General features: G+C 63.1%; 26 protein-coding genes, 1 tRNA gene and 2 pseudogenes. 9 read left to right on the top strand and 20 right to left on the bottom strand.

The genetic code is table 11. From position 1 onward, the window contains the following. Both KIH81_RS11015 and KIH81_RS11010 read right to left on the bottom strand, forming a co-directional pair. Positions 1–1,987, bottom strand: a 1,987-nt coding sequence (locus tag KIH81_RS11015; protein ID WP_214305357.1) for an InlB B-repeat-containing protein, incomplete at its 3' end; no start/stop codon positions are given. 599 nt (positions 1,988–2,586) lie between these two features. After that, a complete protein-coding gene (locus tag KIH81_RS11010) occupies positions 2,587–3,822 on the bottom strand; it encodes a polysaccharide pyruvyl transferase family protein (RefSeq protein WP_236029561.1) in 1,236 nt (411 codons plus the stop codon). Between the two features lie 220 nt (positions 3,823–4,042). Here KIH81_RS11010 and KIH81_RS11005 point away from each other — a divergent pair, with 220 nt between their 5' ends. Both KIH81_RS11005 and KIH81_RS11000 read left to right on the top strand, forming a co-directional pair. After that, complete coding sequence (locus tag KIH81_RS11005; RefSeq protein WP_236029560.1) at positions 4,043–6,025, top strand: hypothetical protein; 1,983 nt, start codon at positions 4,043–4,045, stop codon at positions 6,023–6,025. A 179-nt stretch (positions 6,026–6,204) separates the two neighbouring features. After that, positions 6,205–7,920 carry a hypothetical protein gene (locus KIH81_RS11000; RefSeq protein ID WP_214305356.1) on the top strand — a complete coding sequence of 572 codons (1,716 nt, stop codon included), beginning with the start codon at positions 6,205–6,207 and terminating at the stop codon, positions 7,918–7,920. Between the two features lie 54 nt (positions 7,921–7,974). On the opposite strand, the gene KIH81_RS10995 is transcribed toward KIH81_RS11000, so the two are convergent. The 5 genes from KIH81_RS10995 to KIH81_RS10975 all read right to left on the bottom strand — a co-directional run bounded on the left by KIH81_RS10995 (position 7,975) and on the right by KIH81_RS10975 (position 16,478). Beyond that, positions 7,975–9,075: an acyltransferase family protein gene (locus KIH81_RS10995; RefSeq protein WP_214305355.1), complete on the bottom strand. Its 1,101-nt coding sequence runs from the start codon at positions 9,073–9,075 to the stop codon at positions 7,975–7,977. 58 nt (positions 9,076–9,133) lie between these two features. Further along, on the bottom strand, positions 9,134–10,090 hold the full coding sequence (locus KIH81_RS10990) for a glycosyltransferase family 2 protein (RefSeq protein WP_214305354.1): 957 nt from the start codon (positions 10,088–10,090) through the stop codon (positions 9,134–9,136). Between the two features lie 233 nt (positions 10,091–10,323). Beyond that, positions 10,324–12,603 (bottom strand): GH25 family lysozyme, encoded by a 2,280-nt coding sequence (locus tag KIH81_RS10985; protein WP_214305353.1) that lies wholly within the window; start codon positions 12,601–12,603, stop codon positions 10,324–10,326. Between the two features lie 170 nt (positions 12,604–12,773). Then, positions 12,774–13,877 carry an acyltransferase gene (locus KIH81_RS10980; RefSeq protein WP_214305352.1) on the bottom strand — a complete coding sequence of 368 codons (1,104 nt, stop codon included), beginning with the start codon at positions 13,875–13,877 and terminating at the stop codon, positions 12,774–12,776. Positions 13,878–13,973: 96 nt separating this feature from the next. Beyond that, positions 13,974–16,478 (bottom strand): DUF4012 domain-containing protein, encoded by a 2,505-nt coding sequence (locus tag KIH81_RS10975; protein WP_236029559.1) that lies wholly within the window; start codon positions 16,476–16,478, stop codon positions 13,974–13,976. Between the two features lie 244 nt (positions 16,479–16,722). Between KIH81_RS10975 and KIH81_RS10970 the strand changes: the two genes are divergently transcribed. The 3 genes and pseudogenes from KIH81_RS10970 to KIH81_RS10960 all read left to right on the top strand — a co-directional run bounded on the left by KIH81_RS10970 (position 16,723) and on the right by KIH81_RS10960 (position 20,997). Next, positions 16,723–18,189, top strand: a complete 1,467-nt coding sequence (locus KIH81_RS10970) for an ABC transporter permease (RefSeq protein ID WP_214305351.1) — start codon at positions 16,723–16,725, stop codon at positions 18,187–18,189. A 614-nt stretch (positions 18,190–18,803) separates the two neighbouring features. Continuing rightward, positions 18,804–19,724 (top strand): annotated as a pseudogene (locus KIH81_RS10965) (ATP-binding cassette domain-containing protein); the annotation flags it as partial. Between the two features lie 439 nt (positions 19,725–20,163). Continuing rightward, positions 20,164–20,997, top strand: a complete 834-nt coding sequence (locus KIH81_RS10960; protein WP_214305350.1) for an HD domain-containing protein — start codon at positions 20,164–20,166, stop codon at positions 20,995–20,997. A gap of 11 nt (positions 20,998–21,008) precedes the next feature. Here KIH81_RS10960 and KIH81_RS10955 read toward each other — a convergent pair whose 3' ends face one another. From KIH81_RS10955 to KIH81_RS10920, 8 genes are all read right to left on the bottom strand, one after another. Then, the gene (locus KIH81_RS10955) at positions 21,009–21,869 is read right to left on the bottom strand and encodes a class II glutamine amidotransferase (protein WP_214305349.1); all 861 of its coding nucleotides are present in this window, start codon (positions 21,867–21,869) and stop codon (positions 21,009–21,011) included. A gap of 68 nt (positions 21,870–21,937) precedes the next feature. Next, positions 21,938–24,376: a KUP/HAK/KT family potassium transporter gene (locus tag KIH81_RS10950; protein ID WP_214305348.1), complete on the bottom strand. Its 2,439-nt coding sequence runs from the start codon at positions 24,374–24,376 to the stop codon at positions 21,938–21,940. 279 nt (positions 24,377–24,655) lie between these two features. Further along, positions 24,656–25,612 carry a TatD family hydrolase gene (locus KIH81_RS10945; RefSeq protein ID WP_214305347.1) on the bottom strand — a complete coding sequence of 319 codons (957 nt, stop codon included), beginning with the start codon at positions 25,610–25,612 and terminating at the stop codon, positions 24,656–24,658. Between the two features lie 223 nt (positions 25,613–25,835). Continuing rightward, a complete protein-coding gene (locus KIH81_RS10940) occupies positions 25,836–27,389 on the bottom strand; it encodes an MFS transporter (protein WP_214305346.1) in 1,554 nt (517 codons plus the stop codon). Positions 27,390–27,533: 144 nt separating this feature from the next. Further along, positions 27,534–27,701, bottom strand: a complete 168-nt coding sequence (locus KIH81_RS10935) for a hypothetical protein (RefSeq protein ID WP_214305345.1) — start codon at positions 27,699–27,701, stop codon at positions 27,534–27,536. Positions 27,702–27,912: 211 nt separating this feature from the next. Beyond that, the gene (locus KIH81_RS10930; RefSeq protein ID WP_214305344.1) at positions 27,913–29,205 is read right to left on the bottom strand and encodes a LacI family DNA-binding transcriptional regulator; all 1,293 of its coding nucleotides are present in this window, start codon (positions 29,203–29,205) and stop codon (positions 27,913–27,915) included. A gap of 165 nt (positions 29,206–29,370) precedes the next feature. After that, on the bottom strand, positions 29,371–30,786 hold the full coding sequence (locus tag KIH81_RS10925) for an MFS transporter (RefSeq protein WP_214305343.1): 1,416 nt from the start codon (positions 30,784–30,786) through the stop codon (positions 29,371–29,373). A gap of 262 nt (positions 30,787–31,048) precedes the next feature. Beyond that, positions 31,049–35,110 carry a fibronectin type III domain-containing protein gene (locus KIH81_RS10920; RefSeq protein WP_214305342.1) on the bottom strand — a complete coding sequence of 1,354 codons (4,062 nt, stop codon included), beginning with the start codon at positions 35,108–35,110 and terminating at the stop codon, positions 31,049–31,051. A gap of 315 nt (positions 35,111–35,425) precedes the next feature. Here KIH81_RS10920 and KIH81_RS10915 point away from each other — a divergent pair, with 315 nt between their 5' ends. Next, a complete protein-coding gene (locus KIH81_RS10915; RefSeq protein ID WP_214305341.1) occupies positions 35,426–36,754 on the top strand; it encodes an extracellular solute-binding protein in 1,329 nt (442 codons plus the stop codon). Positions 36,755–37,331: 577 nt separating this feature from the next. Here the strand turns inward: KIH81_RS10915 and metG are convergent. After that, complete coding sequence (metG, locus tag KIH81_RS10910; protein WP_214305340.1) at positions 37,332–39,206, bottom strand: methionine--tRNA ligase; 1,875 nt, start codon at positions 39,204–39,206, stop codon at positions 37,332–37,334. A 512-nt stretch (positions 39,207–39,718) separates the two neighbouring features. On the opposite strand from metG, the pseudogene KIH81_RS10905 reads away from it, so the two are divergent. Further along, a pseudogene (locus tag KIH81_RS10905) lies at positions 39,719–40,333 on the top strand (hypothetical protein); the annotation flags it as partial. A gap of 113 nt (positions 40,334–40,446) precedes the next feature. Then, positions 40,447–40,788 (top strand): variant leucine-rich repeat-containing protein, encoded by a 342-nt coding sequence (locus KIH81_RS10900; RefSeq protein ID WP_236029557.1) that lies wholly within the window; start codon positions 40,447–40,449, stop codon positions 40,786–40,788. On the opposite strand, the gene rsmI is transcribed toward KIH81_RS10900, so the two are convergent. The 3 genes from rsmI to KIH81_RS10885 form a co-directional block, all read right to left on the bottom strand. Continuing rightward, complete coding sequence (rsmI, locus tag KIH81_RS10895; RefSeq protein WP_214305339.1) at positions 40,789–41,895, bottom strand: 16S rRNA (cytidine(1402)-2'-O)-methyltransferase; 1,107 nt, start codon at positions 41,893–41,895, stop codon at positions 40,789–40,791. It lies immediately after the preceding gene. A 107-nt stretch (positions 41,896–42,002) separates the two neighbouring features. After that, positions 42,003–42,075: transfer RNA gene (locus tag KIH81_RS10890), tRNA-Ala, on the bottom strand. A 198-nt stretch (positions 42,076–42,273) separates the two neighbouring features. Continuing rightward, positions 42,274–43,608: an MFS transporter gene (locus tag KIH81_RS10885; RefSeq protein ID WP_214305360.1), complete on the bottom strand. Its 1,335-nt coding sequence runs from the start codon at positions 43,606–43,608 to the stop codon at positions 42,274–42,276. Positions 43,609–43,971: 363 nt separating this feature from the next. Between KIH81_RS10885 and KIH81_RS10880 the strand changes: the two genes are divergently transcribed. Continuing rightward, positions 43,972–45,240 (top strand): FAD:protein FMN transferase, encoded by a 1,269-nt coding sequence (locus KIH81_RS10880; RefSeq protein ID WP_236029556.1) that lies wholly within the window; start codon positions 43,972–43,974, stop codon positions 45,238–45,240. A 112-nt stretch (positions 45,241–45,352) separates the two neighbouring features. Here KIH81_RS10880 and KIH81_RS10875 read toward each other — a convergent pair. Then, a partial coding sequence (locus KIH81_RS10875; protein ID WP_214305358.1) for an IS3 family transposase occupies positions 45,353–45,432 on the bottom strand: 80 nt, incomplete at its 5' end.

The raw sequence follows: 45,432 nt of genomic DNA, 5'->3' as shown, positions 1-45,432 counted from the left end.
ACAGGATCTCCTTGTAATGCGGGGTGCTGGAGTTCACGTCGGAGAACGTCTTGGTGGCGTCCTTCACGTCGAACTCCGGCTCACCGGCCAGACGGTACAGGAACGCGGCGAAGTCCTGGCGCAGGATGTTCTTGGTGCCGCCGAAGCTGTAGGTGCCGTCACCGTTGTTGAAGCCCTTGATCACACCCTGAGCAGTCAGGTCGCGGATGTCCTGGACGTGCGGGGTCAGGTCGTTGACGTCGGAGAAGGCGTTCTTCACGTCGGTCTTGTACACGAGCTTGGCGTAGGCGGCCTGCAGGGTCTTGGTCAGCTCGGTGACCTTGGCGTCCGTCAGGTAGTCGTTCTTGTAGTTCGCGGTGTAGCCGTCGGTTCCGTTGCCGGTGATGGAGCCCTCGGAGTTCTTGGCGATGCCGGAACGCACGGACTCGTAGTCGGCGTAGGAGTTGTCGGTGTACAGATCCTTCTTGTTGTTCACGGCCAGCAGGGTGTTCAGGTCGTACTGGGCGGTCAGCTGCCAGTGCGCGTACAGGGTGGTGTTGCCGTTGATCTTCGTGTTGAAGTTGAACTTGTTACCGGAAGCGTCGTACCAGCCGAGGAAGCGGTAGCCGGCACGCACCGGGGTGGCCGGCACGGCCACGGTGGCACCCTTGGCGACCTGGACCTTGGTCTGCGCGCCGTTGCCGTAGTTCTCGTCGAACGTCACGGTGTACTGCTGGGAGGCGGCCGGCTCGAGGGTCGCGTGCAGCATGACCTCGTGGTTGTTCTTGGACGGGTTGGTCGGGTCGGTGATGTTCTGGTTGGACAGCTTCACGAACTCGGTGGTCTGGCCGTCGTACACGTGGTAGGCGCCGTCCTTCGCGGACCAGTACTGCCACTTGGCGACCTGGTACAGGCCGTCGTACAGGTTCGGGGTCGGCAGGGTGATGGCGGACTGGGCCGGCACGTACGTGTAGTCCGGGTTGGCGAACGCGTAGGTGCTCGTGCCGTTGGTGGTGCCGCTGAGCGGGGCGCCGTCGTTCAGGTCACCGACGCTGAAGAACACCTTGTACGCCTCGGTGTCGCTCAGACCGTAGATGTCGGTGTTGCCGGTGAACGTGGTGGTGCCGGGCACGTAGGTGGCGGCGTTCGCCTCAGTGCCGATCCTCCAGGCGGAGACCATGCGGAAGCCGGGCTTCGCGGCGTTAGCGGCGTTAGCGCTCTTGGTGGCGGCGACCGGGTTTGCGTTCAGGGTCTCGCCGTTCTTCACCTCGTACTGGGTGGTCTCGCCGGGGGCGAACTCGTAATCGGAGTCCACGTGGAACGTGACCTTCACACCAAGGGTGGTGTCCTTCGGGGCGAAGCTCGTGTCCTTAGTGATGGCCGCGTCCAGGTCGTTCGTCCAGGAGTCGATGATCGTGCCGTCGACCTTGTCGGTCGGCTTCTGCCAGTCGGCCAGCTTGTCGCCGGCGGCGATCTTGAAGGACGTCACCTCGGTGGTGCTATCCTTCGGGGCCTCGTAGAGCGGACGGGAACCGCCGAAAGTCACCGTCAGCAGATCGGTGGTGTCGGACGTCTTCGCGTAGTGGGCGTACAGGGTCTCGTCCTTCGTGATCGCGTCAGCGGAAAGACCCTCGTCCGCGCCGGAAGCGCTCGTGCTCCAGCCGCCGAACTTCACGCGGTCGCCACCGGTCGGAGCGGTGTACCAGCCCGTGAAGGTGTAACCAGAGTTCACGGCCACCTTAGGAGCATCCACCACGTAATTGGCCAGCGTGTAAGAGCCGGAAGCGGTCTTAGCGGAGTCAACGTCGAGCGTCTGCTTGCTGTTATCCGCAATCTTGCCGCGGGAACCGGCATCGAACGTGACGGTGAACGTCGGAGTCGTCGTGATGTCGTCACCCACGTACTCAACGGCGCCGGCCGTGGACGCGGCCACACCCATCGTGGCCAGCATGGCCACGGCGGCGAGGCCCGCGAGCGGCGCGCGCCAAACCTTGTTGTTTCCAGTCATATCCTGGAACCTTTCTTCTAGGGACATCGGGTTTTCTTTTATGGGGACTTTCCCCATCCCGACTGAGATTATTTCTACCTCTCCCCCCTAGACATTGTCAAATCCCAATTTGCCTAGAGTGAGGAGGCTCGTTACACACCATAGCACCATGAAGTACGGTCTGACCAGTATCACCCAGTGGACGCATAACTGGCAGAGAGCTGACAACCACCTTCTGTTTTCGTTGTTATTTCAGCCAAAACCGACTGTGAACTAGGTAATAGAGTCCATAAACTACATGCGTGTGGTTTACAGGCAATGTTAAGCCTTCGTTACAGCTACCCATAGAAAAGAACTATGGCCACGCCGTGTCACACTCCAGAATGTGGTCTTGATTCGGCGTTTCGCGAACACGGATTCGACATTGTCACCAAATGGCGCTATTCTCAGTGAGCAGGCGCGGAATTTGTGTGTGGATACAAATTGTGTACCTACTTTTCAGTAATACTTTATTCGCATAAAGTGTTGCGCAACGGGACATCGCGGTGTCGTGAGCCCTCGCAAGGAGATTTCCTTGCGAGGGCTCACGACATCTTGGGCCTAAATTTGGTTCCCTGCGATTAGCTCAGTCCGTACAGCACACTTGCGTATTCCCTAATCTGGCTGGCGAACTTCGCGGGCGCCGCCAAATCGGCAAAACCCTCCCCCGGCTGGGGAACGGACTCTCCAATCACGGATTCCGCCCATCGAGAACCCATACGGGTCACCGCCTTGTGCTTCACGCCGTAGTATTCCTTATTTACACATACATAAACACCGCTGCATCCCTTGGCGGCGGCCAAGATATGCGGATGGTAGCGAGTGGTGATCCAGCGCTGGCCCTCGCGTGCGGGGAAACCGCATTCGAGCAGGAACGTGGTGGGGAAGAACACCGGGCTGAAACCAGCCTCCTCCATCTTGTCGAAAATGGGACGATCAAGGTAAGGATTGCATTCCACAACGCCGATGGAATCCTGCGGACCAACGTTCCAGGCCTCAAGCATGGCAAAGATATGGTTGTACAGCGCGTCCGCGTCGTCCACCAGATCGGACTGCACGCATATCATGACCTCCGGCAGTCCCTCCGCCGGGGCATAGCAGCCTTCCAGACCATTGACGAAGCAGTCGTCCGGCGCCAACGTCACGTTCCCCGCTCCCTGCAGAGCCTCATACGAGCTTTCGTCACGGACTGAGAATCTGTCGAACTGCGGAATCGTCTCCCGAACGTACTTCAGCGAATCGTCCGTCAGTGGCATGATGCCCGCACCGGTGCCCAATACCGTGATGCCGTGCTCGTGAGCCCATGAACCCAGTTCGAGTCTGGCCAGGTTCGCGGTCCACTTGCCATTCATATAGCCGCCGCCAAGGAAATGCACACCTTTGACGCCGTCACGCAGCAGATGCACGCCGGAGGCATAACGCGCGGCCATGCCTTCGTTCTCCAGCACGCCATGCACAAAACCGGCGATATCCCCCACTGCACCACGGCTGATATCGCCATCCGCATACGTGTTCTCGAACGTGATGCGGGAAATCGTATCCACAATCGTGCAATGCGGGTGCAGTCCGCGCAGAATCACGGATGCCGGACCGGGACGGGTGCAATCCAGGAACACCGGGGTTTCCGGATGAGTCTCCGCCAGATACTTCAGCCATTCGGCGGCGATCAGCTCATCACCGTAATTGGGGTACCCAGGTTCGCACACCAGATAAAAGGCCTTGCCATGCACGGCATCGGGCTTCATCGATTCAAGCAACGCACGGTTGCGATGCGACTCCGCTTCGAGGGCGTCCATACGCGCGTTGGCAATGCGCAACTCATTCAGCACACGCATTGTGCCGGGATGAGTGGCTCGGTAGGCCGCACCGCCTACCTTTCTGATCGTCTTCTTCAAATCCATAACGTTCATCTTACGAGACGGATGTGGCGGGAGTCTCAGCCCACGCCGCTTCCAATCACCAATATCACGCCATATTCGGGAACATCGCCCGTATTATGCTGGGAAACCATCGAGAGAGATGTACGAGAAGGAAGACATGTTTAATCACCGCATGCGGCACGCCACGCCAATAGCCATCGTCCTGACCATGCTGTTCGCCATGGGCGTGTTCGCACCGTCCGCACAGGCCTACGAATACCCGGACATCATGCTCGCCGCATTCTGGAACAGCGACGAGGATCTGTCCGATACGGTGTACATGTCCTATAACGGCAAGGACTTCCAGAAGCTCTCCACCGCATACCAAGCAGTCGGGCACGGCGACGACACCGTGGCGAATGTTCCCAGCTACGTTCATGCGCTGCACGACCCCGGCCTGTTCTACCGCAACGGCACCTTCTGGATGCTGTCCGGTTTCGTGCAGAAGCAGGACGGTATCGGCTGGAGGTACACGCCCATGTTTGGCTCCTCCAAGGATCTGGTGCACTGGAGCTACCCGAACAGCGGCAGCCCCACCAATCTCGCGCCCACGGTCATGCCGTCCGGTGCGAAGAAGCTGACCGACGGCCAGTACGACACGGCCGGCACGGACGGTTTCGTGGACACCAATGGCGACGTATACGTGGTCACTACTCTGGGCTATTTCGGATACAAGCATGGACACCCGCAGAAAGATGAGATGTCCCCGTACATCGTCAAGGTCAAGGACCTCGAACCAGGCGAGGACCCGCAGGTCGATCCGGGCCGTCAGCCGAACCTGACCTATGAGGATCTCCGTCCCATCAATCTGCCCGTCAAGGCCAAGGACTGGCTGGATCCCTCCTTATATAAGGAGAACGGCGTCTACTATCTCAGTATCAAGAAGGAAGGCGTCACCAACCAGATCTTCTCCATCCGCGACCTGGACGACGTGGAAGACCCCAACGCCTGGACCCTGGTCAACAAGGATGTGGTCACCGGATACGAAGGACCGTACCTCGCCAAGTACAACGGCCTCTATTACTACTACGTGGACAAGCTGAAGGACTGGCCGCCGCACAATTACGATGGCACGGCTGGTGTGTTCATGATGCAGTCCGATTCGCTGTACACCGGATGGAGCAAGCCCCGCCGCATCACCACCGTCGATGTCAACGGCAATATCATCCCGAACCGTCACGGCAGCGTGTTCACCGTGACCGACCCCAACGCTAAGCGCGTGATTTGGCAGCTGCGCGAACAACTGGGATATGGTGCGTACCGCCCTGGCGCCAACGGATGGGTCACCGAAGGCGGCAAACAATACTGGTACGACAACGGCATCCGCGCCGTCTCCAAGGAAGTCTACGACCCGGACAGCAAGGCATGGTATTGGGTGGATGCGGACGGCACTATGGCCCACGATAAGGACGTATACATCGCCGCCGACGCCAAATGGGCGCGTTATGACTCGCACGGTCACATGATCAAGGGCGAGGACTACCGCTATGGCGGCTGGTACTACTTCGACCCAGCCACCGGCGCCATGCGCAAGGGACTCATGACCATTCCGTCCAACGTGCCGGTCAACGATCCGGCCGATGACGGCACCGGCACCTACAAGCCCAAGAAGCCGGTTGCCGGCCAGACGTATAACAAGATCGTCTATTACGACCTCAATACCGGCCAGATGATTCATGGCGAGACGTTCGTCACCGACTATGACTATTACGGCTGGCATCTGTTCGACTATGGCACCGGCGCCATGCGGACCGGATTGCAATACATCGCCGGGGCGAACAAGTGGGTGTACTACAGCCCGCAGAACGGTGCCATGCAATACGGCGAGCGCTACATCAAGGACGGCGTGCACAAGGCCGGCTGGTATCTGTTCCTGCAGGGAAGCGGAGCCATGTTCCATGGCGATGTCTTCCTGGCCGCCGACGGCGGCAAGTGGGTGCGCTACGATCGCAAGACCGGCGTGATGGTCCATGGTCTGCAACGTCAGGATGGTGCCTGGTATTACTTCGACAAGAAGACCGGCGCCATGGCTCATGGCAAGACGTGGGTGCCCGAATGGAAGAAGTGGCATGAGTTCGACAAGGTGACCGGCCGCGGCTGATTCCCTGCGGATCCGCCGCTTGTGCGCCGGCTCCTGACGAGTCTTAACAGTTCTTAACGATATTGCAAGTATTGCCTGCCTCCGGCATCAACCGGCGGCAGGCAATACTGTATTGTAAGCAACGATATTTATTCCATGGACTGCATTACCGGCCCGTGATTCGGCATGGAGAGGGATTCATGGCGCATCTGCAATCTGAGCACGCGCGAGTAACCGTACGCCCGCATCTGCAAGCACGTATATCGGCTTGGCTGGAGATTCTTGCAATCGCCGCGCAGTGCGCAATCGTATTCATGTTGCTGGCGTTCTCGCTGCTGTTCACGCCCACGTTCACCTACCGGTTCCATGTGCCGGGCCCGAACTCCATCATGGAACGGATGAACTTCAGCATGGGACTGCCGTCGTTGGGCTTCATCGGCGGTCTCATCGTTTTCATCCTGCTAGTGCTTCTGGTCTCCTCACTGCTTGCCCGTATGCCCCGCCGCGGGATGCTGTTGTTCCTGCTGGCATTCGTCACCGTGGCGCAGCTCGGATGGATTCTGGCCATTGATCTGGCCGACTATCAGTACCCTGATTCCAGCAGTCTGATGGACGCGGCGGCGTCGATTCTGCAGGGACGCACCGAAAAGTTCGCGCCGGACTACTGCACGCCCGGCAATATGCCGACCGGATGCATCAAGCTGCCTTCGCCGTATGCGTACTTCTCCTGGTATCCGTTCCAGAGCGGACCGTTGCTGTGGTTCATCGGCATATTCGCCCTGTTCGGCATTGGCAACATCACCGCGTTCCAGATCGTCAATGCGCTCATGGTCACCGGCATCACCGCGATTCTGTGGTGGTTCGGCTCCGCTTTGGGACTGGATAGGCGCGGTCTTGCGGCTTTCACCGCATTGTGCTGCACCTGCCTGCCGCTGCTGATGTACTGCGCTTTTGTGTATACCAACGCTGTCGGCCTGTGTTTCATGCTGCTGGGCGCGCTGCTCATCGGCAGGGCCTTGGCTGCACGATCCAACATCGTCAGCCTTGTCCTGCTCGCCATCGCGTTCGTGGTGTTCGGCCTTGGCATGCTGTTCAAGACCACGTACATCATCGTGCTGCTGGCGGCAATCATCGCCATCGCGTTGACCGTGCTGCGCTGCGGCAAGCGGTATTGGCTGCTTATCGCGGTGATTCCCTTGACATGGGTGGCGAAAACCATCTCCGGTCTCTCGATTCGATTCCTGGAATCCTGGTCCGGGCAATCATTCGACAAATCCATGCCCATGCTCTCCTGGATCGCCATCGGCCTGGATCATCCCAAGGGCGCGGTTCCGGGCTGGTGGGGTCCGAACGCCGTGGATACCTGGACCTTGTCCGGCGGCGATTATCAAGTGCAGCTGGATACAGCCAAGCACACCATTCAGCATGCGCTGACGGGATTCGCGAAGAGCCCCATGAGCGCCGTGGAGTTCTTTGTGGCCAAGCTCACCTCCGAATGGAGCGAGCCGACGTTCATGACCGGCCTGTATTCCCAAATGGGACGTTCCGCTAGCGGTTTTTCCGGCGTGGCCGGCGTGGTACTCAACCCCAAAGGCGGCTTCGTGCTGGATTACGAGAACGTGGCCATGAGCGGCATGTATCTCTTCGCGTTTGTGGGGATAGTAGCGCTGGTTCGACGTCTGTTTGTAGAGCGTGAGCAGTCGCATGAAGCGGATGCCGTCTATGCCCGTTCGCTGCTATCCGTGGCTTTCCTGGGCGGCTTCCTCTGCTATGTGCTGTGGGAAGCCAAGGGCATTTACACGTTGCCGTTCTACCTTATGCTGATTCCTCTGGCCGCCTATGGCGTGCAGGCAGCACTGGCCGGGATATCCCAGCTGAACGGAATCCGCCGGTCTCGTTCGGACTCCGTTCAGTAGTCCGTCCAGCCCATTCGTAGTTCGTTCGGAGTCCGCGCAGCTGTATCTGTTCTGCTATCGCGTCTGCTGAACGGACTGGGCAGACTGAGCAGATTGAGCAGCCAGCGCACGCTGCTTGGCCTTTGCCGGGTAGAACCACAGATTCACATACGGCAGTTTGGACAGGCACCACGCCAGTAGGAAGTCCAACGGCAGCCTGACCACGAAGAACACGATCCACAGTGGCACGTGCGGGAGAATCGTCTGGATCTTCGTCAGGAACATCGCCCACGGAAGTACATCATCCTCGATCAGGTGCGCGCAGAGCAGCGCCAGCGATGTCTGGCCGACCCATGCGAACGTGCCACCAATAGCGTTCAACCGATCAACCAGCATGGAAATGCCGATGACACAACAGGTGCCCGCAACACCGCCAACGCCGGCCAAGACCGGAGTCTGTCCGTATCCGTTCAGGGCAAGGCTGAAACCGGAGAACAATGCGATATCCGCAATCCAGATGGCAGCGGACACCGCCCAGAGCACCGGATAGCGCTTGAACAGGGCGAGCACATCATATTGCTTCATCAGATAGCCGACATAGACGAACAGCAGCGTGCACATGCCGGACTGGATGTCCCACGGCAGCCAAATCCACCGGGCCGAAGCATATCCCACAATGAAGGATGCGATAACCCATACCGGCGTGTAGGGCAGCTTGGCGAATGCATGCAGCAGCAGATGTGCCCAGAACAATGCCAACAGGAACCAAATCGCGCCGATGCGAGTGGACTGCGGCCACAAGGCGTGCTGCGGGATGTCACCGGCCGCATAGATCGCGGCGGAACCCCATATTTCCAACGCCTCCCTTGCGCTGATGCGCAGGGCCTTGGCTGCGACACCGATGCCGACAAGCACGATCACCGCGGTGATCGCATACGTGCCGACCAGTTCCCGCATTTCCTTGCCCCACCGGAATTTCCGTTCCGGGCGCATGAAGTAGCCGGATAGCATGAAGAACAGCGGCATGTGGAACGAGAAGCACACCGCATACACCGTGTGCGCAAGCGTATGCATGGGGGCAATGGTGCCCGCCATCAACACGCTATGGGAAAGAATCACGCACAGAATGGCGATGCCACGGGCGATATCAAAAAAACGAATTCGGCTCTGCGTCACTTGAGACAGTGTAGGGATTCGAGCCGACTACTACCGCAGATGCGGATGAAACGGCCGCTCACACCGTCTTTTCGATGATGAAGCGAGGACGGTGCTTGACCTCCATGTAGATCTTGCCGATGTATTCGCCGACCACGCCCAATGCCACAAGAATCATGCCGCCAAGCAGCCACAGTGAGCACATCACCGAACCCCAGCCGGCCACGGCATGGCCCGAGAACACCGAGACGAACGTGTAGATCAGCATGGCGATGCCCACGATGACCGAAAGCACACCCAAACCAGTGATCATGGACAGCGGCTTCACGGAAAACGACGTGATGCCCTCAATGGCGAAGGCGATCATCTTCTTCAGCGGATACTTGGATTCGCCGGCGACACGGACGCCACGCTTGTAATACACCTTGTCCGTGTTGAAGCCCAAGGAAGGCACGATGCCACGCAGGAACAGGTTCGTTTCTCCGTATTCGGCGAGAGCCCTCAACGCGGAAGCACCCATCAGACGGTAATCCGCGTGATCCGGGATGGTTTCCGTACCCATCCAACGCATGACCGAGTAGAACGCATGGGCGGTGTTGCGCTTGAACGCGGTATCCGTCTCACGGCTGTCACGCACGCCATAGACGATTTCAGCACCCTGACGGAAACGCTCAATCATTTCATCCGCAGCATTGGGATCGTCCTGCAGGTCGGCATCCATGGAGATCGCCGCGTCCACCTGAATATCCAGCGCATGCATGAGGCCGGCAAACAGGGCGTTCTGATGGCCTCTGTTGTGGGCAAGCTTGACGCCATGGAACAGTTCCGGTTCCTGCTGGTGAAGCTGCTCGATTTCACGCCATGTCGCGTCCGCCGAACCATCATCCACGAAAATAATAGAGCTGGACGCACTGATGGCGTGCTTGGCCGAGAGCGTCTGCACCTTCTTGCGCAGTACGTCGGCGGTCACATGGAGCGCCTCCTCCTCGTTGTAGCAAGGAATCACAAACGCAATACGCGGTGCTGATGTGCTCATTCGAGATTCACTTTCATTGAGGATGACGGGCTGATTCATCGTCATGAGGTTAGAACTAGTCCTCTACATCAGGAGTGGGCGGCTACTCAGACTAGGGGGAACTCCCCTCAGTCGCCTTTGGCGGCAACTCCCCTCAAAAAGGGGAGCCGAACCGATATTTCCGGAGTCCCTTGCCACGGCCTTTGCTTGACACAACTATTTTCACAAGGACCGACGAAGGCAGACCAACAAATTCAGGCGATATGTACCGGGGTGTTGGCGGGCAGCTGTTCGAACAACCACTGGGTATCCGGCACGGTCAGGTAGATGGAACCAGAGGTCACGGCTTGGCCGAGCTGCTTGGCTTCGGAGTCAATGTAATTGCCCTTGCTGTCCGTGGGCACGGTCTGGAACCGGTAATCGCCCTTGAACTGCAGCCAGTAGTTGCCGCCGCGCTTGGCGGTCTTGTCGTAGAACGACTTGCCACGGGTACCGATGGTGAAATCGCCCTTGGGCGTGCTGCTGTTCTTACCGGTGGAGGCGGTCATCGCGTAAATCACCTTGCTGCCGCTACGGACCAGCACCACCTGATCATTGAGGCGAACCTGAAGGTTCAGGTTCGAATAGCTGGACAGCTTCGGATGTGTGCCGCTGGAGGCGGACTTCCAATCCTGGTATTCGCCGGTACCGGCGTGACGGCCGGTGATCGGATCGAAGTAGATCCAAGCGTTCTGATCGGCGACCCAAGTCACGCCGTGGGCCATCTTGCCGGTGGTCTTATCGAAGTAGTACCAGGCACCGTTCACCTTCACATAGCCCTTGGCCATGATGCCGGTACCAGCATCGTAGTAGACCCACTTATCGCCCTTGGCGAAGTACGTGAAGCCGTGGAACATCGCGCCGGTCACGGAATCGAAGAGATACCAGCCGGTATGCTCCTTGTCGTAATTGACGTACGTTTCACCATGATGCATCTGGCCGGTGGTCCAATCGTAGTAGACCCACTTGCCGCCGTTGGACTTCACATACCGCATGCCCTTGGCCATGGCACCGGTGATCGGATCGAAGTAGTACCAGCCGCCGTAGCGGTAGTCCTCGCCCTTGATCATGTGGCCGTCCAAATCGTAGCGGACCCACTTCTGACCGGCGGTCATGTAGACGTCCTTGTTGCGGGCCATGGTGCCATCGGCATCGAGCCAGTACCAAGCGCCGCTTTCGGGATCGTAAATCTCCTTGGAGCGGACCATGGCACCGTTCTCATACCAGTACTTCTTGCCGTTCTTGGTGACCCACTTGCCGCTGACGGTGCTGGTGCCGGTGGTGCCCGTGCCGAATGCGTTCAGATCCACGGTGCCTTGGATACCATTCACCGAACCGCCGGAGGTGTACTGCCAGCCGCGATCGGCCGCGGGCCAATCGGCGTAGCCCATGTATCCGGAGTACTGGGCCACCCAACGGGTCTTGGCGTGGATGTTGCCGCTGTTAAGCGGGCCGTTCAGGTACGTGGTGTACGAGTAGACGGACAGGTTCATGTATCCTGCGGCGCGCAGCTGGCCGTACCACGCATTGACCACGTCGTCATAGACGTCGGAGCTGGTGGGCGGCGTGTGGCCGGTCCAAGACCACTGTTCCAAATCGTAATAGACCGGGTACGAAAGGTCGGCGGGGCTGATGCCGGCCTGACGCAGGAGACTCACCGTATTGGCGCCTTCTGCGGCACCGGTATCGCCGTCGTAGGCATAGGAATACACGTACACGCCGAAGGGAATGCCGAGTCGCTTGCATTCGCTGATGTTGTACAGGGCGGTCTGATCGAAGCCGTTGCCCCAGCCATAGCCGAGACGGATGATGGCACCTTCGACGCCCGCTGCCTTGGCCGCGGCCCAATCGATGGTGTGCTGCCATTCGGAGACGTCGATGACACCCTTGGCGTTGCTGGCGAAGACGTTATTGCCTGCATCGAAGAACGCCGCCGAACCGTTGTATATACCCCAATGCGCGCCGTATTCGTTGTTTCCGAGGGCTACGGTACGGACGGTACCGGTTGTGTCGGTGCTGCTGGTCTTGGCTTTCGCAGTGTTTTCGGCATCCGCGTTGGAATCGCGCTCCTCGACCTTCTCCTTCACCTCGTCGACCTGGACGGGGATGAACGATGCGCCATCCGTCTTGGCCAGCGGATCGGGCTGTTCATCCTTGGTTCCGACCAATTCGGGATCGGTGACCGTCTTACCTGTGGTGAGGTCCTTCAGCTTGCCGTTGGCGGTAATGGCATGGTTTTCGGAGACCACGGTGGCGTCATCGGGGATGTTGCTGGCGACTTTGTCCGGAAGGGCGGCATCCGGGTTGCCCGGCATGGTATCGGATTCATCGGTTGACACCTGCTGCGTCTGCAACAGGGTCTGGGATATCTCGGAAGATTGGACCTCCGCGTCAAGATTGGTATCGACAAGAGGTTCCGCGAATGCCGGAGTGACGAATACGAACGATAATGCGGCAGCGGACGCAGCGGCGACAAGCTTGAACGGCCTGGACATGATATCCCCTTAGCGGATTTAAGCAGAATTGGAACTTCGACAGCTTTCTTCTGCGAACCACTCTAAGTGATGAACCTTATATTGCACGGTCCGTTTCATATTTCTCTGCCCAAAACATGAACAAATAGGGCGTGGCGGCGTATTTTCCATACCGGCACAGGTTTCACAAATCAGATACGCACTTTGTGCAGGAGGCGCTGGAGGGGCTTGAGGAGGAGATTGTCGGCGATGATGGCGAAGAGGAGGGCGGCGAGGAAGGTGGCTGCGAACATGGCGATGCTGATGGCAGCGTATTGGAGGCCGTTCGCGGGTGTGGGCAGGAAGCGGCCGATCGCCACTTTGGAGAGGGGCGAGTGGACCAGATAGATCGTGTACGAGTAGCCGGCGAGCCAGATGATGGCCTTGCAGGCGCGTTCCGAGCGGATATGCACGTCGTAGCGGAAGAACAGGAAGATTGCCGCGACCACTACGGCGTAGGCCACGGTGAGGGTGCGGTTGACCTGGGCGGGATGGCCGGGGAACAGAACCGGCGTGGCGACCGTCCAGGCGAGCGCGAACGGGGCGATGACGTATGTCACACGACGGGCGAGGGCGGACGGCGGGTAGAACTCCAGTACGTAGCCCAGCAGGTAGTAGAACAGCAGGCCTCGCCACGGGAACGAGTTCAGGAAGGTGAGCGGGTAGCCGAACAGGCTGCAGATCTGTTCGGCGGCGGCCACCGCGGCGGCGAGGCCGATGAGCAGCCATGCGCCGGTTCGGCCGATTGCGCGCAGCATCGGGGCCATGAACGGGGTGGCCAGCACGAATCCGGCAAGCATGAAGACGAACCAGTAGACGGAATCGTCGTAGCCGGAGAAGAGGTCGTAAAGCGTGCCGGTGACGGCGCTGGCGAGCGAACGGTGGTCCATCACAAGGTATGCGGTGAAGCCGAGGGCACCGGCGTAGAAGAGGTACGGGAAGATAAGGGAGACGAAACGCTTGTAATAGTAGTGGCCGTACGGTTTCAGGCCGGATTCCTCACCCGCGTCGAACGTCAGGTTGAAGCGGCCGGAGACCATGATGAACAGCGGGTTGCAGGTCATGAAGATGGCGAACAGCGTGAACCGCACGGTTTCGGCCGGGCCGGTGAGGGTCATTTTGACCGGCATGTAGTTGTTGACGACGTGTACGCCGATGACCAGGCACATCGCCACGCAGCGCAGGAGGTCGTAGTTGACGTTGCGGGGTGGTTTGGGCTGTGGAGATTGCTTATGGGGATTGGGAGTGTGTGCCATAAGCGTTACCTTTCAGATCTGCACCATTCCGTGTGACTACCCCTCAGTCTCGCTGCGCGAGCCAGCTCCCCCGACAAGGGGAGCCGAGGTTGGTTGTCACACGGTACCGGCGAGGGACTTGATGTCGACCGGGCAGGAGAGCTGGCCCTTGATCTTGTCGAGCGTGCTGAGACCGGAGGACAGATCCTTGCCAGTGCCGCCGACAGTGCTTTGCGAGCCGTTGGTCGGCTGGGAACTGTTTGCTTGATCGTTCGCAGCGATGTCGGAACCGGTGCCCGGCGCAACCGCACCGGGCGAAAGCTCGGCCGGGCATTCGTCGATGACCTTGCCATTTGAGCCAGTCTCGATGCCGTCCGCGTTGACCACCGGGGTGGTCACCACGTCGAGCGGCTGGGTGGCGGTGTTCTTCACGCGCACGGTGAACGCGATCGTGCGTTCCTCCCCCGGCTCGATCCACTGCTGGTCGAACGTGACGTACTGGCGGTCGTACATGGTGGCGGTGTTCGCGCCCCACTTGACGGTGTCCGCCTGCACCACGTTGATCTCGCCGCCGTATGGCGCGGTGAGCACGATGCGGTACAGCAAGCCGCCGGGTACTTCGGTTTCGGTGCCGCCGGTGATGAATTCGGGCAAGGTCTTGGCCTCCGCCTTGGTCATCGTGTTCTTCATGGTGAACGTCACGGTGTATTCGGTGCCCGTCTGGTCTGCCGGGATCAGGCCAAGCTGCGTGCCGGCGGCCGCGGAAACGATGCGACCGTCCAGCGAACCGGTCACGCCGGCCGTATCCGTGGCGGACACCTCGCCGCAGGTCTTGGTCACGGTGGTGGTGGTCCGCAGGTACCAGTCCTGCTTGCCCTGCTGCAGTTCGGACAGGTAGATGCCGGCCTGCGGCACGCTCTCGTCCGTGGACAGTTCGCCGCCGGCCTTGTCGTCGATGAGACCGGTGGAGATGAGTGCGGTCTGTTCCAGTTCGTTGGCCATCCACAGCTTCAGGTGGCCGCCGGCTGACGTCTGGCGCACGGCCTTGAGCAGTCCCGAGACCGAGGAGCCGTTGATGTTGCCGAGCACGTGCGTCATGATCTCCTGCGCGGCCTCGGACACGTACTTGTTCTGCTCCTCGAACTTCGGATGCTCGAGATACAGATCATGCAGCAGGAACGGCACGGTGGTGTCGCCGTCCAGAACCTTGCCGTCGGACAGCTTCACCTGGCCGGTGGCGTCCAGCAGGGATTCCAGGAACACCGGGTCGAGACCGATCACGCCGGCCACGTTCTTGTCCTTATTATGCTTCTGGTTGAGCCACAGGTACTTGTTGTACTGGGCCACGCGCTGGAATTCCGGGTTGATGGCGGTGGTGGCCGGGTATTCGTCGAATGTGTCGCCGAACGCCGCGCGCTCCTCCAGCACCTTGTCGTCCAGGGGCTGCTCCGGGATGTCCCAGCCGGAGGTGGAGCTGAAGTCGCCGATGGTCACCTTGCCCTTGTTCGCGGTCACGGCGGCGATCGTGCCGATCATGCCGCCGGACGAGCGCAGTTCCGCGGGGTTCTGCACGAGCACCAGATACGTGCGTTCGCCGTCCTCGCCGAGCAGCTGCGGCAGGAGGTTGATCAGGTCGTCGTATTCGGAGAGCATCGAATCGACGGTCTGCAGGGCGGTCTTCTCGGTGCTGAGCATGGCGGCCATCTTGGCGATGCTGGGCGTGGGGATCGAGTCGAGCTTGGCGATCTGCGCCTTGAGATCCTTGTGTGTATCGGACACGATTTCGGGCATGTCCATGAGCGCGCTCACGTCTACGGTGCCGTTCTTCATCGAGAAGCCCTGAAGTTTCTGCGCAAGACCCAGCAGATCCGTAAAGGGGCCGTTGACAAGCGTGTCCACGGAGGCGAGCATCTCGCGGGCCGCGGTGATGTCGTTGCCGAAGCGGGTGTGGTCGCGGATGAGGTCCCACTGCGGGCCGTTGAGTTCCTTGTTGAGGTCGTTGGTGGATTTGACGAGGTCCTGCGCCACTTCGGACAGGCTTTCGTCGCTGCCGCAGCCGAGCGCGGTGTTGGCCAGGCTTTCGGCGGAGGATAGCACGCGCTGCGCGTTGGTGACCATGCGCGCCACGGACGCGGCGTACAGCGCGGTCACGCAGGTGGCGGCGGCGAACATCGTCACCAGCACCACCACGACCGCCCGCAGCCAGCCCGGTGCGATGGCGAGCAGCGAGCGCCCCTTGCGGCCGCCCACATGCTGCGGTGTGTTGAGTTTCAGGTCGTCCTTGCTGCGTGCGGCGGCACGGATGGAGCGGTGGACGCGATGGGAATGGCGGTGCGTATCGCGGTGCGTCGCGCGGTGGCTGGTCGGGGTATCGGAGGAGTCCTGATGGTCGCGGCCGGACGTGCCGCCCGTGACGTCCTGCCCGGCGTAGTCGGTGGCATCGGCGGAAGCGGCGTAGTCGTAATCGTTGCCAACGCCATCGGCAGCGGCGTTGCCTGCGGTATCGCCGGCGACGTCGTCATCCGAATCGACGCCCGACGTTCCGGACAGGCCGTCCATCTGGCTGTCGTCTGCGCGGAAGCTGCTGGCGCGACGCCCGTGACGTCCTGAACTGGAACGCATACTCACCTGCCTCAAGTCAAACGGAGCATAGTCTAACTTGCCAGTGTACCCAGCACGGGAAACAGACGGGGAAAATCCCGCGGAAACTCGCGCGAATCCGTGCACGACCGCCACATCGCATTCAGCATGTTCTCAGGGTTCGTTGAGGGGTATAACAGTAATGCGCAAGAAAACGGTCACGATGCGCAGCAATAGTAAGAGCCGTATTGATTTGTTCGGCTTAGGAGAACGGGAGAAGTAACGCATGTTCGTCCTCGGCAACGCCTGGCGGGCCCTGACGCGCTCAAAGGGGCGCACGGCTCTCACCGCGTTCATCACTCTGGCGGTAACGTTCGGCACGGTTGCCGGACTCGCCATCGTTCAGGAAAACACCACCGCGCACACCACCACGTACGATTCGCAGAAGGCCACGATGGCCATCCGTCCGAGCGCGGCGGCATGGAAGAAGGTCTCGGCCACCGATTCGTCCACCACCAAGCAGTACATGACGTGGACCGCCTACACCGAGTACGCCACGGCCATCCAGACGGCCACCAACACACTCGACTTCACGGTGACGGAAACCGTGCCGGCCCGCGTCTCCGGCGATCTGAAGGCCTTGGACGGCGACTCGCTGAACGGCGCCTCCGACGACAAGACCGGCGGCCAGCTCCTGTGGCGCGCGTTCTGGACCCGCGACGCCGCCAAGGCCAACAACCTGGGCACGTACACCATCGTGGACGGCAAGGGCCTGAGCTTCAACAACCAGTCCTCCAACCCGGACACCACGGGCGCGTTGATCTCCTCCGCATTCGCCAAGGCCAACAATCTCAAGGTGGGCGACAAGTTCAAGGTGGCCGCCGCCTCGGATAAGTCCAAGACGGTGGAGCTCAAGGTGCGTGGCATCTACGAGTACACCTCCGAGGCCGACGCCGACAACCCGGTGGTGACCGCCCGCAACCGCGAGAACGCCATCTACACGAACTATCAGACCTTCGCCTCGGCCGAGCTGGATCCGCAGTCCTCCGACTCCTCCGCCAAGGGCTGGCAGGTGCCGGACCTCGACATTGTGTTCAACCTGTCCGACGCCTCCACGTACAAGTCCGTGGTCGCCACGCTCAAGAAGTCCAAGCTGCCGGCCAAGGGCTACACCATCTCCTCCCCCTCGCTGGAGGCGTACACCAAGTCGCTGGCCCCGCTGGAGACGCTGGCCTCCCGCGCCCACACCGGCGTGATTCTGCTGCTTTCGGTGGGTGGCGTGCTGCTGCTCGCCCTCGTGCTGCTCGGCGTGTGGGCTCCGAAGCGTGACGATGAGATCGGCATGGCGCTGGTCTCCGGCGTGACCCGCGGCCGTCTGGGGTGGCAGTTCATGCTGGAGGTGTTCATCGTGACGCTGCCGTTCTACGCGATCGGTCTGGTGGGTGGCGCGTTCGCCGCCAAGCCCATCGGCGCGGCGCTGGCTTCCGGCCATGCCACGGCCGTGACGTCCGATTTGGTATGGAAGATGGTCTGGTATGGTCTCGGCACGATTCTGGTGCTGGCGATCCTGGCCGCCCTGCGACTCGCCTTCTACGGCTCGGACAAGCTGTTCGCGGCCGACGGCGATTGGGGCACGGTCCGCGAGACCGAAGCGATCGAGGCCGAGTCCGGCGCCGCCGGTGCGACTGCGGCTGTTGCGACCACTACCACGACGACCGGCAAGTCCGGCAATGATGCGGAGGCGAAGGCATGAGCGACAAGGACATCGAGAAGAACGAGCAGGCCGTTGACGTGACCGCGGATACGGCCGAGAATGTGGCCAACGCGGCAGACGTGACCGAGGCCACTGAGTCCGCGGAGGCTACCGAAGCCGCTGAGACCACCGAGGATGTCGAAGCCGCCGAGGACACTGCCGCGGATACGGCCGACAACGCGGACACCGAGGAATCCCCCGCCGATTCCGTGCAGTTCAGCGTGGTGTTCGACGAGGATGACGACGATGCCGACATCGACGCCGCTTCCGAGGGCACGGCCGGCAGCATTTACGACAGCCTGGCCGCCGCGGAGCAGTCGGCGAACGCATCCGTCGCCGACGCCGCGGACGAATCGGACGACTCCGGCGACGCCGTCATCGACAAGGACGACGTGACCGCAGCGCTCATCGCCTCCGCCACCGGCGCCGACCCGACCCGTGTCAAGGAGGCGGCCGGACTGAAGAAGGCCGCCGATAATGGCGCGAAGAACGCCGACGCATCGGCCGAGAACAAGACGGACGAAACCACGGCCGTCGAGACGGGTACGAACACCGCCGCGACCGCCAAGGCGGATGCCAAACCGGTGCCGGACGTGGCGCTCCCGCCGCGACCGTCCGCGGACGCCGGCGACGAGCCGAGCGAGGCCGAAGCGGACGCCCTGGCTTCCGCCAACGCCTCTGCCGAGGTCACCGCACGTAACGCGCAGAAGGTCAACGAGACGCTGGCCCTGGCCAAGTCGGACGCGAAGAACCCTCTGGCGGGCCACGAGGAGGCCGGCGCCAAGTCCGAGCCGACCATGACGCTGGCCTCACGCATCGACCGCGTGCTGGTGGGCGGCGGCGCGGACGACGTGCTGCTCAAGACCTACCCCACATACGCGCTCAACAAGGTCACCATGCACGGCCCCAAGGGCAGGATGCTGCTGGATAACGTGGGATTCTCCTGCTACGCCGGCCATTCCTATGCGCTGCTCATCCAGGACGACCCCGACTCCGGCCTGACCGCGGATGTGAAGCGCCGCACGCTCATGGGCGTGATGACCGGCCTGATCCATCCGGGGGCGGGCGCGGTGATGAACAAGAGCGCGAACATCGCCGAACTGGAGCCGATCGAGCTGCGCGGCCATCGCCTGGGCATCGTGCCGCAGCGTCACGCCCTGCAGCCGTATCTGGACGCCGAGAAGAACGTGCTGTACGCGATGAACGCCTCGAACCGCAACTTCCTCAAGCCCAAGCCGGTGATCGCCCGCGAGCTGCTGGCCAAGGTGGGCTTCACGGAGGCGACGAGCGGCGTGGCGGTCGGCAAGCTGCCCGAGGTGCAGCAGCGGCTGGTGGCCATCGCGCGCGCCATCAGCACCGAGGCTGAGGTGCTCATTCTCGACGAGCCGACGCACGGGCTGAATGAGGACGATACCGTAACCGTGTTCGCCGCGCTGGCCAAGCTGGCCCACAGCGGCGATCCTAAGCGCTGCGTGATCGTGCTCACCGCGTCCCGTGAGATCGCCGAGGCTGCGGATACGCTGTTCGAGATCTGACGTTTCGCGCGGGCGAGACGTTTTACGGTCTTGAGATGGCCGGGAGATTCGATAGTGAATCGAATCTCCCGGCCATTTGCGTTAAGGGGGTACATTCCGGGCAGTACCCTAATGGTGAAGGCATCAGAACCAATAACAAATCTTGGGGCCATGCGACCGAACTCTCGTTGGACTACCCCTCAGTCGCCTTCGGCGACAGCTCGTCCTGCAATTGCGGACGAACTTCGTTCGCGTTCTGTTGGCTCGACTGTCGTCTCGCACATTGCCTACAAACAGCTCCGCTGTTTGCTTCACGGCAATGTCCTGACAAGGGAAGCCGAGAATGAGACCATGTCAATTTTGATTTAACAGAGCCTTTGCATTACGGGGGATGATTTCCCGCGCTAACCTAGCGATGGAGACGTTGAAACCAATGACACGATTACGGAGGCGGGCGGCAATGAGCGGATATATTCCAACGGTCCAGCAGATCGACGAGCTGCATAGGAAGATCGCGCCGTCCGAGGAGGCCTACGAGCTGGTGCACACGCACTGCGTGATCGTGGCCACCATCGCCTGCCAGATCGTGCGCCGGCAGAACGCGCTGTTCACGCGGCGCTGCACGTTACCGAAGGACGCGCCGGAATGGGGCGACCGCGCGGTTACGACGGCCGCTACCACCACGACTGCCGCTGGCAATGACGCGGCTGCGCGCGATGCAGGCCAGTCCGATGCCACCGCGACCTCCTCCCCCAGCGCGCCCGCCTATCTGGTGCCGCCCACCGCGGGCGTGACCGGAGGTCATGTGCCGCCGCGACTGCTGGACGAGCATCTGGTACTCATCGGCGGCCTACTGCACGACATCGGCACCTACAAGGTCTTCAAGCACGACGGCACGGACGGCGAACCGCTGAAGTTCAGCGGCAAGAAGTACATCCTGCACGGCCTCAAGGGCTATAAGTACCTGCTCAAGGAGGGCGTGGACGAGTCCATCGCGCAGTTCTGCCGCAATCACACCGGCGTGGGGCTCACGCGCGAGGACGTGATCCGGCAGGACCTGCCGCTGCCGCCGGACGACTACGTGCCGATGAATCTGGAACAGGAGGTGGTGATGTACGCCGACAAGTTCCACAGCAAGTCGGTGCCGCCGAAGTTCCTGACCGTGGACGCCTATACAAAGCGCGCCGAACGGTACGGCGAGGAGAACAAGGAACGTTGGCTGGATCTGGTGGCCAAGTACGGCGTGCCGGATATCCCGGCGCTGGCCGAAAAGTATCAGATGCGGCTGATCTGAGGCGCCACTGATCAGATGGAACGCAGACGGAAGGTGCCGTTGCGGTTGGAGGCCACGATCATCTGGTCGTTCTCCAGTACGTCCCAATCCTCCTGGTCGTAACCGGAGGAGGAGACCACCACGCCTGCGGGGTCGCCGTTCTCGTCCTGCAGGGCACGGTAGCGCATCACACGGTAGTCGGCGGCCTGTTCGCCGCGGCCGTACTCGTCGTAGATCTCCACGATGCGCGGGCTGGTGACCTCACGACCGGAGGCGCGCAGTGCCACGAGCTGGTCCTCGGACTGGATCATGCAGTTGTAGCTGGACTTCGGGTAGGCCTGGCGCAGTTCGCGCACGGCCTGGGCCACGGCCTCGTCGAGCGGGAAGCCGAAGCCGATGTACTCGAGGATCACGGCGAAGAAGATGGCGGAATCGGAGCGGCCGCCGGTGGACAGCAGGATGCTGTGGTCGACCGGGTAGGAACGGTTGGTCACGATGTTGCGGCCGTTGGCATCCGAGATGTCGCCGTTGTGGATGAAGCTCAGGCCGTTGGCGTAGAACGGGTGCTGGTTCTCCATGATGAGCGGCAGGTTGGAGCTGGCTAGGCGCAGGTGCCACAGGGCGCCGCGGGCGGGCTCGTTGGCGAGCGCCTCGAACGTGGAGTCGAAACGGGCGGCGATGGTGGACTTGTAGATCTTGGTGCCGGTTTCCGGGGTGGGGGCGCCGCCGTCGCGGATGTACGGGGCTTCGGCGGGGTCGGAGAGCTGCGCGACACCCCAACCGTCATTGTGGATCTCGGAGAGCTCGCGGAAGTCCGCAGCGTTCTCTGAGCCCAGAATGGCGTTGAGGCTCACGTTGAAGCCGGCCGTGGCGTATCCCAGTAATCTGCACATGGTATTTCAAGATACTGGAGTTCTTCAAGGACTTGCGGCGGGCGTTATAGGTGTTCCTTATAGGCCGCTTATAAGCGGGATTTACGTGTGGCGGGACGTGGCGGACGGACGGCGTTTTTGTCGCCTTTCCCGGCAACCGGGCGGCTCGCCGGCACCGCGGCCTCAGGCGCATGGACCAATCGGCCCAGACCGGATGTGGTGTCCATCGGATCGGGCACGGCGGCCGGGTCGGCCTTGTCGATACGCACGGATTCGGCGTATGCGCGCGGGAGCGGCTCGATGCGCTGCAGTCGCGGCGGACGGCGCGTGGACACGAACAGCGGCTGCACCTCCACCAGCGGGTTGTACGGCGCCAGACCGAACCACTTGACCGGCGAACCGGCCACGCGGCGGATGGTGTACTTGGCCTGCAGCGAGAGCGCGCCCCACGCCGAGACCTTGGACTCAGGCATGAGCGCCTTGTGGATGAGCACATAGCGGATGGTGCCGATGTCCGGGTCGGAGTCGACCTTCGGGTAGATGGACTTCTGCTTGGGCAGCTCGCCGGACTTGGACAGATCGTGCATGATCTGGTGGATGTAGGCCGGGATGGACTGCGAGACCTTGAATCCCAGCCGGATGCGCACGCGGTAGATGTAGTTGGTGTCGAAGCGCTCCACCGAGTATTCGCGGGTGAACGGCTCGTCGGTGGTCTCCACGCTCACGGCCCACCATGCGCGGGCGCGCTTGGGATGGTCGGCGAAGATGGAGAAGAAGATGTCCGTGTCGAGTCGTTTGGTCTCGGAATCGGAGGTCAGGTAGACGATGTTGTCCGCGAAGTACGGGATGCGGAAGTCGCCGTGCAGCTTGTCGAGCGCGGGCAGGAAGTCCTGCGGCTGCATGTGACGGCGTTGCGCGCGTTCCAGTTTGGTGCCCTGGTCCCAGGTGACCATGACGAACAGGATGGCGCAGGTCAGCAGGCAGGTGAACCAGCCGCCGTGCAGGAACTTGGCCATGGATGCCACGAAGAACAGGGTCTGGATGGCCAGGAACAGCACCACGAACACGGACGCCCAGAACCGCCGGCCGGAATGCCAGATGTAGACGCCGAGCAGCACGGTGGTGGTGATCATCGTGACGGTGAGCGCCAGGCCGTATGCGGCGGAGATGTGCTCGGAATCCTTGAAGATGGCGAGCACGAGCAGCGTGGAGACGCACAGCACGCCGTTGACTACCGGGATGTAGAGCTGGCCGCGCGTGCGGGCCGGGTAACGCACCTGCAAGTGAGGCATCCAGTTGAGGCGCGTGGCCTCGGAGACCATGGTGAACGCGCCGGTGATGAGGGCCTGGGAGGCGATCACGCCGGCCGTGACCGAAAGGATCACGGCGAGGTAGCGCACGTTCGGGCTCATCATCTGGAAGAACGGGTTGAGCGTGCGCATGGTGGTGTAGTCCGGGTTGCGATCGTTGGCAAGCATCCATGCGCCCTGCCCGAAGTAGTTGAGCACCAGCGCCACCTTGATGAACGGCCAGGTGAAGTAGATGTTGCCGCGGCCCACGTGGCCCATGTCCGAGTAGAGCGCCTCGGCGCCGGTGGTGGAGAGGAACACGGTGCCCATGAGCGCGATGCCGGCCGCGTTGCGCGGGCTGAACAGGAACCGGACACCGTAGACCGGGTTCAGGGCCTCGAACACGGACCAGTCGTTGGAGAGGTTCGCCACGCCCACGATGGCCAGGAAGCTGAACCAGACGAGCACGATGGAGCCGAACACGCGGCCGATGCTTTCGGTGCCGCGCGACTGCACGGCGAACAGCACGACGATGATGACCACGGTGATCATCAGGGTCAGGCTCGGATTGTCGTCGAAGAGCTGTTCCAGCGGCGGCAATGTCTGCAGGCCCTCGACGGCGGAGCTGATGGAGACGGCCGGGGTGAGCACCGAATCGGCCAGGAACGCCGCGCCGCCGAGCATGGCGGGGATGGCGAGCCACGCGCCGTGACGGCGGATCAGGGAGTAGAGCGCGAAAATGCCGCCCTCGCCGTTGTTGTCGATGCGCATGGCGATGAGCACGTATTTGACGGTGGTGATCAGCGTGATGGACCAGAACACCAGCGAGAGCATGCCGAGCACCGCCGCGCGGTCCACGCTGCCGATGCCGCCCTGGCCGGACAGGAACGTCTGTGCGGTGTACAGGGGGGAGGTGCCGATGTCGCCGTAGACCACGCCGAGCGCCACGATGGCCATGCCCCACGTGATCTTATCCGGTCCGGACTGCAGGCGGGCCCACCATCGGCCGAGACGGCCCTTGGACGATGCGGAGGCAAGCTTTTCGGCCTCCTTGTTCTCGGCTTCCCTGAGTTTGGCGAGCGCCTCGCGCTCCTCGCGGGTCAGTGTGCGGCGGGAGACCTTGGGCGCATTGGTGAAGGTGTCCGCCCTGAGCAGGGCCTCTTCCTCCTGTTTGGCTTTGCTGATTGCCCTGGTCGCGGCTTTCGGGGCGCGCGAGGTTCGTTTATTCGACTCGGCCATACGTTCAGTCCTTTGCGCGGGACCAACCCCCACCCGCGACTTCCTCTGTCTAACTCAACACATCCTATCACGCTTGTTGCCGAATGTCATGGTAGCGCCGTAACGAAACCGTCACAACTTACAGAAATGCGGCGGACTGTCTGGTTTTTGTTCCGGCTCCTGTCTCCCCTTGTTAGAGGAGCTGGCGCCGTAGGCGACTGAGGGGCGCATCGAATATATGGACTACCCCTCAGTCAGCTTCGCTGACAGCTCCCCTGACAAGGGGAGCCAAGAATCGCACTAAATCCCGTACACCGTGCGGGTGGTGCGGCGAGTGCCGCGCGCCACCTCGGCCACGGGCAGGTCGAGCGTATCGGCCATGGCGCGCAGCGTGTAGGGAATCATGTAGGGCGCATTGGTGCGACCGCGGTAGGGCATGGGCGTCAGATAGGGCGCGTCCGTCTCCACCATGGCGTGGTCAAGTCCCACGATGCGCAGGGATTCGCGTATGCCGTCGTTGCCCTTGTAGCTCACCGTGCCGGAGAAGCTCAGGTACCAGCCCTGTTCGCGCGCGATCTCGGCCATCTCGCGGTCGCCGGAGTAGGAGTGGAACACCGTGCGTTCGGGGGCGCCGTCTGCCAGCAGGGTCTCGATGACCTCCTTGTGCGAGTCGCGGTCGTGGATCTGCATGGGCAGGTTCAGTTCCTTGGCGAGCGCGATGTGCGCGCGGAAGGCCTCGCGCTGGATTTCCATGGCCCCCGCGCCGGTGCGGAACAGGTCCATGCCGGTTTCGCCGATGGCCACCACCTGGTCGGGGTATTGCGTGGCGAGACGGTGCACTTCGGCGAGCGCGTCCTCGAAGCTTACGTCGTGGTAGGGCTTGTATTTAATGTCCAGACCGTCAGGGCCGGGCACGCCGCGGTGTCCGTGGAGCACGGCCTCGTTGGGATGAATTGCGAGCGCCGCGTGCACATTACCTGGATGATCGAGGGCCATCTGCACGGCGGTCATCAGGTGCGGCAACTCGCAACCGCAGTCGATGATACCCCCAATGCCGACACTTCGCGCCTGGGAGAGCAGCTGATCCACGTCGTACACCGGCACGGCGGGCTGTCCTTTGGCCTGCGCCTCATGGTCCATGGCCCGCGCGAAGGGGATCACGGAGGCCACATGGGTGTGGCTGTCGATGGTGTGGGCGTCTTCGGGCAGCGGCTCGGGGGCCGGTGCCCAGCTACGGTCGCGATGGTGCTTGCTCATGGCTTCCCAGTGTATGCCGCAGCGTTCACATCCTTCGGATGCCATTAAATCCGGGACTACCCCTCAGTCGGCTTCGCCGCCAGCTCCTCGCAATTGCAGACAAACTTCGTTCGCGTTTTATGGCTCGACTGTCGTCTCGCACATTGCCTGCAAACAGCCCTGCTGTTTGCTTTACGGCAATGTCCTTCAAGGGGAGCCAAGAGGAGGGGCGCCGCGGCGGCGCTCACCGCCAGCACTGGTCGTAGGGCAGGCCGGTGAGGCGTTCGACGACGTGGCGCACCTCGGGGTCCACGCTCGTCTTGGACCCGCCGTTGCGCAGTCGCGTGATTTCGGCCAGCACGATGGAATCGGTGCGCTTGTTGATCACCAGATGGGCGGAGACCATCCAGCAGATGATCATCGCGAAGGCGAACCAGCCGAGCAGCACCGCCCCCAGGCCGATTTTGGCACCGAACGACTGGGCGGGCAGCGTGGCGTCGAATCCCACGGCCCCCAGAATCACGCCCACGGCGATGGTGCCGAGGCCCGACCCGAGCTGGCGGAAGGACGCCTGGATGCCGGAGAACGTGGCCGACCGGTAGCGACGGGTGACGATCTGGTCGATGTCCGCGATGTACGGGAACACGGCCCACGGCAGGTAGCCGCACAACGATTTGAACGCGAAGAACCACAGCGCGCCGGCCACCGCGAATACGGTCCAGGCCGCGCCGGGCAGCACGCCGACGAGCATCCACGCGGCGAACAGCCACCCCACGCCCACCAGGCAGCCGAAGAAGTTGATGGCGTACAGGCGTTTTGGCCCGATCTTCGTCATGGCCCAGCCGAACACCGGCATGAGCGGCAGGGAGACCACCGCGCAGCCGAGCAGGAGCGAGGCAAACGCGGCGGTGTGGTTCCAGTTGTAGATCACGAAGAACACGAAGGTCTGGCCGAACACGTCCATCGAGACCTGCACGAGCAGGTAGATGGACAGGTGCTTGCGGAATTCCTTGATCCGCAGGGTGCTGGCGTATTCGCGCAGCACCTTGCCGGCACGCCTGAACCAGCCGGCCGCACCGATATGACCCTCGCGCACCTCGCCGCGCGCGTAGGCGCCGAATCCCGCGGCTTCCGGGCTCATCTCCCACGTGCTGCGCCAGCAGGCGAACACGGCGAGCGCGAACAGCACGGTGGTGGTGATGGTGAACGTCATGTATCCGGTGGGCGTGGTCTCACCGAATGTGGCGAGCACCGCGCTGCCGATCACGGGGATGGCCGTACCCGCGCAGGTGGAGATGAACAGTCGCACGGTGGAAAGTTTGGTGCGACTGTTGAAGTCGGGCGTCATTTCGCCGGGCAACGGGTTGTAGGCGGTCTGGAAGGCCTGCGCGAGCACCACCCAGAACACGTAGGCGGCCGCATATCCGGCCACCGGCAGGCCCGGAACCCACAGGAAGATGCCCAAAAGAATCAGCGGGCCGATGAGCATGAGCAGGAAACGGCGACGGCCGAACCTGCGGCCGATGTCGTAACGGTAGAGGTTGTCGTCCAGCACGCCGAACAGGAGGGCGGCCACGGCGCTGATGAGCGCGCTCAGGCCGATCACGGTCTGCGCGGTGGCGATGGACATGCCGCAGAACCGCGTCCAGAACAGGGACAGGTAGGTGGCGATGATGGTGAGCTGGCCGCCGCCGTAGAAGTCGCCGATGCCGAAGCCGATGGCCTGACGCAGGGTGACCTTGCGCGGCTGGTCGCCGGTCAGCGCCTCGCGCAGCGCCCGACTGGTGTCGTCTGACATGATTGCCTCCCGGCCCTGCGTGCGGGCTTGATAACGCCTCGGTCCCGTTACCTCAAGTGTAGTGAGCCGGGATGTCCTCGCGCCGGCCGTGTCAGCCGCGACGATTGCGGCGGACGGGCGACGGTCGGGACGACGGTCGCGTGGTCACTTCATGCGCGTGCCGATGAACTTGGCCACGGTGTCGATGAGGAAGCCGCCGATGGCGACGACGACCATCACCACCACCGCCTTGCCGAAGGCGCCGCCGAGCGATTGCAGGGCGCCCGTCCAGTCGGCCGCGAGCGTGGTGGCGGCCAATGCGATGTGTTCCATGATGATGCTCCTTTGCTGAGTCATTTCCCGGCTTCCCTGACGGGACATTGCCGTGAAGCAAACAGCAGAGCTGTTTGCGGGCAATGTGCGAGATGGCAGTCGAGCCAGTAACAATGCGAACGAAGTTTGTCTGCAATTGCGGACGAGCCGTCAACGACAGTACTGATGATCGGTCCGACGGGATCGCTCGGACCAGCACAACGAATCCGCGCTAATCGACGACGGTGCGCCGCTCCCCCACCGATCGCCGCACGATGATGGAGGTGTCCACCAGCGTGACCGTGTCCGACTGCTCGTCCTCGTTGCGCACGCCGAGCTCCGTCAGCTTCTCCATGAGCTGGGCGTCCGCGGGGTTGCGCAACGCGCCCGAATCGCGGCCGAGCAGTAGGCGGACCGCCGTCTGACCGAGTTGCGCGCGCGGGATGCGGATGGAGGTGATGGGCGGGGTGACGACCGGCGCGATGAGCGTGTTGTCGAAGCCGATCACGGAGACGTCCTCGGGCACACGCACGCCGTCGGCGGTCAGTCGCAGCACGATGCCGGCAGCGATGAGATCGTTGTACGTGATCACGGCGGTGGGCCTGGAACCTTCCAGCGCGAGGGCCGCCTGGTAGCCGCCCTCCACGGTGGGATGCACCGGGCCGATCTGGTTCATGCGGAAGCCCATGCGCTGACCGATGTCGTGCAGGCAGGACCAGCGCGACTGGTTGGCCCAGGAAGCGCCCGGTCCGGCCACGTAGGTCACGGCCGTGTGATGGTAGCGTCGCAGCAGGCTCAGCGCGCGCACCACGCCGATGCGCGGGTCCGGCACCACGCTGGGCACGCCGTCCACGGGCCGGTTGAGCACCACGAGCGGCACCTGCTTGGCGTAGTTGCGGATGAAGTCGATGCCGGGCGCGTCCGAGGCGAGGATGATGCCGTTCACCTTGCCTTTGAGATGGTTGAGCATCTGCTGGGTGCGCGGCTGGGATTGGCCGGTTTCGATGATGCCGACGGCACTGTCCGATTCCATGGCCGTGATCTGCGCGCCTTTCAGGATCTGCGAGGAGACGCCGTCGGCCGTGTCTTTGACCACGAGTGCGACGATGCCGCCGCCCGTGGCAGCGGGCTTGCCGTTGCCCTGCGGGATGGCGGTGGCGTGCGATTGGTGGGTTCGAGACGATTGGGTCGCGGTGGAATCGCTGGCCGAGACGGTTTCGCCGGCGGTCTGGCCGAGGGGCGACGGGCTGTCGATCGTGCCGAATCCGGACTGTTGCGAGGAATCGCCGTCGTTGGCGGCGAGGCCGGCGACGGTTGCGGATTCGGGCCCGCCGGCACTGGCGTTCCGGTGCCGCGGGTTGGGTCGGTAGCCGAGTTCGGCAGCCACGGCGCGCACATGCTCCACGGTCTGGAAGTTCACGCGGCCGGGGTTGCTGAACACGCGGGAGACGGTGGAGATGGCCACGCCGGCCGCATCCGCCACGTCGCTCAGACGCACCCGATCCGTAGCCTTGCGCTGTGCCATCGTCACCTCTTTCCCCTACGTGCGCTTGGATTCCATACTATAGCGATAGAGAAGTGGCTCCCCTCAGCGAGGGGAGCCTTCGCGGCACAGCCGCTCACCTCACCTACGGGAAGTCCACCGGACTTCCCGCTTCACGGCTCGGCCCTCAGCGAGGGGAGCCAGGGGTCAGGCCTGCTGAGCCTCGGTGGCAGAGCGACGCTCGGCGAGCTCGGCCTTGATCTGCTTGAACTTCGCCTCGGTGACCGGGTAGAAGAACATGATCGCGGCGGAGATCACGAAGCCGATCAGCGGCACGAGGCCGGCGGCGAGGCGCAGGTTCTCGGCGACGGTCGGATCCTGGGCCACGTTCATGCCGGACTTGTAGCCGGTGAAGGCGAGGATGGCCGGGCCGAGCCAGGAGGTCAGGGCGCCGAACATCTGGCGGAAGAAGCTCAGGCCGGCCATGGCGGCGCCATCGGTGCGCTTGCCGGTCTTCCACTCGTAGTACTCAACGGTGTCGCCTTCCATGCCCCAGACGTAGTTGCCGCAGAACTGGGCGCCGATGGCGTTGAGGGCCAGGCCGACGAGGGACAGCCACACGTTGGTGACGAAGATGAACATCACGCCACCGAGGATGCCGAGGGCGCAGCCGAGGTACCAGCCGCCCTTCTTGCCGAGGTGGCGGGCGATGACCGGGCCGAACGGGGAGGCGATCACGCCGATGGAGGCGTTGATCAGAGTGACGAGGGTGGTGATGAGGGCCAGGGTGCCGGCGTCGGCGCCGTTGGCGAGGACTTCCTTGGCGATGATCGGTCCGATGGAGCCCACGCAGGTGGCGATCAGGTAGAAGCCGGTGGCGAAGCACAGGATGAGCAGGGCCGGGTTCGTGAAGATGGCCTTGAGGGTATCGGCGAAGGAGACCTTGGGCTGGGTCGGCACGTCGATCTGCTCGATGGTGGTCTTGTACAGGAAGACGTAAATCAGTGCGCCGACGAGGCAGAAGATGCACACGATCGGGAGCATCAGCTTGGCGAGGGCGGCCTGATCCTTGACGTTGTTGATGGCCGGAGCCAAGGTGAAGGTGACGATGAGGCCGAACAGAGCGCCGCCGACCATACGGGCGGAGGACAGGCGCTGACGCTCGTTCTGGTCCTGGGTCATGGCACCGAGCAATGCACCGTAGGGCACGCCGCCGAGGGCGCCGAGCAGCTGGTACAGCAGGTAGGTGACGATGGCCCATGCCACCTTGATGCCCATCTCGGCGTCGGCCGGAATGGTGTACATCAGGCAGATGGCGACCATCATCGGCACGCCGAAGGCGACGACCAGACGACGGAACTTGCCGTTCTTGTTCGGCTTGACGCGGTCAGCGTAGTTGCCGGCGAGCAGGTAGACGACGGCCTGGAAGAAGCGCGCGAACAGGAAGATGTTGGCGGTGGTCACCGGGTCGATGCCCATGTAGATGTAGTAGGTGGCCAGGAACATCGACATCATTCGCCAGCCGATGTTGTTGGCCAGATCGCCGGAACCATAGCCGACGATGTTCAGCCAGGTCAGCTTCTGCGGCGTCTTCTTCGCCGGCTGCGCTGTTGCAGTGCTCATGCTTGAGAACTCCTTAGTTCTTTCCTTGTGTTCCACGGTGCGCCGCAGGTCCTCTCCTGCACCACACCGCTCGCCGTTGCCGGGGCAGCGGCAAATCTTGTTGTTACCTTTCCTGGCTCCTCTCTTTGAGGGGAGCTGTCGAACGAAGTGAGACTGAGGGGAGCGCCACGGTTAGCTCCTCAGGGGCTCCCCTCAGTCAGCTTCGCTGACAGCTCCCCTCAGAGAGGGGAGCCAAGATAGGGTTTTCGGCTCCCTGTATCGCCTACTTGATCAGGCAGGGCAGGGACGGGCTGGACTCGGCGGACATGCCGATCGCGTTGACCGCGATCACGGACGCCGTGTAGTTGCCGGCCGTCAGACCCGACACGCTCTTGGCCTCCTCGCCGGCCTCGGCCTTGACCACCTTGACGGTGTTCTCGGTGAGGTTGCGCAGGGTCAGCACGTAGGAGGTGACCGGGGTGCCGCCGTCGGCCGGGGCCTGCCAGGTCACGTTCATCGTGTCGCCGGAGGAGGTGACGCCGGGCTTGTTGGGCTTGGCGGGCACGGCGGCCACGATGATCGGCTCGCTCGGCTCGGACGCCGGGGAGACCTTGTCCTCGCCGGTGGTGGCTTCGATGGTCACCTGGTAGGTGCCGCGGGCCACGTTGGCGAACGTGTAGGCGGTGGTGCCGATCGGCGCCCAGGCGGTGCGCTTGGGCAGGTCGGAGGCCGGGTCGACCGGGGTCAGGTGGATGTTGGTGCCGCCCTTGCCGAAGCCGGAGCGGGTATCCACGTCGTCCCAGGAGACGGCCACGGAGCCGGACTCCACGAGCAGCTCGGCCACCGGGGCCTTCGGAACCGGCAGCAGGTCGTCCACCTCGTTGGCGTCGGCACGGCCCACCTTGAAGGCGGCGGAGGTGGCGCTTTCGCCCTCGCCGATCTCGTTGCGGCCCTGGACGGTCACGGTCCATTCGCCGGCCGGCACGTCCGCGATGAGCGCGTGGGTGTCGGTGCCGTTCACCGCGGCAGGGATCACCTCGCCGGCGGCGTTGGTCAGGGTGAGCGTGGTGCCCAGAATCGGCGAGCGGCCGTCGGAGGCGAACGCCCAGCCGACCTGCACGTCATGGGCCTGCACGGAGACGGTCACGTCCATGGGTTCGGACGGGATGGCCGGCATGTGGTGATCGGCGTAGACGGCGATCTCCACGAGCTGCAGGGCGTATTCGTCATGCTCGTTCGGGTTGGCGCGCAGCTTGGAGGCCTCGACCTTGACGAAGCGGACGTCGTCCACCGGGGAGAAGTCGAAGGCGCGGGCCTTGCCGTTGTCCGGCAGGGCGTAGCCGTGCTTGTCCACGACCTTGGTCCAGGCGTTGCCGTCGGCGGAGACGGAGATGGTGAAGTCGACCGGGAAGCCCTGGCCCTGGTTCGGGTCGAAGGCGCGGTGGCCGGCCGCGAACTCCTGCACGCCGCCGACGCCCTCGCCCTCGCCATGGAAGGCCTCGGCCACGGTGCCGCCGGGATTCTCGCCGCGCGGGGCGAGCACCACCTGGGACACGGTGGTCGGATGGGCGAGCTTCAGCACCACCCATTCGTCGTGGTTCTCGGCGCTCGGCTCGCTGGACCAGCCGAAGTGGTTGTAGTCGGCGTTGAACTCGCCGTCCACCAGGGAGGCGGCGGTCCAGCCGTTGCGCTCGGAGGAGGAGCTCACGCGCACGGTGGCGCCCAGGGCCTTGTTGGCGGCCTGGCATGCGCACGGCATCTTGCCGGCCGTGAACTTCACGGTGATGGTCACGGTGTCGCCGTTCTCGCCGGTGTATTCGATCTGACCGGTGTATTCCTTGCCGGATTCGAGGCCGGCCACGTTCACCGTGTAGAACAGCTCCTGCTCATGGCGCAGGTTGCCGGCGAGGCGTTCGAAGCTGATGGAGCCGTTGGCGTCGTCCACCACGCGGGCGGTCCACTTCTCGCTCAGGGCGCCGCCCTCCTGCTTGAGGTGCAGGCAGTGCTTGACGTTGCGGGAGACCCAGTCCACGGTGCCGAGGTCGATGACCGGCCTGTTGGAGCCGATCTTGGCGGGCGCCGGGCGGCCGATCCAGCCGAGGAAGTTGTCCTCGGTGAACTTGAGCTTGCCGTTCTTGACCACGCTCAGCGTCTCGATGAGCTTGGACTCGTAGGTCTCCACCTCGCCGGGCACGTGGATGGTGATGGGCAGCTCGGTGAACTCGCCGTGCTCCACCTCGATGGTCTTGGAGCCGGATTCGACCTCGCGCACGGTGCCGTCCTGCGTGTTGAGCGCGGAGACGGTCCAGCGGACCTCGAGTTCGGTGCCGTCGATCTCCTCGTCGTTGTAGACGAGCAGCGTGCGCTGGGAGGCGGTGCCGAGCTGGTAGATGCGGTGCGGCAGGCCGAGGCGCGGTTCCTTGTCGAATTCCTTGTCGAACGCGGCCACGTCCGAGTAGGAGTTGGCGAAGTAGCGGTAGCCATCGCCCTCGATCCAGCGGGCGTCGCCCTCGGCGGTCGGGTCGAACTGCGGGCGCAGCAGGGCCTTCGGGTTCAGGCCGTGCTTGGTGTGCTCCTGGTCGAGCTCGATGACCTTCTCGATGTTGTCGTAGATGAACATGGACAGGCAGAACGGCTTCCAGTTGGCCATGCGCGTGGTGCGCACGCCACGGGTCACGCGGCCCACCTCGCGGCCGAAGTCGGCGCGGGAGATGGTGTCCGGGTTGCCGTTGAGGCGGCCGTGGTAGATGTCCTTGATGGTGCCGTCCTCGGCGTACTGCGGGATGCCGGCGGTGGACACGGAGAACTCCTCGCCCGCGCCGAGCGGCAGGTCGCCGTCGATTTGGTAGAGGTCGTAGATGTCCGGGGCGCTGGTCATGCCGGAGGGATAGCCGCCGAAGTAGTGGCGGGAGTCCTCGTTGGTGATCGGCTTGTTGAAGCCGTCGTTGATGACCATGCGGGTCGGGTCCTCGCGGTTCGCGGCGGCTTCCAGCGGCGGGATGAGGATCTCGGCATCGTTCGGGTTCCAGGCCTCGTTCGTGGTGGACCACAGCACGATGGACGGGTGGTTGCGGTACTCGCGCACCCAGCGCTCGACCCACTCGGTGTAGTAGCCGATGGCCTCGTCGGAGTAGTTGAGGTAGTACGGCGGATCGAGGGACACGTTGGAGGTGGAGCCCGGGTTCCAGAAGGCGGTCTCCTCCTCGAGGAGCATGCCGGTCTCGTCCGCGTGGTCCATGAGCACGTGCGAGGGCACGGAGCGGATGTGGTTGCGGATGATGTTGCAGTTGGCGTGGCGGTAGGCGTCCAGCCAGACCTTGGCCATCTCGTCCATGGCGTGGTTGTCGTCCAGAATCACGCCATAGGCGTCGCCGATCTCGTTGATGAGGTCGCGGTCGCCCTGGTTGAGCAGGCACAGGGAGTCACCGCGCAGGCGGATCTTGACGCCGTTGATGATGTACTTGTCGTCTTCGCGCCAGAACTGGCGGAAGCCGAAGCGGTCGGACAGCTCGTGGATCGAGGCGGCGTCGGCCGGCGCGGAAGCGGGGGCGATGGCGGCGTCCACGGTGTACAGGAACGGGTCGGTGCGGGACCAGTAGTGGGCGGTCGGCCAGCCCTTGGCCAGCTTGACCACGGTCTCCTTGCCGGCCGGGGCGTGCACGGCCGCGGGCTCGAAGGTGAGCGAGGCGGTTTCGGTGTCGCCCTTGACCGGGTGGACGGCGGCGGCGAGCGTCAGGTCGGCGTCCTGGCCGGTGTGGTTCACGATAGTGACGTTGACGGCGAGCTCATCGTCGGACGGGTCGGCGTTCTTCTTGAGGTCGGGCATGATCTGCAGGTCGTCGATGCGCAGCTTCGGCTTGGTGACGATCTCCACGTCCTCGCCGATGCCCACGCGGCCCACGATGTTCTCCACGCCGAATGGGAAGAGTAGACGGTCCGGACCACCCTCGGTGGCCAGCGCGTCCTCCGGCAGGGCCTTGACGGACCACACTTCGATGCGGATCTCGTTGGCGCCGGGCTTGACCGCATCGTTGATGTCGAGGTCGTACGGCAGCAGGGTCATGAGGTAGCCCTTGGTGGTGAGCGGGCCGACGGACTGGCCGTTGACGAACACCTTGCCGAGCGTGGCGAGCGCGCCCACGTGCAGGAACACGTCCTCGTCCGTGATGTTCTCCGGCAGGTCCACGGTTTTGACGTACACGCCGTGGCGCAGGCCCTTCTCCCACTCGGCCGGGTAGCCGGTGGTGCGGCTCAGCGAATCCCACCAAGTCGGCACGACGATGTCATAGCGTTCTTCCCCGCCGTTCGGGTAGAAGTCCCACACGCCATTGAGGTTGAGCCTCATTGCAGTCCCTTTCTTGCACATCCTTGCAATTCCCGGGCCGAAACCTTCTTCGGTCCGCCGGGTCATCCCGGATCACGACTCACAAGATAGGACCGTGCGTACGTTTGCCGTTTTTTGCCATGCCGGTTTTGCTGTTGTTTGCCATTGTTTGCCATTTCTTGCCGTTGTCTCCGCGGCCGATTCGGCGCGGTATTGCCGCTCTTTGCCAATTCCGGCGAATATGGCATCATTCATGGCCCTCGCGCGCGGAGCGAAGGTAGACTCTCCAGACAGAGATTCGCCCTATTGTCCAGTTCAACATCGGAGTGTCTGCACATGTCTCGTCTGTCTCGCGCGCTGAAGATTCGCACGGTTATGGCCGCAGCCGTCGCCGTCGGCTTGGTCGGCACGGCTGCCGGATGCGGCGGCACGTCCGGCGGCGGCGCGGCGAACGGCAACGGCGTCACCGAAATCACGCTGTGGACCTGGCAGTCCACCATCAGCGACTTCGTCACCGCGTTCGAGAAGGCCCACCCGAACATCAAGGTGAAGGTGACCAACGCCGGCGCCAACGAGGACGAATACATGCAGCTGACCAACGCGCTCAACGCGGGCCGCGGCATCCCGGACCTCGTCTACCTCGACTTCAACGCCGTGCACCAGTTCGCCATCTCCGACCAGCTGCGCAGCGTGAACGATTACGGCTTCAAGAGCATCCGCGGCGACTTCACCAAGGCCGCGCAGAACAACGTGACCGTGAACGGCCAGCCGTACGGCCTGCCGATCTCCTCGGGCCCGATGGTGATGTTCTACAACCAGGACGTGCTCGCCAAGGCGGGCGTGAACGAGGCGCCGACCACGTGGGACGAGTACCGCGAGGCCGCCGAAAAGATCGCGGCCATGCCCGGCAGCGCGCACATCACCAACGACACGGGCGACGGCGGCTTCATCAGCTCCATGCTCTGGCAGGCTGGCGCCAAGCCGTTCAGCGTGGACGGCACCACCGTGGGCGTCGATTTCGGCGGCAGGAACGTGAAGAAGTTCACCGGCATGTGGCAGTCGATGCTGGACAGCAAGCTCATCGATACCTCCACCACCGGCTGGACCGACGACTGGTGGCGCAAGCTGGACGACGGCTCCATCGCCACTATGCTGACCGGCGCGTGGATGGTCTCCTCCATGCAGAAGAATCTGACGCGCACCAAGGGCTCGTGGCGCGTGACCACGATGCCGCAGTACTCGACCGGCGAACATGCGAACGGTGAGAACGGCGGCGGCGCGCTGGCCCTGCCCAAGGGCTCGGACGACGCCAAGGCGCAGGCGGCCTATGAATTCGCGGAATGGTTCGCACACGGCGACGGCGTGCAGGTGAACCTTGAGCAGGGTGGTCTGCCGCCGCTCAATTCGGTGCTCTCCGACCCCGATTGGCTGAATGAGAAAGACCCGTTCTTCGGCGGCCAGGCCACACATCAGGTGATTGCGCAGGCCTCCAAGGATGTGACCACGGACTTCGAATACCTGCCGTACATGGCGTACGCGAACTCGATCGCGGTCGATTCCATCGGCCAGGTCTACCACGGCAAGACCACGCTGCAGAAGGCGTTGGTGCAATGGGGCGACGCCTTGAAGACCTACGGCCAGCAGGAAGGCTTCACGGTCAAGTAGGTTCGTCGTGATGGCGAGGACGGGGGCGCCTTGCCGGCTGAGGGACGGCCGGCTTCCCCGGTTACGCAGCTTCCTCCGGTTCGGCGTCTTTGGCGCGCAAAAAAGAAACCCGGCGGAGGGAGCCGCCGGGTGAGAGAGAAGAGAGAAGAAGGGTTCAGTTATGGGGTTAAAACCTCGCCATCGGAATGGATTTCGTTGGTGAACTCCATCCGCTGACATGTATTAGTTAACCGCCCCTTACTGAGCGATTCGATGCGCTTGTCTGAAAATATTCTGGGCAAACTGTGTCGGGTTTGTGACGTCGCCCGACATCGATGGCGTCGTTGCCCGATGGATGCACGGTTGACCGGCAAATGCTCGGCCGACCAAGAGTCGCGCATTAGTCGCGCGTTACTTTTCACGAAACAAAGCCCGACCGCGTGAAAAAGTAACACTGAGCGGCAGTCAGCGTGCCTTTCTTTCGCAACAATCCCATACTTCGTGAAAAAGGCACGCTGAGTGCATGTCAGCGTGCCTTTTTCACGAAACCGGGAGATCGGGACCCGTATCGCGACCCCCGATCGCGGAGATTTCCGGCTTACTCGGCCTTTTCGGCGGCGAGCTTGGCCTTCTCGGCGGCCAGACGCTCGGCCTCGGCGGCGCGACGGGCGGCCAGCGCCTCGTCGAATCGCGCCAGCTCCTCGGCCACGGCCTCGGTGGGGATCTTGGCGAAGATCGGCGTGGGCTTCGGCACTACGGCGCCCACCTCGATCGGCTCGCTCTTCCACGGGTGCACGTTCACACCCAGCTGGTAGTCGCCGGTGATGATCGGGTAGGTGAAGCCGGGCTTGTCGAGATCCTCGACCTCGCGCAGCTCGGGCAGCGGCGAGAAGATGCCGGTGCCGCCGAGCGCCTCCCACACCTTCTGCGCGGAATGCGGCAGGAACGGCGCGAGCAGATGGTTCGCGTCGGACACGGCCTGGGCGGCCACGTGCAGCACGGTGCCGAGGCGGGCCGGGTCGTCCTTGATCTTCCACGGTTCGGTGGCGGAGATGTACTTGTTGATGTCGCCGACCACACGCATCGCCTCGGCGAGGGCGTGCTTCTGGTGGTGGGTCTCGATGGACGAGCCGACCACGTCGAACGCGGCGGCGGTCTCCTCAAGCAGGCCACGGTCCTCGTCGGTCATGGAGTCCTCGTCCAGGGCCGGGATCTGGCCGAAGTTCTTGTTGATGAGGTTGGCCACGCGGTTGACGAGGTTGCCCCAGGAAGAGGCCAGCTCCTCGTTGTTGTGGCGCACGAACTCGGCCCAGGTGAAGTCAGAGTCAGAGGATTCCGGACCGGCCACGGAGATGTAGTAGCGCACGGCGTCCACCGGATAGCGGGACAGGATGTCCTTGACGTAGATCACGATGCCGCGGGAGGAGCTGAACTTCTTGCCTTCCATGGTCATGAACTCGGAGGCCACCACCTGCTCGGGCATGTTGAGCGGGCCCATCGGACCGGTCTCGCCGCCCTTGGAACCCTGGCCGTTGTAGGCCAGCATCTCGGAAGGCCAAATCTGGGAGTGGAAGGTGATGTTGTCCTTGCCCATGAAGTAGTAGGCCGGGCAGGTCGGGTCGTTCCACCATTCGCGCCACTTCTCCGGGTCGCCCTGGCGGCGGGCCCATTCGATGGAGGCGGACAGGTAGCCGATCACGGCGTCGAACCACACGTACAGCTTCTTGTTCGGGTTGTCAATCCAGCCCTTGACCGGCACCGGGATGCCCCAGTCGATGTCGCGGGTGATGGCGCGCGGCTTGACCTCCTTGAACAGGCCGAGCGAGAAGTTGATGACGTTGGTGCGCCAGCCCTTACGGGTCTCCAGCCACGCCTTGTTGGCCTCGGCGAGCGCCGGCAGGTCGAGGAAGTAGTGCTCGGTCTGCTCGAAGCGCGGGGTCTCGCCGTTGATCTTGGAGACGGGGTTGATGAGCTCGTCCGGGTCCAGCTCGTTGCCGCAGGCGTCGCACTGGTCGCCGCGGGCACCCTCGGCACCGCAGATCGGGCATGTACCTTCGATGTAGCGGTCGGGCAGGGTACGGCCGGTGGACGGGGAGATGGCCACCTGCTGGGTGCCCTTGTAGATGTAGCCGTTCTCCAGGCACTGCTTGAACATCTCCTGCACCACATGCTCGTGGTTGCCGGTGGTGGTGCGGGTGAACAGGTTGTAGCTCAGGCCGAGGTCGCACAGATCCTTGGCGATCACGCGGTTGTAGCGGTTCGCCAGCTCCTGGGCGGTCACGCCCTCCTTCTCGGCTTCCACCAGGATCGGGGTGCCGTGTTCGTCCGTGCCGGAGACCATGAGGACATCATTGCCCTTCATGCGCTCGTAGCGCGCGTAGACATCGGAGGGCACGCCGAATCCAGCGACGTGGCCGATATGACGGGGGCCGTTCGCGTACGGCCAAGCAACATTCACCAAAACATGACTCATAAGGTCAAAGTTTATGCCTGCCCTTGGGCAGAACGCCGCCGAGCCATGGAAGCGGCCGTAAAAACGGCTCTGCTGGGCCATTTTGCGACCGCCATCCAAATCAGCACGGCACAGCCGATTGTTCAGCGGCCTTTCCAGCCCAGAAGCACCGACTTTCTGTATTCCAAAGACCGCAAATCTCCTTTCCAGCGGTCCTTTCAGTACAGAAACGCACGACTTCTGTACTCAAACGACCGCAAATCGCCATTTCAGCGGTCTTTCCAGCCTAGAATCCACTGTCTTCTGTACCGAAAAGACCGCAACCCCTCCTCTCCGACATCACTTATCCACCGACTTATCCACATTCCCTGACCGAGACGGGCAAGTTATCCACTTATCCACCGTTTCGCGGTCGGCGGTGGCGCGGTACCGGTCGCCCCGTTTATGGTCGGGACATGGATAACACAGCACGAAACCCCAGAGCGCCGGCCAAGCCGCCGGCCGGCAGCATCTCCTCCGCCACCAGGGCGTCCATCTCCTCGCGAATCCCAGCCCGTCAGGAGACGGCCACGATTCCGCCGGTCCTGTTCACCAAGGATCTGCCCGGACCGCTCAGTCTCAATCGTCTGGCCGCGTTCGGCACGGTCACCAAGCTCGACGAAACCGCCGGATACTGGTCCGACCACGCCACCACGCTGTACGGCCGGGCCACCATCATCTCCAGCATCGCGCCGTTCGGCACCGTGGCCTGCATGTTCACGGCCGCATGGGTGTGGCTGGGAGGCGACCGCTTCCCAGCCACCATCGACGTGATCTCCACCTCACACTTCCGTTCCACGTCCGCGGGCCGCCGCATCCGCGTCTTCCGGCGGCTCACGCTGCCCGAGCAGATCATCAAACTGGGCCGTCTGCCCATCACCACGCCGGCCCGCACGGCATGCGATCTGGCGATGATGCCGGAGGGCGCGGCCCCGCCCACGCTTATCAACGACGTGGTCTGCCAGCTGATGAGCGCGTACCGGTTCCGGGCGAACGACTGCCTGAGCATCATCAAGGAGCATCGCCATCACAAATACGCCGGCCGGGCGCGCGCGTTTTTCGAGGCGATTCAGCGGGAGATGGACGACGTGCCGGTTGATTCGATGGTTCGGCCCTCCCGGTCCGATACCCGGCCCGGCACTAAGAAACCGCAGGCGACATCGGACGCGGATACTGAAGCACGGCCGAGCCGGGAACCGGATTCGGAACCGGGGGCAGGCGCATGATCGGGCGGCATCGCGCGAAAACCGGACGATTGGGGTCGTTGCGGCAACGGCAGCGGCTGCCGGGAGAAACCGCGGGCAACGAATCGGCCGCCGATGCGATTCCCGACATGACCGCGCCGCCCGAGCCGCCGATCGTCCTGACGCCGGCCGTGGCCTGTTCGCCGGATACCGACCCGGACGTGCTGTGGCACATCGCGCGTAACGTGCCCGAACTACGTCGCTGGCTGGTGGCCAACCCGCAGGCTGACGCCGGACTGCTTGAATACGTCTCCCAGGCCGGCGGGCCGGGTGTCAGGCGAGCGCTGGAGATACTGCTGGAATCGATGGAGGAGGAGTGATCAGCCCTTGATTTCCAGGACGGCCGCGTAAACCTGCTTGCGGTTGGCCAGCGAGCCGTCCGCCTGCGGATGCTCCTGCACCACCTGCGCGATGGCGTCCTTGATGCGAATGCCGTCTTCCAGCGCGCGGTCGATGGCGAGCACGGCCATGTCCTCGATGCTCAGGCTGCTGGGCGCGGCGGCCTCGGCCTCCTCGTCGGAGGCGCCGCCGATCACCAGCACCATCTCGCCTCGCGGCGGGTTGTCGATCACGCCCTGGCGAATCTCGCCGATCGGCCCACGACGGATTTCCTCGTAATCCTTGGTGAGCTCGCGGCACAGGGCCATCGGACGATTCGGGCCGAAGGCGTCGAGCAGGTCGTCCATGGAATCGGCGATGCGGTGGGGCGTCTCGTAGAACACGATGGTGCGGCGCTCCCCCAGCATCGTACGCAGGTACTGCACGCGCTCGGCATGCTTGCGCGGCAGGAAGCCCTCGTAGCAGAAACGGTCGGTGGGCAGACCGGAGAGGGCGAGCGCGTCGAGCACGGCGGAGGGGCCGGGCGCACAGGTGACGGGCAGACCACGTTCGATGGCGCGGCGCACGATGGCCAGGCCGGGGTCGTTGATGGTGGGCATGCCGGCGTCCGAGACCACGAGCACGGTGGCGCCGGTCTCGACCTGATCGAGCAGGCCGTCCGCCTTGCCGCGTTCGTTGTGATCGTGGTAGGCCACGACGCGGCCGTTCACATGCACGCCGAGGCGGCGGGCGAGGTCATAGAGACGGCGCGTGTCCTCGGCGGCCACGATGTCCGCGCGTTCGAGCAGCGCGACCAGGCGGGCGGAGGCGTCGCCGGTGTTGCCGATCGGGGTGGCGGCAAGCACCACGGTTCCGGCGGGGATGGTCACGGCCGCGGCACTGACCGCCGTGGTGACGCTGGTCTCGGTTTCCTCCGGACTGTCGACGTTCACCTCTTGCGTGCCCTTGAGACCTTCGGAGTCTTCGGCGCCGTCAGCGTTTACGACGTCGCCGGTGTTGCTTTCAACGTTTTCGATGCCCTCGACGTCATCGGCGCTGGCGGCGTCTTCGAGGCTGGACTGTTCGGTGAAATCGGCTGCATTCGTCATACCCCCAGTATTCCCCAAGCCACGGAGCAACGGCGATCCTTTGCGCGGTTTTGCGGGTGAAAAAGAAAATGGGCCGCTCGCGGTGGAATGAATGCAAGCGACCCAAGTGGAGCTGACGGTAGTCGAAACCGCGACCTCTTCGATGCGAACGAAGCGCTCTACCAACTGAGCTACAGCCCCTTGGATTGTTGCTCTGCTCCGCAAAGCAACTCGCATAAATATAGTACGAGGGGCGGTCAAACGCAATTCGGGCCGTCAGTGTGTTGTGAGGTGGCGTGTTGAAGGCACGCGGCGGAGTGCGCCGGAGCGGCCGGCGGCGGCACACAGGTCACATGCCCGGAATCACGGAATCGCCGGCAGCACACCGAAAAGCAAGCATCACCTCTCCAGCACGCGCAGCACCTTCTTCTCGTTGTAGAACGCGAACACGATGCCACCCAGGCCGCATAGCACCGCCGCACACACCGCCGCGATGCGGTAGCCCGCACCGGACGCCATGCCGATCGTGGAGACGCCGGTGAACAGCAGCATCGCCACGGACTGGCCCATTTTCATCGCGAACGTGCGGGCGGCGTAGAACATGCCCTGCCGATCCTGACCGGTCACGCGCGAGCTGGCGTCGGCGATGTTCGCCACGATGGCCTGCGGCAGGATGCCGAACGCGGCCATCGGAATCGCACCCACCACCGAAAGAATCAGACCCTGAGCCATCGCCGGCATGAAGGCGAGCGCACCGGAGCCGAGCGCACCGGCGAACGCGAACGCGCAGGTGAAGATCACGAACGCCACGAGCAGCAGACGCTTCTTGCCCACGCGGTTGGCGAGCAGGTTCACGGGCAGGTAGAACAGCACGGACACGCCGGTCATGAGCACGAAGTAGATGGTCGTGGTGGTTTCCGGCAGCTTGAGCAGGGAGGTCACGAAGAACGGCAGGCCGGTCTGGAAGGTGGTGATGGCCACCCAGTAGACCACGTCGGAGCAGACGAACTTGCGGAATTCGCCGTCGCCGAAGGTCTGCTTGAGGGATTCGATGGTCGATTCGGAGGTGGGCTGCGAGTTGACGTAGTCCTTCTCGCGGATGGCCAGCGGCGGGATCAGCATGCACACGAACGCCACGGCGGCCATGATGGTGAAGGTCACGCGGATGGCGGTGATGCGGCCCAGTGCGGGCACCAGTCCGCCCCAGATCACGGGCGCCACGTACGCGATCGCCGTGCCGAACACCCAGGTGAACGAGATGGCGGTGGAAATGGTCAGCTGCTGCTTGGAGTCGTGGCCGAGCTCGGCGATGAGCGCGTTGTACGGCGTGCAGTAGAACGTGAGGGCGATGTAGTAGCCGATCACGGTGACGAACAGGAACGCGGCGTTGACCCAGCTGGTGCCGTTGATCGGGCTCCAGAACACGAGCACGGTGACGATGGCGAGCGGCGCGGCGGCGAACTTGAGGAACGGCATGCGACGGCCGGATTTGGCGTTGCACCGGTCGGAAAGTGAGGCCACGGCCGGGTCCACAAAGGCGTCGAAGAAGCGGGCGAAGGCGGTGATGCCGCCCACCACGGTCACGATGCCGAGCACCACGAGACCCTGCGGCACGAAGACGGTCTGGCCTTGGCTGATGGTCTCCTGGTCGGGCTGGTAGAAGTAGACGAGCCAGTTCGAGATGATGCCGGAGAGCAGCGCCCAGCCGAACTGGCCGATGGCGAAGGCCCACACCTTGGCGATCGGCAGGTCCTTGATCGCATGGATTGCACGTCCGTCCGATGCCGCGCCTGCGGATTGCGTGATGGAATCAGCCATTGTCGAACCTCCTTGTTGACACCATGTCAATAGCAGTGTATCACCGATGTCCCGGCGAACACCAACGACATTTCGCCATTTTCCCACCTCGGATACTCGGCTTCCAGCTTTCTCCCGCAAGTAAGCAAGACGGAAAATCCTGATCCGGCCCAGCAAAACCCTATTGAGCTAAGATCGGCACAGGTATCGCACGCCCCGGCCGCCTCTGGAAAGGATCGACGCCGACCGCGGACCGTCAGGGCGAGTCCGTCGACCGGGACCGGCATCTATGATGGCGTCATGACCGGTCTCGATGAGCAGCTTCCGCATACGATGGCATTCCCGCACGCCTTGGGCACGGGGTTGATTGTCCAGTCCGCGCTTGACATGGGTATGTCCATCGACGTTCCGCCTGTGCTGCGGGACGACGACGCCAACGTTGGCAGCCGCGCCAATACCAATGTCAGCAACCCGGTCACCCCCGGCAACAGCGCCTTCTTCGGAACCGACGATGCCGATGACCGTATCCTGCTGTATGACGCCATCGACATCCTCATCGACACGTACGAATCCGCACTCTCCCGCTTCCGCCCGGATTCGCCGGTATCGCGGATGCGCGGGGCCGAACATGGCGGCACATTCGTTTTCCCTGATTGGTGCGGCCCTCTGTTCGATTTGTACGATCGACTGTTCGAGGCCACCGGTGGCGCAATCGACCCGTGCGTAGGCGAGGATCTGATTCGGTTGGGGTACGACTCGTCCTACTCGTTCACCGTGTCGCCCGATGCCATTGAACCCGGCAAAGACGGCGATTCCGACAAACTCGGCACGCCCGACGCTTCCGGCAATCCGGCCGCGCTGAGCGTCAGCGCGTACGGCCAGTCCGTCACATGGCATTTAGGCGCGATTCATGGTCGGGCGACCTGGGAAACCGACGTGGAGCGTCATGGCACGACGCTGGTGACCCGCCGTCCGGTCGCGCTTGATTTCGGTGCGTGCGGCAAGGGCTATCTGGTCGATCTGATTGCGGGGATGCTGCGGGAACACACCGATGCATACGTTATCGATGCGGGGGGCGATTTGCTGATTCGCACGGTCGGCTACGCATCGAACGGCCACATGACGACTTGCGATGTTGCGGGCACGCCCGCGACCCACGATGAACCGGCCGCAACAACCGTCACCATCGCGCTTGAGGATCCCGCGGACCCAAGTCGTGCGGCAGGCACCGCAACGATGAGTAATGATGCGTTCTGCGCCAGCGCGCCCAGCCGCCGCCACTGGGGCGAAGCGGCCGGACACCAGCTGCATCATCTGCTCAATGCCATCGACGGTCTGCCGGTTGATGATGTGGCCGCCACATGGGTTGCGGTGCGTCCCGACCACAGATTCCCGACCGCCACGGCAGATGGTCTGGCGACCGCCACGGCAGACGGCCTGGCGACCGCCCTGTTCATCACGCCAGCCGAACAACTGCGCCATCACTTCGATTTCCAGTGCGCCATCCTCAACGCCGACCGCACCGCCGCCCAATCCCCCGATTTTCCAGGTGGGTTTTTCATGCATTAACGCAACCGGCTCCCCTCTTTGAGGGGAGCTGTCAGCAAAGCTGACTGAGGGGAGTCACGCCTGTACTGAACTGCGCCCTGGAAGTTGGACGTGGTTTATTAAGGGTACCTGATCAGGCTGTGAGGGACATGTTCCGGAATTCCTCCGGGGTGTGTCCCTCCAGTCGTTTCTGGCGTCGTTTGGTGTTCCAGT

It is taken from the genome of Bifidobacterium miconisargentati, from assembly GCF_019331675.1.
GTDB classification, from domain to species: Bacteria; Actinomycetota; Actinomycetes; order Actinomycetales; family Bifidobacteriaceae; genus Bifidobacterium; species Bifidobacterium miconisargentati.
The sequence above is the reverse complement of the archived record's forward strand: the minus strand, read 5'-3'. Positions and strand labels throughout refer to the sequence as shown.

Bases quoted from the DNA above. Each gene is read 5' to 3' on its own strand.
- KIH81_RS10880 (WP_236029556.1), top strand. From the start codon at position 43,972: ATGACCGGTCTCGATGAGCAGCTTCCGCATACGATGGCATTCCCGCAC.
- KIH81_RS10915 (WP_214305341.1), top strand. From the start codon at position 35,426: ATGTCTCGTCTGTCTCGCGCGCTGAAGATTCGCACGGTTATGGCCGCA.
- KIH81_RS10920 (WP_214305342.1), bottom strand. From the start codon at position 35,110: ATGAGGCTCAACCTCAATGGCGTGTGGGACTTCTACCCGAACGGCGGG.
- KIH81_RS10940 (WP_214305346.1), bottom strand. From the start codon at position 27,389: ATGTCAGACGACACCAGTCGGGCGCTGCGCGAGGCGCTGACCGGCGAC.
- KIH81_RS10950 (WP_214305348.1), bottom strand. From the start codon at position 24,376: ATGGCCGAGTCGAATAAACGAACCTCGCGCGCCCCGAAAGCCGCGACC.
- KIH81_RS10960 (WP_214305350.1), top strand. From the start codon at position 20,164: ATGAGCGGATATATTCCAACGGTCCAGCAGATCGACGAGCTGCATAGG.
- KIH81_RS10980 (WP_214305352.1), bottom strand. From the start codon at position 13,877: ATGGCACACACTCCCAATCCCCATAAGCAATCTCCACAGCCCAAACCA.
- KIH81_RS10990 (WP_214305354.1), bottom strand. From the start codon at position 10,090: ATGAGCACATCAGCACCGCGTATTGCGTTTGTGATTCCTTGCTACAAC.
- KIH81_RS11000 (WP_214305356.1), top strand. From the start codon at position 6,205: ATGGCGCATCTGCAATCTGAGCACGCGCGAGTAACCGTACGCCCGCAT.
- KIH81_RS11005 (WP_236029560.1), top strand. From the start codon at position 4,043: ATGTTTAATCACCGCATGCGGCACGCCACGCCAATAGCCATCGTCCTG.
- KIH81_RS10985 (WP_214305353.1), bottom strand. From the start codon at position 12,603: ATGTCCAGGCCGTTCAAGCTTGTCGCCGCTGCGTCCGCTGCCGCATTA.
- metG (WP_214305340.1), bottom strand. From the start codon at position 39,206: ATGAGTCATGTTTTGGTGAATGTTGCTTGGCCGTACGCGAACGGCCCC.
- KIH81_RS10900 (WP_236029557.1), top strand. From the start codon at position 40,447: ATGATCGGGCGGCATCGCGCGAAAACCGGACGATTGGGGTCGTTGCGG.
- KIH81_RS10935 (WP_214305345.1), bottom strand. From the start codon at position 27,701: ATGGAACACATCGCATTGGCCGCCACCACGCTCGCGGCCGACTGGACG.
- KIH81_RS10925 (WP_214305343.1), bottom strand. From the start codon at position 30,786: ATGAGCACTGCAACAGCGCAGCCGGCGAAGAAGACGCCGCAGAAGCTG.
- rsmI (WP_214305339.1), bottom strand. From the start codon at position 41,895: ATGACGAATGCAGCCGATTTCACCGAACAGTCCAGCCTCGAAGACGCC.
- KIH81_RS10970 (WP_214305351.1), top strand. From the start codon at position 16,723: ATGTTCGTCCTCGGCAACGCCTGGCGGGCCCTGACGCGCTCAAAGGGG.
- KIH81_RS10945 (WP_214305347.1), bottom strand. From the start codon at position 25,612: ATGAGCAAGCACCATCGCGACCGTAGCTGGGCACCGGCCCCCGAGCCG.
- KIH81_RS10930 (WP_214305344.1), bottom strand. From the start codon at position 29,205: ATGGCACAGCGCAAGGCTACGGATCGGGTGCGTCTGAGCGACGTGGCG.
- KIH81_RS10975 (WP_236029559.1), bottom strand. From the start codon at position 16,478: ATGCGTTCCAGTTCAGGACGTCACGGGCGTCGCGCCAGCAGCTTCCGC.
- KIH81_RS10955 (WP_214305349.1), bottom strand. From the start codon at position 21,869: ATGTGCAGATTACTGGGATACGCCACGGCCGGCTTCAACGTGAGCCTC.